Origin of the sequence: Chitinimonas sp. (assembly GCF_036568685.1) — a bacterium.
GTDB lineage: Bacteria > Pseudomonadota > Gammaproteobacteria > Burkholderiales > Chitinimonadaceae > Chitinimonas.
Window position 1 is genome coordinate 1 of the sequence record NZ_DATCSC010000093.1, and the last position, 49,653, is coordinate 49,653.

Here is a 49,653-nt window from a genome sequence, read left to right on the forward strand (position 1 = left end):
TAGTCTCGCACGTGCAACTCCCGCCCCAACCAACGCCCCAAGCCATAACTGGTGAGGCTGCCCAGCCAAGCGGCGAGCCACAGCAGGGGCAAGGTCACCCACAGCTCGATGGCATGACTGGCACAGAAGGCACCACAAATGAAGAGCAGCGGATCCCCCGGCAGAAAGAACAAGGGCGGTAAACCGATCTCGGCATAGACAACGGCAAACAGCAGCAAGTAGACCAGCGTACCGTACTGGGCGATGGCACCCGCCAGACCCTGATCGGTGTGCAGAACAAGATGCCAAAGTGCCGACCAGTCCATATCGGTCCCGCATCGCCGCGGCCAGCGCGGCTAGGATCCGGCCCTGGCCGCAGCGGGCTTGAGCGAGTAAGGCGCCAGTAGGCGCGCCAGCTGGCCGCTCTTCTGCAAGTCGCGCAATACGCTATTGAAGCTTGCCGCCAGCTCAGGGCTGACCGTCTTGCGCGAAAGGCCCACGCAGTAACGTATGGTCTTTACTTCGAATACCGGGGCGATATTGTTCAGCTTGTTATGGACGATGTAGTACTGGCCGACATCGAGATTGGCGAAGCCCAGGCCCTTGCTGCCATAGCGGCCACCGTCGTTGAGCTTCTTTAGCACAGTCAGGTTATCGAGCTCGGGTACCAGTCTGACCTCGGGGATATCCTGCAGCCAGGCCTTGAGAATGTCGTAGGCACCGGACGGCGCGTAGGCACCGATGGTGTAGCCAGCGAGGCTGGACGGACCGCTGTAGTTGAACGGTATGCCCGTGGGGCCGAACAGGGCGTAGTGGCTTTCGACGATATCGTCGCTCATCTGCAACCTGGCTTCGCGCTCGGGCAGGTTGAGGATGGAAAAGATACCGTCAGCGCTCCCCGCGTCTATCATGCTCCAGGCACGCCGCCATGGCATGACCTCAAGCCGGCAGCGTAGTCCGGCCTTGGTACAGATGGCCTGCACCACGTCCACCATAGCGCCCTTGGGACCGGGACTATCGAGCGTAAAAGGCGGCAGCGGCGCCGTGACCAGCCGGAGCTCCTGGGCAGATACAACGCCAGCCAGACAGGTAAGCGCTAGCAGGGCAAGGCGGCACGGCAGCTTCATGGCGTATTCCGTCGGTCGGGTGCTTACACCATAGCACCTCCGCCCCCCCGGTGGCAGGCCGCTGCCAGTCAGGACAGGACCTGCAGGAAGGTGAGCAGCGGCGGCTCCCGCAGCAGCAATTCGAATGGCCCCCGTACAGCCTGCAGGGCCGGTGCCTGGGCGTGCTGATCCAGCGCAGCCTGATCAGCCCAGATTTCGTAGAACACAAATTCCCCAGGCTCGGCAGGGTTGGCATGCAGGGTGTACTGCACGCAGCCCGGCTCCCCCCGGACCTCGGTCGCCAGCTTGCGCAGCGTGGCTTCCAGCTCAGCTTCCTTGCCGGGCTGGGCTCGCAGTACAGCGGTCAATCGCACTTCTTTCTGGCTCATGGTGTTCCCTTGTTTTTACGGTTGGCCTGGCGGGCAAGCCCGCCAGACAGTCTATCTAGAAGCCCGCGAGTACGTGCTTGCCAACGGCCTTGCCGCTCTCGGCCAGGGCATGCAGGCGCTTGAGGTTGGCGGCGTTGATCGGGCCATCCTGCGCGGTCAGGGTGGTACGCAGCACGCCGACATCGACCAGCTCCGACACCGCATTGAGCAGGCGTTGCTGGGCGATCTGGTCGGCCGTCTGGTAGAGCGAACGGGTGAACATCAGTTCCCAGGCCACGGTCACGCTCTTGCGCTTGAAGGGCACGATATCAAGCTGCTTGGGATCGTCGATCAGCGCCAGATGGCCTTGCGGGGCGATCAGTTCGATGATGGCTGGCAGGTGCTGGTCAGTGGCGGTCAGGCCGGCCACGTACTCGACCTGCGGGATGCCCAGCGCACGCAGTTGTTCCGGCATGGATTGGCGATGGTCGATCACGTGGTGGGCGCCCATGGTCTTAACCCATTCGATGCTCTCGGGCCGCGAGGCGGTGGCGATCACGGTCAGGCCGGTCAGGCGGCGAGCCAGCTGGATCAGGATGGAACCCACACCGCCGGCACCGTTGATCACCAAGAGGCTGCCAGTCTGCTGCTTGTCGCCGTAGGTCACGCCCAGCCGCTCGAACAAGAGCTCCCAGGCGGTGATTGCGGTCAGCGGCAGCGCCGCGGCCTCGGCAAAGCTCAGGCTCTGCGGCTTACGCCCAACCAGCCGCTCGTCCACCACATGCAATTCGCTATTGGCACCGGGGCGGTCCAGCGCACCGGCGTAGTAGACCGCATCGCCCACCTTGTAGCTGGTGACGGCCGAACCGACCGCCTTGACCACACCGGCGGCATCCCAGCCTAGGACCTTGGCCTGACCGGCCGGCGGGGTCATACCACCGCGGATCTTGTAGTCCACCGGGTTGATCGAGATGGCCTCGACCTTGACCAGGAGGTCGTGCGGGCCAGGGACTGGTTCGGGCAGTTCGATATCCAGCAGGGATTCGGCGGCTTCGATGGCTTGCGGGGTGTAGTAGCCGACAGCTTTCATGGTGTTCTCCTATGTGTTTGCAGCACGCTGCCGCAACCTTGACCTGCACGATACGGCCTTGCCATTCAAAAGAAAAACGAATAGTTTTAATAACAGTCAGCAAAAATATTACTGGATTACATCATGCCTCTGCCCGACCTGGAACTCGATCTGCTCCGCGCTTTTGTGGCTGTGGCCGAAAGCGGCAGCATGACCGCCGGTGCCGCCATGATCGGCCGTACGCAATCGGCCGTCAGCCAGAAGATGTTGCGGCTGGAGGATATAGTCGGTTGCCGCCTGTTGGATCGGGCTGGCCGCAGCCTGAACCTGACTGCCGATGGCGAGCGCTTGCTGGTCGCTGCCCGGCGTATGCTGGCCTTCAACGACGAGACCCTGCGCCAGTTTGCCGATCCACCCGCGGCCGGCACCTTGCGGCTGGGGGTGGCGGAGGACTTCATCCCGCACCAGCTGCCGCGCCTCTTGGCCCGCTTTGCACGCAACTACCCGCATATCCGGCTGGAACTGACCACGGGCATGAGCTGCGACCTGATGCACAAGCTCGATGACGATCTCCTGGACCTCGCCATTGCCAAGCGTGACGGCGAGCAGCAGCGTGGGCGGGTGATCTGGCAGGAGCCGCTGGTCTGGATTGCCGCCGAAGGCCTGGATCTCGACCCGGTGGACCCGGTACCACTGGTGCTGCTACCGGCACCCTGTACCTATCGTGGCATCGCCCTGGAGGCGCTATCGCGCGTGCGCCGCGAGAGCCATGTGGCCTGCACCGCCAGCAGCCTGATGGGGGTGCAGGCGGCGGTAGCGGGTGGGCTGGGCGTCACCCTGTTGGGTCGATCGTTTGTGCAGGATGGCCTCAAGGTGCTCGACCCGCACGATGGCTGGCCCACCTTGCCTACCACCGAGATCGTGCTGCTGGGCGAGGACCGAGCCCGCCCGCATCTGACCCAGCCGCTACTGGGCTTCTTGACCGAGAGTCTGGCCTCCTCCCGGCTGGCGGTACATTAGGGCCGCCTATTGGGCTGCGGAAGCAGCTCCGAGAGGTAGACCTCATGGCTGAGCTTGTCAAAGAGGCACAGCATCTGTACCCGTTGCGCCTTCAGGTGCGCTTGAGGGAGGTAGCCGGCGATCAGCAAGGCGGCATAGCCCACCCTGTCATCGAACTCCGCCGGCGCGCTGAGTGCGCGGGCCTGCCTGAGGCCGCTCTCGTGCAGGCAGCGCTCCACCACTTCGCGATCATGGGCATTCCAGGCATCCGGGCTGGAGGCCTGGGCAGGCAGAAGCGCAGCGGCGAGCAGGCAGACCGCCACAGCGCGGGCAGGCATCAGAACCGATCTGGCGGGCATGATCTTTCCATGGTGGCATCGGGTAGTGCGCATCTTGGCAGGCAGAGGCAAAACGCTGGCTGAACCGCACGGCAATGTCCACAAACAAGCACGGCGCCCTGGGGCGCCGTGTCGCTTTCTTCCATACCGCTTCTCGATTTAGCCATGGCGGGCACCATCGGCCTGGGTCAGTTGGGCCATCGTTTGCGTGGTCTGCGTCTTCGGTTGGGTCTCACCGATCAGGGCGACGGCGAAGAAGGCGGCCAGGCCAACAACCAGGGTAGCTTCGAAGAGTTCGTTGATGCGGGTCATGATGTTTCCTCTCTGATTTCAGTTTTTGCGACACCGTTGTCGCTTGCTTGAGGTCATCATGCGTTAGCCCGCGTGGCAATGAACGCGACTTGAGACGATACGACAAAGTGGCGGGATGAAATGCGTAGGGCGGCGATGAAATACACGACGGCAGGGGCTTGCAGTGCGGCCGGACAGCCTTATATACAGGACGTTACGGCCTCCCATTACCCAGCGCCCTACCCTTGCGCCCCGGTGACGTAGGCTGCGCCCCCCATCGATCATGGGCAGGAAACGAACCCCGTTCTGCAGCGCTAGATTCGAGGAGTGCCGATGTCCCTATACCATCTTGCCCAGCTCAATATCGCCCGCCTGAAGGCGCCCATGGATTCGCCCTTCATGGCGGACTTCGTAGCCAACTTGGACCGCATCAATGCCCTGGCAGAGAACTCGCCCGGCTTTGTCTGGCGGCTCAAGGATGACAGTGGCGACGCCACCGCCCTGCGCCCCTTCGAGGACGACATCATCGTCAATATGTCGGTATGGACCGACGTAGCGGCACTGAGCGACTACGCCTTCAAGTCTGCCCATGTAGAGATATTGCGCCGCCGGCGCGAATGGTTCGACCGCATGGAAGACGCCTATATGGTGCTGTGGTGGGTACCGGCGGGCCATATCCCTACAGCGGCGGAAGCCAGGGAACGGCTGGAGCACCTGCGCCAGCACGGCGCCACACCCCATGCCTTCAGCTTTCGCCAAGCCTATCCGGCACCCGATGCGCCCGGTGCAGATCAGGCGCGCGATGAGAGCGAGACCTGTCCGGCTGAATAAGGCTCGAACTGGAACCCACCAAAGCAAACACGGCGCCCTCGGGCGCCGTGTTTGCTTTCCGTGGTACCGCTGGTTGATTTAGCCATGGCGGGCACCGTCGACTTGGGTCAGTTGGGCCACGGTTTGGGCAGTCTGGGCCTTGGGCTGGGTCTCACCGATCAGTGCCACGGCGAAGAAGGCAGCCAGGCCGACAACCAGGGTGGCTTCGAACAGTTCGTTGATGCGGGTCATGATATTTCCTCTCTGATTTCAGTTTTTGCGACACCGTTGTCGCTTGCAGTGAGGTCATCATGCATCGGCCTGCGGCGCAATGAACGCCACTTGAGACGATATGCAGAAACTGCGGGATGAAATGCAGCTGGGATCGATGAATCTTGTGTTACCGGTTTGCCCTTGCCGAGATCGGTATCTAGTCTGAACACGCTCGGTGGCTAGCCTGGGCATTCCGACCATACATAACAAGAAACTGAACCTACCGAGGAAGACCATGAACCTGAAACGCTATACGCAGCCGCTTTGCGCAGCGCTGCGCGGCCTGCTACTGACCGCCGGCCTATTCGCCGTACAGACCGTAGAAGCACAGACGCTCACTGCCACCGCCCAAGGGCGCATCGACTATGCGAGCTACACCCCCAAGACCATGTTCGATCTGGCCCGTGAGCACCGGGAGAACTGGGCACCACAGCCGGTATGGGGTTTCCTGAGCCTGCCGGCCAATACCAGCCAGCCGGCACCCGCCATGGTGCTGATGCACGGCAGCGGTGGCATCGAGGCCAGCATGGATCAGTGGGTAGCGACCTTCAATGGCATGGGCATAGCCACCTTTGTGGTCAGCAGCTTCGAGCCGCGCGGCGTAATCAAGACGGTGGACGATCAAAGCCTGGTTCCGCCCGCCGCAACCCTGATGGATGGACTGCTCGCCCTACCCTTGCTGGCAGGCCACCCGGCCATAGACCCGAGCCGGATCGGCATCATGGGCTTCTCGCGTGGTGGCGCGGTGGCTTTCCGCACCGCGATCGAGCCGCTACGCAAGGCGGTTATCAAGAGCGATCTGCACTTTGCCCTGCATATCCCCGTGTATTCCGGTTGCAGCCAGGTGTACTGGTCGCCGCAGGTGAGCAAAGCATCGATCATCAATCTGGTCGGTGAAGCGGATGACTACACCACGGCCGCAGCCTGCGAACAGCTGGCCATGCGTTACGCCGGTGCTGGTGCAAACATCCGTACGATCCGTTATGCCAATGCGCCGCATTCCTGGGATGCCACCTACCCGCTGCAATATCTACCCCAAGCCACTACCGCCTCGCCCTGCGGCATCGTGCGCTGGGATATTGAAAACTGGCAGATCACGGCCGAGCGTACCGGTGAGGTACTGGCCCCTGCCAAGCTGGATGCCTTCTTCAACAGCTGCTCCAAGCGCGGCGTACATGTGGGTCGGAACGAACAGGCCTACCAGCGCCTGCGTGCCGACGTGATGTCCTTGACCCGCGAGATTCTATTTCTGCACGGCCGCTGATCGCTGAGCCCCAAAGCAAACACGGCGCCCTGGGGCGCCGTGTCGCTTTCTGCTGTCCTATCGCTCGATTTAGCCATGGCGGGCACCATCGGCTTGGGCCAGTTGCGCCACGCTTTGGGTGGCCTGGGTCTTGGGCTGGGTCTCGCCGATCAGAGCGACGGCGAAAAAGGCGGCCAGACCAACAACCAGGGTCGCTTCGAAGAGTTCGTTGATGCGGGTCATGATGTATTTCCTCTCTGTTTTCCGTTGTTTGCGACACCGTTGTCGCTTGCAGTGAGGTCATCATGGCTTAGTCTGGCGCACAAGAAAGTCCGCTTGAGACGGTATGACAAAGTGACGGGATGAAATGCGCTGCGTGCCGATGAAATGCGATGACAGGTTCAGCCGTCAGCCAACTTGTCGAGGATGGGACAGTCCGGCCGGGCATCCCCGCAGCAGTGATCGGCCAGACTCATCAGGGTATTACGCATCTCGGTCAGCGCACGGATACGTTCATCAAGCTCTGTCACGTGCTGCTCGGCCAGCGCTTTGACATCGGCGCTCGCACGATGCTTGTCTTCCCACAGCGAGAGCAGCAGCCGTATCTGCTCCAGCGAAAAGCCCAGATCACGGGCACGGCGAATAAAGCGCAGGATATGCACATCACGAGCCTGGTACTGCCGGTAGCCGGCCTGGCTGCGCTGACTGGGCGCCAAGAGACCGATGGACTCATAGTGCCGGACCATCTTGGCCGAGACACCGCTGGCACGGGCCAATTCACCGATATTCATGCGTGCCTCCTTGTTCACCAGCCGGCCGCCAGCGGCGTAACAGCAAGGCGTTGGACACTACGCTCACGCTGGAGAAGGCCATGGCCGCGCCGGCGATCACCGGGTTGAGCAGGCCCAGCGCCGCCAGCGGGATACCTACCACGTTGTAGACAAAGGCCCAGAACAGGTTCTGGCGGATCTTGCGATAGGTGCGCCGCGAGATGGCGATGGCGTCGGCCACCAGGGCTGGATCGCCACGCATCAGGGTGATGCCGGCGGCGTGCATGGCCACATCGGTACCGGTACTCATGGCGATACCCACGTCGGCCGCAGCCAGGGCCGGAGCATCGTTGATGCCATCGCCCACCATGGCGGTCACATGGCCATCGGCCTGCAGCTCGGCTACCCGGGCCGCCTTATCCGATGGCAGGACGTTGGCCTGAAACTGGTCAATACCGAGTGCCGAGGCCACGCTTTGGGCAGCACCGGGGTTGTCGCCGGTAATCATGGCGGTACGTATGCCTAGCGACTTGAGTTGGCTGATGGCGGCAGCAGCACCTGGCTTGATCTCATCGCCAAAGGCCAACAAGCCAAGCACGCGGCGCTCTGCTTGGCTGGCCAGCCAGGAGACGGTACGTCCATCGGCCTCCAGCGCATCGGCCTGGCTTACAAGGTTACCAAGTACCAGGCCCTGCTCGGTCATCAGGCGGGCATTGCCCAACAGATAGACCCGGCCGTCCACCTCGCCGCTCAGACCACGGCCTGGCAGGGCCCGCACCGCTTGGGCAGGCGCCGGCTGCACACCGCGTTGCCGAGCAGCGGCGAGTACGGCACGCCCCAGGGGGTGCTCGCTGCCGGCTTGCAGACTGGCAGCAATGCTCAAGACGGCCGCGTCGTCGCCATCCGCCGCCAGCAGCGCAGCCAGGATGGGCCTACCCACGGTCAGGGTGCCGGTCTTGTCGAAAACCACTGCAGTGAGCTTGTGAGCCACTTCCAAAGCCTCGGCATCCTTGATCAGGATGCCGTGCCGGGCTGCCACACCGGTACCGGCCATGATGGCGGTCGGGGTAGCGAGACCCAAGGCGCAGGGGCAGGCGATCACCAGCACGGCGACGGCGTTGAGGATGGCCAGCTCGGCATTGCCGCTGACCAGCCACCAGCCCACCAGGGTAAACAAGGCCAACAGCAGCACCACTGGGACAAAGACCGCGCTGACCTCGTCCACCAGGCGCTGGATAGGTGCCTTGGCCGCCTGGGCGTTTTCCACCAGGCGGATGATGCGCGCCAGGGTGGTCTCGGCACCGATCGCCGTCGTACGTACCAGGAGCAGGCCTTCGGCATTGATCGCGCCACCGGTCACCTTGTCGCCCACCGCCTTGGGCAGCGGCAGGCTCTCGCCGGTGAGCAGCGACTCATCCAAATGACTGCGGCCTTCCACAACCTCGCCATCCACCGGCACACGCTCGCCGGGACGGATCACGACCAGGTCGCCCAGTTTGACTTCGTCCACCGGCAGGTCGTGATCGCCATCCTGGCGCCGAACACGTGCCATGGCCGGGCGCAGGTCCTGCAGCGCGCGGATCGCCTCGGTGGTCTGGCGCTTGGCGCGTCCCTCCAGCCACTTGCCCAGCAGGACCAGGGTGATCACCACGGCCGAAGCTTCAAAATAAAGATGCGGCATGCCGCCATGACCCGCATGGGCCAGCAGTTGGTAGAGGCTCAAGCCATAGCCGGCACTGGTACCAACGGCCACCAGGAGATCCATATTGCCGCTGAGTGCCAGCAGGGCCTTCCAGCCGGAGCGATAAAAGCGAGCCCCCAGCCAGAACTGCACCGGCGTTGCCAGTGCCAACTGCCACCAGCCGGGCAGCATCCAATCCACGCCAAAGACCGCCAGTACCATGGGCAGTAACAAAGGTAGAGACAGGATGGCGGCGACCGCTACCGGCCACCATGCCGGCAGTCGGGGTTGTGGCGCCATGGTGGTCGCCACTATCGGCAGGTGGGCGGCATAGCCAGCCTTGCCCACCGCCTCGATCAAGGCAGCCAGGGGCGTACCACGCAGCACCCGCAGGTTGGCGCGCTCGGTAGCCAGGTTGACCGACACCTGTGCCACCCCAGGTACGCGGCCGAGCACTTTCTCCACCCGCGCCACACAACTGGCACAGGTCATACCTTCGATATCAAGGCTGACGTCTTCTTCGGGCACGCTATAACCGGCCTTCTCAATCGCAGCCTGGACCTGGATCAGGTCCACCTTCCCTGCCGAGCTGATGGTGGCGGATTCAGTGGCCAGATTGACCGAGGCCTCAACCACACCGGGGAGGCGACGCAACACCTTCTCCACCCGCGCAACACAGCTGGCGCAGGTCATGCCCTCCACGCCGATGGAGAGGCGGTTAGGGGCAGTAGCGGGGGTATCGACCATGGTGCGGACCTTCCGGTGGTAATGGCTGGCAGTGTGATCCTTCCCATGATGGGAAGGTCAAGAGATTGTAGCTAGTGCGTCGAGATTCAAGCCTGCACCACCTCAAAGCCCAGCGCCGCAATGCTGGCCTGGATTTCCGAAGGGGGCACCGTGGACACCACGCTTACCAGCCCTGCCGCGAGATCGACCGTCACCGTGGCCGTATCGTCCAGCGCCGCCAGCGCGCGGGTAATCTTGCCGACGCAACTGCCACAACCCATACCCTTGACCTGATAGACCTGCATGACGTGCTCCTTGCACAGAAGCAACCCTATTGGCTGCAGGACCACTTTCAAGCTTGCCACCGTGGCAAGGTCAAGTGTTTCTGCACAGCGAGCACCCATAACGAAACACGGCGCCCTCAGGCGCCGTGTTTCTTGCGGACTGCGATGCAGTTATCAGGCATGTTGACCCACCCCCGCGGCTTGGGCCAACTGACCTTGCGGGGCGTTGGCGGAGGCAGGCTCGGCCGGCAGGGCCTCCAGCACCAGGGCGGCAGCAAAGAAGCCAGCCAGGCTGAACAGCAGGACACTCTCGAACAATTCGTTGATGCTGGTTTTCATGGTCTCTTCTTCCTCACGGTGGTACTGCCTGAATGGCAGTGAGGCCATCATGCGCAAGCCCTAACAGCAATGGCAGCGCTTTGCGACCAATTGCCGGTAGCGGTGACCAACGACCGGATTGCACGATGAATCGCCGGAAGGGAGAAAGAAAATTCCTCTTATTTACAGTAGCTTATGCTTATTTTAATGATCTCGATTAATGTCTGATTAATCGATCCGGGACCATACTCACCGCCTTGTTCCATTCCGGCCCAGCGCCGAGGCAGAGGCCCACCATGTCCACAACTCCACCCCATATCCGAGCCGCCCTACCCTTGCGTGCACTGCATTGGTTGATGGCGGGGCTGGTCATCCTTGCCCTAGTCTGTATCTACAGCAAAGGCTGGTTCGACAAAGGCACGCCGATACGCAGCCTGCTCTCCGCCACGCATATCTTTGCCGGACTGACCGTGGGCTGGCTGTTGCTGCCACGGTGGTTGGTCCGGCTGCGCCATCCGCTGCCTGCTATCGAGCCACCAGCTCCACGCTGGCAAACCGCCTTTGCCCACGCAGCCCACCTGGCGCTCTATGCGGGCATGCTGGCCCTGCCGCTGCTAGGTGTGTTGTTCATGCAAGCCAATGGCCGTGAGGTGCACTACCTGGGCTGGACCTTGCCCACCCTGATCGACCCCAACCCGGCTACCTATCATGCGCTCAAGGAAATCCATGAAAATGTGGGCGTAACACTGCTGGTACTGGTGGCCCTGCACGCTGTGGCGGCGCTGTGGCACCACCGCGTGCAGCGTGACAACACCCTGCAACGGATGCTGTAACGACCGCGAGGGAAGCTCCGTCAGGCTGGCCGAGGTCCGCTGCGAGCGCTCGGCCAGGTTGGCCACCGGGCCTGCGACAGCATCGATCGTGCTCGCACTGCCGTCGATAGCTGCCGATGGCCAGGTCGATATCGCGCACCAGCACGGTGGCGAGCAGCGCGCAGGACAGCACCCACACTTGATCATCAAGGGCGTTCCCTGGCCAGGGCACAAGGGCTCTCAGCTCGGCGCTTGAAACCCGCTTTTCACCTCGCCAGGGTACCGCCGAGTCACCGACGAACGGTCATATCCCCCAAACCCAGCTTCGTCGCCCTCTGACCACTTCCTCCCACCAAGGCGACAATCGGACGGACAATATCGGAACTTGTCACATTGCCGTCATCTCCTAAGATCATCTTGTTGCCTGTCGGCCGGTTCCCCTCCGGTCACTACGACTTGCCACAAGACTTATCCACGGCGCCTTCCCGGCGCCCGCTTCGGAGCGTACCAGCATGATCGAGATCCGCTATCAGGCTCAGAGCCTGCCTCTGCGCGACGGTGTCTTTCAGGCCGTTGTCTTGCATCAGCGGCAGGTGGATGGTCGAACCGACACCCTGAGCCAGGTATTGGCCGGCACCTTCGGCAGTGAGAAAGCGGCGGAGGATGCCGCCGAACAGGTGATCGCCAAGATCACACCTGTGCCGCGCTGATCAGATCCAGCCCGATACCCGGCCCAGACCGGGTGCTTGCTGTGGCAGCTGCAACAGGCCGCGCCACCGCTTGGCCATGCGCTGCATTTTTGTACCCGCTGTGGGAGAATGCCGAGCAGGAGATGGCATGCCTCCTTGAACCGCCCCTTGGGTACCCCTTGGCGCTGATGATGCCTACACATTTTCCAGGTCAGTCTGGAAGGGTGTAGGCGCACGCCCGATTCCTGCCTGTCCTGGTCATCTGCAACCGACTTTTTGCATTTGGACCGGATCGCATGAGCCCGCTACCTTACCCTACCCTACCTTCCATCTCACTGCCCACCACCGTGATGCCGCTAACGTCTTCCTCACGTCAACTGGAAACGGAGCAGCAGCCATGATGCGCTCCATCCTCGCCATCAGCATCGGTGCCGCCCTTGGGGCTGTTCTGCGCTGGGTATTGAGCATCAACTTCAATGCGCTCTACCCGGCCATTCCGCCAGGGACCTGGCTGGCCAATATGATAGGCGGCTACCTGATCGGCATCTCGCTGGGCTACTTCGGCAGCCACGCGGGCCTTGCGCCGGAATGGCGGCTGTTTGTGGTCACCGGCTTTCTGGGCGGGCTCACCACCTTCTCGACCTTCTCGGCCGAAGTAGTCACCCTGATCCAGCAGCAACGCATCCTGCCAGCTTTGGCCGCCATCTCGGTACACGTGGTCGGTTCCCTGATCATGACCGGGCTGGGGCTCTGGACCGTCTCCGCCCTCAAGAGCCAGTAAGCGACGCCAGGGCTTGCGCCGGGCCAGCCAACCGTATGCTGCCATCTTCTGGCAGCATACGGATTCCATCCTTTGGAGTCTGGCCATGTCCCGCGCCGAACGCCTGCTGGCCCTGATGCAATGCCTACGCCGCCACCGCTACCCTGTCAGCGGCGCTTCGCTCGCGAGCGAGTTGGGCGTGAGCCTGCGTACCCTTTACCGCGATATCGCCTCCCTGCAGGCGCAGGGTGCCCGCATAGACGGCGAGCCCGGCGTGGGCTATGTGCTACGGCCGGGGTTTCTACTGCCGCCCATGATGTTCTCAGAGGAAGAGATAGAGGCACTGGTGCTCGGTTCCCGCTGGGTAGCCCGACGTACCGACGACAGGCTGGCCCTGGCGGCACGCAATGCGCTGGCCAAGATCGCCGCGGTACTGCCGCCGGAGCTGCGGCAGGAAATAGACAGTACGGCCCTGCTGGTAGGCCCGGGCGAGGCCGAAGCGGCCGGCGACCGGGAGCTCGGCACCATCAGGCAAGCAATACGCAGCGAGCACAAGCTGCACATCCACTACCAGGATCTCTCGGGCAGGGACAGCAAGCGCACCATCTGGCCCGTTGCGCTGGGCTTCTTCGACAAGGTGCGCATCCTGATCGCCTGGTGCGAGACGCGCGAGGCGCTACGCCACTTCCGTACCGACCGCATCATGGCGCTCACCGCATTGGACGAGCGCTACCCCCAGCGCCGACATGGCCTGCTCAAACTCTGGCGAGAGCAGGAAGGGGTGCGCGACCCCTTGCGATAAAACACTACTGACAGAAATTGTCAGCAGCACCAAATACGATCCGTTTCATCCGATACCGGATCAACCTAAAGGAGCTGCTGCCATGACCCAAGCCAACTACGTTCTGCTGTACGTTGACAACACGACCGAGAGCGCCGCCTTCTATACGCGCCTGCTCGATCTTCAGCCGGTCGAAACCGCACCCACCTTTGCCCTCTTTGTGCAGCCCAATGGCCTCAAGCTTGGGCTCTGGTCCCGCCACACCGCCCTGCCTACGCCCACCACGGCCGGTGGCGGCGGCGAGATCGGTTTTCACGTCGAGAGCCGGGATGAAGTGGCGCGCCTCCATGCACACTGGCAGGCACTGGGCCTGACCATACTGCAGGCACCGACCGAGATGGACTTTGGCTACACCTTCGTCGCGCTGGACCCGGACCAGCACCGGCTGCGCGTCTTTGCCCTGTCTATCTAAGGAGACCGCCATGGACACGCGCTACTGGATCGCCGTTGCCTCTGCCGAGCATGTAGCGCGTGGCAAGGCGGGCGGCTTTATGCAGGTGTGCCACGGCAAGGTGGGGCCGCTACGCCGCCTGCAGCCGGGTGACCAGGTGGTGTACTACTCGCCGACCGGTCACTTCGGCGGCAAGGACAGGCTACAGGCCTTTACCGCCATCGGCACTGTCGAGGCGAGTGAGCCCTACCCTTACCCGATGACGGAAGACTTCTGCCCATACAGGCGGGATATCGCCTGGCAGCCAGGCGAGACCGCGAGCATCCTGCCGCTGCTGGATCAGCTCTCGTTCTCGCGCGGGCAGCACAACTGGGGCTACGCACTGCGCTTTGGGCTCGTGCAGATCACGGCCGAGGACATGGCATTGATTGCCGCAGCCATGGGCCTTGGGGTGACAGCCCCCTAGGACTCAAGTGGCCTTGCGGTAAAGGCCACCAATTTGGTTATCGAGGACCTTGCGGTCCTTGGAGACCTTCATGGACAGTAGCTTGTCCTTGCCACGCACCGGGCAGGTCAGCACCACCGCCTTGGCATCCGGCACATAGGTGCAACGCACATAGACGGCCTTGCCGTCGCGCAGATTGACCGTGCCGTCGGCCTGGAAGTCCATATAGTCCTCCTCCACCTTGCTGCTGCCCTTGTCCTCGAACATCTTCCAGGTGCCGACCAGCCAGGCATTGCTTTCGGCAGCCAAGGCAAAGACCGGGGTGGTAAACAGTGCAGCGGCCAGCAGGGTACAGGCCAACTTCATGCTGCTTCCTTCCATTAAGGGTCGTGAGACTGCGGTCTGGCGCAAGGTGGTGCGCAAAGCCAGTAGCGGCAGCAGCTACTTCAGGCACCAGACATGATAGACACCATCCTTGAGTACCGAGCCTTCGACTTCCTTCTCGAAACCCGGGAAGCGCTGCCCCCACTCCTGCATGGCGCGCATATAACTAAGCCAGGGCTCGCTTTGGCTGCCAAAGCTCTCGCCAGGCATGACGATGGGAATACCGGGAGGATAAGGAATCACGCCAACCGCCGAGATCCGGCCGGCCAGCCGATCCAGCGGCAGCAGCTCGGCCTCACCCGCCATCAATTTCTGGAAGGCGGTGCGCGGCAGCGTCTTGGGCTCGGGCAACTCCCCAAAAGCCTCGGCCTGCCAACGATCCATATGGTTGGCCTTCATGGTGGCGAACATCTGTTCCGCCAGATCACGCAGGCCCAGCTTGCCGTATTGGACAGGCGCGGCCGCCACCAGATCGGGCAGTGCCTGGGTCAGCGGCGCATTGCGGTCATACTGGCGCTTGAACTCCAGCAGCACATTGATCAGGGTGGCCCATTTACCCTTGGTGATGCCCATGGAGAAGAGGCAGAGCACCATGAAGTCGGTGGTGCGCGAGGGGATAACGCCATGCCGGTACAAGAAGGCCGACAACACGGCAGCCGGCACACCGGTTTCCTGTAACTGACCATCTTCGCCCATGCCGGGGCAGACGATGCCAGCCTTGATCGGATCGAGCAGGCACCACCCAGGTTCGATATCGCCAAAGCCGTGCCAGGCCTCACCGGGCTTGAGTACCCAGCAGTCCGGGTCGGTCGCCAATAGTTCACGCGGTGCATCGGCAAAGGCAACCCGGCTGCCGCTGGCCGGGTCGAGCACCTCGGGGGCATTCCAGGGCGAGAAGAACCACTCTCCCCGGCTGGCAAAGTCGCGATGGGCGCGCGCCAGCGCCTGGCGGAAGTCCACCGCCTCGGCGATCACCTCCTGCGTCAGTGTCTCGCCGCGCGGGCCGTCCATCATCGCCGCACCGACCTCGTTGGAGGCGATGATGGCATACAGCGGCGAGGTGGAAGCCTGCAGCATGTAGCACTCATTGAAGCGGCTGTGCTCGATGGCATCACGACCATCCCGCACATGGATATAGGAAGCCTGCGACAAGGCTGCCAAGAGCTTGTGGGTGGACTGGGTGGAGAACACCGTTGGGCCACCCGCAGGATGGTCGGCCGGGTCGCCGCGCATGGCGTAGCGCTTCTCGTACATGGTGTTGAAGCGGGCGTAACCGTACCAGGCCTCGTCGAAGTGGATCAGATCCACGCTGGCATCCAGCAGGTTCTGCGCCCGCTCCGCGTCGATGCACATGCCATCGTAGGTACAGTTGGTCACCACGGCATAGACCGGCTTGTCGCTGATGGCGTGGGCACGCAAGGGGTGACTGGCAATCTTGTCGCGGATGGTGGCGGCATCGAACTGCACAGGCGGAATGGGACCGATGATGCCGTAGCGGTTGCGCGTGGGGATGAAGAACACCGGCACCCCACCGGTCATCACCAGGCCCTGCTCGATGGATTTGTGGCAGTTGCGGTCACAGAGGGCGAACTCGCCGTCGCCCACGGCAGCCGCCATGACGGTGCGGTTGGAACCTGAAGTGCCATTGAGCACCGAGTAGCTGCGATGGGCGCCGAAAACCTGGGCGGCATAACGCTCCGCCTCGCCGATGGGACCGCTATGGTCCAACAGGGAGCCGAGCGAGGCCCGCTCGATACCCGAGTCCACCCGGAACAGGTTCTCACCGAAGAAATCGAAGAACTCCCGCCCCACGGCGGTCTTGGTGAAGGCGATGCCCCCCTGGTGCCCCGGCGCCGCCCAGGAGTATTCGCGGGTATTGCGGGCATAGTCGATCATGGCCTTGGTGAAGGGTGGCATCAGTTCGTCGAGGTAACGCCGCATGGCCACCTCGGCCCGACCACCGACAAAGGAGGCGGTATCCTCCTGCATCCAGACAAACTCGTTGGCCAGCTCCATGGCCTCGACCGTGAGTGAGTGTTGGGCGGCATGCTCGGCCATCAGAAAGACCGGCACGCGGGCATTGCGCCGGCGTATCTCGCGCAAGAGGCCCATGGCCTGCTCATGCGAGGCACGGTTGTTGTCACCCAGCGTCCAATCCAGAAAGATGCAGTGGATGGCAGCATCCGACACCACGGCGGCATAGCCATCGTCGAAGGTGGCCGCCTGGATCACGTCGTAGCCGCGCTCATTGAGCTCGACCAGAAGGTCGCGGATCGCCCGGCAGTCGGTGGTGGAACCGGTCGCGACATCGTCGTCGACGATCAGCACCTTGCGCTTCAGGGATTTGTTGCTGCGCTCCAGCATGGCCGGGCTCTCCTACTTGTTCGCCGCCGGCAGCGGAAAGGCGGCCTGGTGGGTACGGTTGTAATTGATGGCGTAGAGCACGGCCGTGGCCAGCACCATGGCAAAGGACCACATGACCTGGACCGGGTCAGAGCCGACGATGGCCCATAGCGAATAGCCAAAGGCCACTACCGTGATGAAGTGGTAGAGCCGCCGCTGCGAACCCAGGTGGCCGTGGCCCATCAAGAGCAGCGCGGCGCAGGTGTAGATATAGGGCACCAGGGTGAAGATGACGGTGACCGAAGAGACAACGCCGAACTGCTTGCTGGCATTGGGCGAGATGGTGGTGAGTTGGAAGGCCGTCATCAGCAGGCCCACGATGATCAAGCCGGCGACAGGCGTACCGCGCTTGTCGGCCTTGGCAAAGATGGGTGGGAAGAGGCCATCGTCGGCCGCCGCCTTGGCCGTCTGCCCTGCCACCAGCGTCCAGCCACCCAGCGAGCCCAGGCAACCCGCGGCGGCGCAGAACACGACAATGGCACCGCCTACATCACCCAGCGCCAGTCGGGCTGCATCGCCAAAGGGCGAGGCGGAGACCCTGAGTTCCGCGTTGGGAATCATGCCCATGATGGCGGTAGTGGAAAGTACATAGGAGACCGCCGCGATCAGCACTCCGCCGACGGTGGCGATGGGCACGTTGCGCTTGGGGTTCTCAACCACGGCGGCAGCGACCGAGGCGGTCTCCACCCCGATGAAGGCCCATAGCGTGACATTGAGCGTGCTCTGCACTGCACCGAAGTCGCTCAGGCCGCTGACATTCCAGGCGGCCAGATAGGTGTCGCCATGGAACCAGAACCAGCCAAACAACGCCACCCCGAGTATGGGTATCAGCGCCAGTACGGTGGCTACCGACTGTACCCGGGTGATCATGCGCGGACCGAGGATGTTGAGAAAGACGAACAGCCACAGGGTGGCAATACAGGCAATGGTCAAGGGCAGCGGCTGCTTGAGGATGGGGAAGAAGTAAGCCAGGTAGCCTACCCCGACCACCACCATGGCGATATTGCCTATCCAGGCCGACAGCCAGTAGATGAGATTGGTCTGGTAGCCGGCAAAGGGGCCGAAGGCGCGCCGGGCGTAGGCGTAGGAGCCACCAGGGCTGGGGTCGATGGCGGATATCTTGGCGTAGACCAGGGACAGCGCCACCGCGCCGGTGATGGTGACCAGCCAACCGTAGATGGCAATGCCACCGGTGGCCGCCAGATTGGCAGGCAACATGAAGACGCCGGACCCCATGATATTGCCTGCCACCATCAACATGACCGGCAAGAGGCCGACCTTGTGTTCCTCCGCTGCACTCATAGCACGCTTCCCTCTTGTTATGCCCACGGGACGGACGCCCAGGGTTTGTTGATGCCTTGTGCTTCAGCTACCTGCCAGGCGCTCCTGCCAGGCCTGGGCCGGCTGCGGGCGGCTGAAAAGATAGCCCTGCAGGATGCGGCAACCGAGCTCTTGCAGGCAGTGGGCCTGCTCCTGGGTCTCCACCCCTTCCGCCACCAGCTCCATGCCCAGCGCCTGGCCCAGTGCGATGATGGTCTTGATGATGGTGAGGTCGTTGGAATCCTCGAACATGTCACGTACAAAAGATTGATCGATCTTGAGCGTGTCGAGCGGGAAACGCTTGAGATAGGCCAGGCTGGAGTAGCCGGTACCAAAGTCATCGATTGAAATCGAGACGCCCAGTTCCTTCAGCGCCGCCAGCGTTTCGCGTGCCTTGTCGGCGTCGCGCATCAGCGTGCCTTCGGTGATCTCCAGCTCCAGCAGATGCGGTGGCAGACCGCTCTCAGCCAGGGTATTGGCTACCAGATCCGGCAGGTTGCCGGCCGCAAACTGGGCCGCAGCGATATTCACCGAAGTCTTCAGCGTGTGCCCGGCTGCATGCCAGCTGGCGGCTTGCCGGCAGGCCGCCTGCAACACCATCTTACCCAGAGGTACGATCAGCCCTGTCTCCTCGGCCAGCGGGATGAACTGGGCCGGTGAGACCAGTTTGCCCTCGTCGTTGTACATCCGCACCAGTGCCTCCATACCCACCAGCGCACCATCGATAGCTCTGACCTTGCCCTGGTAGAAAACATCAAAGCGCCGCTCTTCCAGTGCCTTGCGCAAGTGCTGGTCGAGGAGGTGGCGGCTTTGCACCATGTCCTCCAGCTCGGCCGAAAAAAAGCAGTAACGGTTGCGCCCTTCCTGCTTGGCACGGTACATGGCCACGTCCGCGTGCCGCATCAGGGTCTCCTGGTCGCGGCTGTCATCGGGATAGACGCTGATACCCAGGCTCAAACCGAGGTTGAAACGGCTGCCCTCCACGTCAAAGGGTTCGTCCATGGTCTGCAGCAGCCGGCTGGCGGTCACCCCGGCATCGTCGATCACACCCAGATCCGGCATCAGCACAGCGAATTCATCGCCGCCCAGGCGGCTCAGGGTATCGGTCGCACGCAGCACACCCTTGAAGCGCAGCGCCACCTGCTGCAGCAAATCGTCTCCGGCTGCATGGCCTATGGATTCGTTGATGAACTTGAAGTGGTCCAGGTCGAGCAGCAACAAGGCCACATGGCTACGGCTCCAGTCGGCCACCTGGAAGGCCTGGGCAATACGGTCCTGCAGCAGTACGCGATTGGGCAAATCGGTCAACGGGTCATGGTGAGCCAGATGGCTCATCTTTACCGCCAGCGCACGCGATGCGCTGGCGTCGCGGAACACCGTGATCGCACCGCTGACTTCCCCGAGATGGTTGCGGATAGGGGCGGCCGAATTCTCCACGGCATACTCGCGACCGGATTGCGTCAAGAGGTTGCTGTTGAGGGCCAGGCCAACGATACGCTCCTCCTTCAGCGCCAAAGTCACCGGGTTGCGCAGCACCGATTGGGTACCCGCGTCACGCAGGCGCATGACCTGCTCGATCGGCATGCCCACTGCGTCGCGGGCACGCCAGCCTGTCATCTGCTCGGCGATCGGGTTCATGAAGGTAACCACGGCTTCGATATCGGTTGCAATCACCGCATCGCCGATGGAGTTCAGCGTCACCCGCATGCGCTCCTTTTCGTCGCTGAGCGCGATCTCGGCCAGCTTGCGATCGCTGATATCGGTCATCAGGGTCAGAAAACCCCGTTCCTCGCCTTCTCGACCATGGGGTACCAGCGATACCTGCGCAAAACTCGGCCTACCGGCCCGCAGGGGCAATACCAGTTCAAGTGTGCTTTCATCACCGAGCAGCGCCGCCTGTACCCTTTCTTCTATCTGCCTGAAGACCGCACTGCCGACTACGTCGGACAGGCCCATCCCTACCATGCTGGCGGCAGGAGTACCAAACCAGTAGCCTTCTTCGTCATTGCAGAAACGGTTGGTCAAATCCCCCCCCCAATAGGCGACGAAGGCTGGCAGATGGTCCACCAGTTCACGCAGATCTTGCTGCGCCTTGGCCAATGCGTCGCGCTGGCGCTTGAGAGTGAGTTGGTTCTGCACCCGTAACCGGCAGACAGTACGGTTGATGGGCTTGGAAAGGAAATCGCTACCACCCACAGCCAGCGATTGCGATTCATGCGCATCGCCTTCATGTGCGGTGACAAAGATCACCGAGCAATCCTGCGTGGCGGGCTGGGATTTCAGCGAGCGGAAGACCTCGTAACCGTCCATGCCCGGCATTTCGATATCCAGCAACACCAAGTCCGGCCGGGCACTGCGGGCCACCTGCAGCGCATCCTCGCCATTGGTGGCAAAGAGCAGTTCGCCGGTTCCTTCCAGCATGCTGCCCATGAGCTTGATGTTGGCGACCACGTCATCGACGATCAGGATGACCGGCCGCCGTGATTCCGGAAGATTCACAAACACGTTTTTCCTCGCTCCTGTTCGGCTCCGGCCCACCTTGGCGGGGACTTTGCCGGTTTCTATCGAGCTTGGTACCGCCGCGCGCCTACCCGGTGCACAACGCCCCTCCTTGTTTGATAGCACGCGCCATCCGATACCCAAGGAAAATAATCTTGCGCTGCAACATCCGAATCCCTTGGGTTTGCGCCACCTCCGTCATGGTCTACCGTGTGTAGGATAGGACCGACGGATTACGCAATCTGGCGCGTCCCCAGAAAGCCCGCCATCGATGGCGGGCACACAGCACTCGCGCAGTGCGGAGGCAGGAAACATGCAGATACAGGTGCAAGCACCCTCCTGGCTGCTCGGTGACGGCTGGCGCGGCTACCTGTTGTGCAGCCTGATCTATTTGCTGCTGGCGTTGTTCTGTATTGAACTCTCCCGCCAGCCAGGCAATATCGCCACGCTCTGGCTGGCCAATGCCTGGCTGACAGCCTGTTTGCTGAGCCAGCCAGCCCGCTGCTGGCCGGGTCTTCTGCTTGCTGCCGGCGCAGCCAATCTGGCAGCCAACCTGCTGCTGGGCGACTCGGCCGCGACCTCGCTGTCCTTTCTGCCCGCCAACTTGCTGGAGTCATTGTTCGCCGGCCTGGTCCTGGGGCGGGTCGGGGGATGGCGGGACTTCGACCGCTCACCCCGTGCCATGCTGCGGCTCCTGATCTTCGGTGGCCTACTGCCGCCCGCGCTGGGCGCCTGCCTGGGTGCCGCCACGTTGGCCTTCAACGGTGCAGCGAGCTTTGCCCTGGCCTGGCCCAGCTGGTTCGCCGGTTCCGCCATCGGCAGCTGCAGCTTTTTACCGCTGGGGCTCCTCCTGTTGCGTGACCGCGACGTTCTCGCTACGTTGCTCAGTACACCTTCGCTGCTGCTGACGGTGCTGACCGTGGTCATCGATGGTGCGGCCCTGCACTGGCTGCCCTACCCCTTTGTCTACGTCACCATCGCCATTACCCTGGCGGCCGCGCTACTCGGCACGGCCGGTGCCGTTCTACCGGTTTTGATTGGCACGGTCGCCTGCTCGGCCATCATTTCGGTGGGCTATTTCCAGCCTACCCAGGCCACTTCGGGCTGGCATAGCCTATCCGTCTACGTGCCATTTCTGCTGACCATCATCCCGCCTTTGCTGCTGGGTGCCATCACCCAACAGAGCCGGGACCGCGAGCGGGCGATGCTGCTCAGCGAGAACCAGTTCCGTGGCGCCTTCGAGACGGCGTCGCACGGTATTGCCCTGGTTTCGCTGGAGGGTCGCTGGCTGACGGTCAACCCCGCACTCTGCCAAATGCTGGGCTATAGCGAGGAGCATTTGCTGAAGACCGACTTCCAGGCGCTCACCCATCCCGACGATCTGCAGACTGACCTGGCCCAGGTAGAACGACTGTTGCGCGGTGAGTTGCAGACCTACCAGATGGAGAAGCGCTACTTCCACTGCGATGGCCATCTGGTCTGGGTACTGCTGAGCGTCTCGCTGGTTCGAGACGATGGGGGGCGGCCGGTACATTTCGTGTCACAGGTGCAAGACATCACCGACACTCGCCACAATGCCGACATCCTGACCCGGCTCAATGACCGGCTCTCGCATGAGGTAGCCCTCTCCGAGCAGCGGCGCAGCGAGATCGAAGCCATGTTCACACTGGCACCGGGCGCGCTGCTGGTCGTCAACGATGCCGGCCGCATCGTGCGCGCCAACGAGTCGGCGCACGAGATGTTCCAGTACGACCAGGGCACGTTGCACGGCGAGCTGATTGAGTCACTGATCCCGGAAAGCGAGCGCAGCAGCCATGTGGCGCAGCGCACGGCCTTTATTGCGCAGGAACACGCCCGGCCGCGCTTTATGAGCCCGAACCGTGATTTTGCCGCCCGCCGCCGTGACGGCAGCCAGTTCCCGGCCGAGGTGGCCATCGGCCCCATCCTGGTTGAGGGCCGGCGCGGCGCCATTGCCTTTGTGCTCGACGTCTCGGAGCGCCGTCGCCACCAGACCGCCCTGGAGGAAGCCCGTCGCGTGGCAGAGGCAGCGAGCCGAGCCAAGAGCGTGTTCGTCGCCAATATGAGCCACGAGATACGCACCCCCATGAACGCCATACTCGGCATGGTGCAGCTCTTGCAGCAAACCGAGCTGACCTACCGCCAGGCCGACTATGTCGAGAAGACCGACTCCGCCGCCCGTACCCTCTTGGGCATACTCGACGACATCCTCGACTTCTCCAAGATCGAGGCCGGCAAGCTGACACTCGACATCCATCCCTTCGACCTCGACAAGGTGCTGCGCAATATTGGGGTAATCCTCTCGGCCAGCGTGGGCAAGAAGGACCTGGAGATCCTGTTCGATGTCGACCCCAACGTACCCAGGCAACTCAGGGGAGATGCCCTGCGACTGCAGCAGGTGCTGATCAACCTTGGCGGCAACGCGATCAAGTTCACCGAGCAGGGCGAGGTGATACTCGCCATCCGCTTGCTGTCTGGCGAAGACGGTAGGCTGGCGGTGCACTTCAGCGTGCGCGACACCGGCATCGGCATCTCCGAAGAACAAGCCAGCCATATCTTCGAAGGCTTCAGCCAGGCAGAGGCCTCCACCACCCGCCGTTTTGGCGGCACAGGCCTGGGCCTCGCCATCAGCCAACGGCTGGTCAGCATGATGGGCGGCACGCTGGAGATGGAAAGTACTGCCGGCGAGGGCAGCTCGTTCTTTTTCACCCTGCCGTTGGAGAGCGTCGCAGACACACCCGTGATGCCGCCTGGCGGCGAGCTGCCCAGGGGCCTCAATGTGCTGGTGGTCGACGACAATGCCAGCGCCCGCGAAGTGATCGCCGGCATGGTGGGCGGACTGGGCTGGCAGGCACAGATGGCAACCAACGGCAGCCAGGCGCTGCAGCTGTTGACCGCCAGCGTCACCGAGGGCCGCCCCTTTGACGTGGTCTTCATAGACTGGCGCATGCCGGGCATGGACGGCTGGGAGACCAGCTTGCGTATACGTCAGCTCGATACCGCCGGCAGGCCGCCCTTGATCGTGATGGTGACCGTCTACGGCCGGGAGATGCTGGCGCAGAAGGTGATCGAGGAGCAAAGCCTGCTCGATGGCTTTCTGGTCAAGCCCATCACCACTTCCATGCTGATCGACGCGGTCAACGACGCCCGTGCCAGCATGGGCCGGCAACCGGAGCCGGTACGCCACCGGCCGGTCAACCAGCTGCGCTTGCGCGGTCTGCATCTGCTGGTGGTGGAGGACAATCTGACCAACCAGCAGGTTGCCCGTGAGCTGCTCAGCAATGAAGGCGCCGAGGTCGCAGTGGCTAGCGGTGGCCACGCTGCGATCGAGGCGATACAGGAAGCATCGCAACCTTTCGACGGCGTGCTGATGGACATCCAGATGCCAGACATGGATGGCTACGAGGCCACCCGTGTGATACGTAATCAGCTCGGCCTTACCACGCTGCCCATCATTGCGATGACCGCCAATGCCATGGCATCGGACCGTGAGGCCTGCCTTGCGGTCGGCATGAACGACCATGTGGGCAAGCCCTTCGACGTCAACCAACTGATCGTGGTACTGCTGCAGCACATAGCCCCCCAGGCGGCGGCGCCATCGGCGAGTACGGCACCCGGGAGCCAGTTCTCTTCTGCCCTGCTGCAGCAGGCCTACCAGGCCGGTATCGACGTCAAGACGGCCTTGGGGCGCTTTGGCACCCACCAGCACATCTATTGCAACGCCTTGCGCAACTACCTGATCGAGACAACCCAGCTAGCCGGACAGCTTGGTGAGCATGCCAGCCGGGAAGAGCTTGAGCCGCTGTGCCGGATACTGCATAGCCTAAAGGGATTGACCGCCACCATCGGCGCCGAGCAGCTGGCCAGCCGGATCAAGCGGCTGGAACAGGCGGTACGGGAGAGGCAACTGAGCAAACCGCTAGCGGAAGAGATCGCCAAGCTGCAAGAAGCCTTGCAGCAGATGCGACCGATGATCGAGGTGCTGGCCGCCCAGTGGGCAAGCCGGACTGCCCAGGCAGCCGCCCCGGAGCTGGACAACGAAGCCTTACGCAACGGCCTGCGCAAGCTGCTTCGCCAGCTTGAGGCTACCAGCCTGGAAGCACCAGAAAGCTTTGCCGCACTGCAGGCCGAGCTGGCACAGCGCTGGCCTGAGCAGCACGAGCGTCTGGCCCGGCACATAGGCCAACTCGACTTCAGACAGGCACTGCCCGTCTGCCTGCAGTTGCTGGATACCCTGGCAGAACAAGCCGCCTGACCGCCCGGCGGCCAGGTTGGGCGTAGCGGCGAAAGGGTAAACAAACCGGCCGGCTTTGGGTCTAAAGTGACCATAACACCAAGCAATTGCTTGATCGAAGCCCGAGCCATACAAGGAGGACGACGATGAAGACCGCACGGCAATTTCTCAAGGAAAAGCCTGACCCGGCGCTCTACGCGGTAACGCCCGGCGCCACGGTCTACCAAGCCCTGCAACTGATGGCCGAGGTCGACGTAGGGGCGGTGCTGGTGATGGAAGGCGAGGCCTTGGTCGGCCTGTTCTCGGAGCGGGACTATGCCCGCAAGATCGTGCTGGAGGGCAAATCCTCCGCCGGTACGCCGGTTGCCGACGTAATGACCCGTAAGGTCGCCTACGCCGCCCCCAGCCATACCCTTGAGCAATGCATGGCTCTGATGGCGGGCAACCGGGTACGCCACCTGCCGGTGATGGAGGACCACACCGTGCTGGGCGTGTTGTCGATCTCGGATCTCGTGAACGAGCAGGTGGCTGACCAGCGCTTTGTGATCAGCCAGCTTGAACACTACATCCACGACCTACGCTGAGCAGCGCCAAGCCGGATCAAAGCCTTCTTCGGCGCACTATGCGTACCACTTGGTACCCCAGACCCAAGGGCCGTGGGCGCGGCTGGTGGTGTACCTGCTTACAAGCCGAGCTCACTCAAGCCTGGGTGGTCGTCCGGGCGGCGGCCCAGTGGCCAGAAGAACTTGCGCTCGCTCTCCTTGATCGGCACGTCGTTGATGCTGGCGTGGCGCACGCGCATCAAGCCCTGTTCATCAAACTCCCAGTTCTCGTTACCGTAAGAGCGGTACCAGTTACCGGCGTCGTCATGCCATTCGTAGGCAAAGCGCACAGCGATACGATTGCCGTCATAAGCCCACACTTCCTTGATCAGGCGGTAATCCAGTTCGCGCGCCCACTTGCGCTGCAAAAGGCCGACGATGGCCTCGCGGCCGGTGATGAACTCGGCACGGTTACGCCAGCGGCTGTCCGGTGTGTAAGCCAGTGATACGCGTTCTGGATCGCGGCTATTCCAGGCATCCTCGGCCAGGCGGGCTTTCTGGGCGGCGGTTTCCGGGTTGAAGGGAGGGAACGGGGGGCGGGCTTGGCTCATGGCGGGCTCCTACAGGTGGGGGGATCAGACATCCGGCTCACCGCGCAGCAGTGGGTCAGAACATGGCTTGCATTGTGGACGCCACGCCAGACACCTGGAATCCGCTCCAAAAGTAATTCAGTATTCCGTCTTGGGAAACAATAAGGGGAGTGCGGGAGATGGACCGGATGCACTTGATGCAGGTGCTGGTCGCCGTGGTGGACAACGGTGGCTTCGCCGCTGCGGCACGCAAGCTCTCTTCTTCACCGCCAGCGGTCACCCGCGCGGTGGCGGAGCTGGAGGCTCGGCTGGGGGTCCGACTCTTGACCCGTACCACGCGCACTGTGCGGGTAACCGAGATCGGCGCCCGCTATGTGGAGGACTGCCGCCGCATCCTCGCTGCAGCCGAGGAGGCCGACGAAGCGGCTGCCGGCCTGCATGGCGCTCCCCGCGGCCGCTTGACCGTCACCGCACCGGTATTGTTCGGCCGCCTGCACGTGACCAGCATCGTCACCGACTACCTGAGCCTCTACCCCGAAACCAGCGTCAACTGCTGGTTTATCGACCGTGTGGTGCAACTGGTGGAAGAAGGCATCGATGCCGCCATCCGCATCGGCGCCCTGCCCGACTCCTCCTTGCAGGCCATCCCGGTTGGCAGCGTGCGCCGCGTGGTCTGCGCTGCGCCCGGCTACCTGGCCCAGCATGGCACACCCACGCGGCCGGAAGACTTGCACCAGCACACGCTGATCTTTGCCGGTGGCGTTTCACCCCACCCCGAATGGCGCTTTCAGCGCGACGGCCAGCTACGTACCTTCAAGTTCGCGCCGCGTTTGACCACCACCACCAACGATGCGGCCCTGGTCGCTGCCCAGACCGGCTTTGGCCTGACCAGCCTGCTCTCCTACCAGGTGGCGGAACAATTGCAACGTGGCGAGCTGGTGCGGGTGCTGGCCGACTTCGAGCCCGAGCCCATCCCGGTCCACGTGGTACACCGTGAGGGCCGGCACGCTGTGCGCAAGGTGCGCAGCTTTCTCGACCTGGCCGTAGACCGGCTGCGGGCCAACCCGGCGTTGCATTGAGCAACTGCCGCCAGGCCCCCATTACGCTGCCGTTCATTCAGACGGTCTCACACTCTTCCTGCCAACCCTCGGTGGGGCTGGTGCGTTGTAGGGATAGGAGCGCGGGCGGTAGCCTGCGCCCCCTACCAGACCTGGCCCGGAGGAGTGCCAAAATGAACCCGCGTACCCTGAGCTATCGCCTGGCGGCCATGTTGTTGGCCTGCCTGCTGCCATTGGCTGCCCACGCAGAGCCGGATGCACCGGACCGGGTAGCGCGGCTCAATTTGATCGAGGGCAGCGTCACCTTCTCGCCGGCCGGCGAAGACCAATGGAGCTACGCCACGCTGAACCGGCCCTTGACCAGTGGCGACCGACTATGGACCGACCAGGGCGGGCGGGCCGAGCTGCACGTAGGTAGCCATGCGCTGCGGCTCAACAGCCGTACCGGTGTGGACGTGCAGACACTGGATGACGACAACCTGCAGCTGCGGCTCAACGAGGGCAGCCTGAGCTTCCGTGTGCGCCAGCTTTGGGATGACGAGCGGATCGAGATCGATACACCCAACCTTGCCTTTGAAGTACGCACGCCAGGCGAATACCGGATCGACGTGGACCCCGACAACGACAGCACCACCGTCACCCTGCGTCAGGGCGAGGGGATGGCCTACGGCGACGATGGTTCGCGCTTCCGGTTGCGCGCCAGTGCCCAGGTGCGCTTTGTCGGCAACCGGCTCGACACCACCCGTGCCGGCGATGCGCCAGGAAGGGACAGCTTTGACAGCTGGGCCCAGGCACGCGACCAGCGGGAGGACAAGATCACCTCGGTGCGCTATGTCTCGCGCGATACCACCGGCTATGAGGATCTGGACCAGTACGGTACCTGGCAGCAGGAAGCGGACTACGGCCCGGTATGGGTACCGCGGGTGACCGTGGTGGACTGGGCACCTTACCGCTACGGACATTGGACCTGGGTCGCCCCTTGGGGCTGGACCTGGGTGGATGAGGCTCCCTGGGGCTTCGCCCCCTTCCACTATGGCCGGTGGGCGCATATCCGCGAGCGCTGGTGTTGGGTACCCGGCCCGCTGGCGCCCCGACCGGTCTATGCGCCCGCCTTGGTTGCCTTTGCAGGCGGCAACGGTGGCTGGAGTGTGAGCATCGGCGTTGGGCGCCCGGGCGTGGCCTGGTTCCCGTTGGCGCCGGGCGAGGCCTACCGACCGGTCTACCGCGCCAGCCCACGCTATGTAACCCGTATCAACCAAACCGTGGTGATCAACCAGACCACGGTGATCAACCAAACGGTCTACCGCAATCAGCGCATACCGCACGCCGTCACCGCCGTGCCGGCCGATGCCTTTGTGCAGGGTCGGGCAGTACAGCGTTCGGCAACCCGCTTCGACCCGCGCGACTTCCGCGAGGCGCGCTTCAGCGCGGCACCCGCGGTCGCACCTACCCAGCAGAGCCTGGCCGGCGCAGCACGCCCCTGGTCTGGCCCTGCGCCAGACGGCCGCCAGCGTAGGCCGGTGGTGGAGAACCATAAACCGGATACCCCGCCGGCCTGGCACGACGATCTGGCACGACGCTATCTGCGCGAAGGCAACGTGGTCGACCGTGCAGGACCACCGCCCAGCCACCTGGGCCGTACGCCTCCTGCCATCGACCCGGCACGTAGCCGGCAGCCCGAAGTGAGCAACGCCAACCGTCGCCCGCCCATGCCAGACGCGGGTCACTTGACCCCGATGCCAGAAACGGTCGCGCCGAACCGCGATATCCGCCAGAACCCGCCGCCCACCGCCGGAGGACCGGACCGCCGGCCACCCGTGCCGGACGCCAATGCCGGCCAGCCAGTGCGTAGCGACAATGGCATACCGCGCCCGCCCGAGCGCGAACCACGTTGGCGGGATTCCGAGCAACGCAGCCGCACCGGTAGCGCCGTGGTCCCCGAACGCGGGGACGCCGGACAGCCGGGTGCGCGCGACCTGCCGCGACGCGATCAGCCGCAAGCCGAGCAGGCCGTACGCCGTAACGACATGGCGGAACAGCAGCGCGCCCAGCAGGAGCAGCAACAGGCTTGGCAACGCCAGCGAGATCAGCAGGAACGGCAGGCGCGCGATCAGCGTGAGCAGCAACAGCGTGACCAGCAAGCCCGGCAATGGCAGGAACAACGCGAGCAAGCGCAACGGCAACAGGAACAACGGGCTGCACAGGAACAGGCGGTGCAACGTCAACGCGAGCAGCAGGAGCAGCAAGCCCGCCAACAGCAGGACATGCAGCGCCGCGAACAGCAACAGCGCGAGCAACAACAGCGCGAGCAGGCACAGCGACAGCAGGAGCAACGGGCCGCGCAGGAGCAGGCTATACAGCGCCAGCGTGAGCAGCAGGAACGTCAGGGGCGCGAACAGATGCAGCGGGAGCAGCAACAGCGAGAACAACAGGTCCGGCAGATGCAGGAGCAGCAACGTGAGCAGGCCGCCCGCCAGCAGCAGGAACAGCACCAGCGCGAGAAGCAGGAGAGACAACAGAAGGAAGAGCGGGAACGACAGCAGCAGGACCGCCGCCAGGCTGAGCGCTGACGCGCGGGCAAACGGTCATTGAGGTCGCCGGCAAGAATCGCTAAGCTCGGCGCTCATGAACCAAGCGGCCTGGCACAACCAGGCCGCGTACCTTACCGTAGGTCCCGCACGCAATGCCCTGGCTACAAAACCCCATCAAGCTCAAGGACGGCCTCAGCCACGTGATGGTTGACGACCGCTTCGCCCAAGTTGCCCCGCTCGAAGAGTTGGGCCAGCTCAATTGGTTCGGCGTCTGGTTCAAAGAGACGCCACCCGAGGGCGCCCTGCTCCACCCGGACGAGGAAGCCGCCTTTGCCGAACTGGAGCGTGCCCTGGTCGAGATGGCCGAGCGGCACGCCAATGGCTGGGCGGTGTTCTGCCTGCGGGTGTTGTCCTATGGCATTGCCGAGTTCTATTTCTATTCACGCGACGCGGCCACCCTGGCCGATGTCGTGGACGAACTGCGTACCGCCCACCCTGGTTACCGTATCGAGCACCAGAGCAAACCGGACGAGAGCTGGGCGGCTTACCGTAAATTCCTGCTGGCGGCGAAATAAGCCATGCGTGCCAGCGGCCAGACCCGCGCCCAGATTGTCGACATTGCGCGCGAGCTGATCCAGGCCCGCTCCTACCTGGGCTTCAGCTTTCAGGACATTGCCGACCGGGTGGGCCTGCGCAAGGCCAGCCTCTATCACCACTTCCCCAGCAAGGAGAGCCTGGGTGTGGCGGTATTGCAGCAAGCAAGCCAGCAATTTGAGGCCTGGTTCGACAAGGCCGCCAAGACGCCACAGGAAAAGCTGGATGCCTATTTCCGGATCTACCGTGATGTGCTGGGCGCCGGCAGCCAGGTCTGCCCGGTTGGCGCCGTGGCAGCGGGTTGGGATTGCATGGACGAGGCCTTGCGCGACGCCGGGCGCCAGCTCAGGCAGGTACAGGTGGACAGCCTGGCCGAAGTGCTGATGGCACTGGGCCTGCCGGCGCAGCAGGCCCAAGACAAGGCCGCTTACATCTTTACCGTCTGCCAGGGTGCCATGCTCACCGCCCGCATGCGGGGCGATGCCACCGACTTCGATGCGACCGTGGCCGAGCTGCGTGGCAGCTTGCCCCGCTGACGGACAGATTCAGGTCGATCAGGCCAACAAGGGTGCCAGCCGCCCGGCTTCACTCTCTCGCACCAAGTCGGTGTAGCCGCCAATGTGTACCTCGCCGACAAAGATCTGCGGTACGGTACGACGGCCGCTGCGCGCCAACATCTCGACATAGCGGTCCGGGTCTTCATCCACGTAGCGCTCCTCGATGGCGATGCCCTTGCTGGCCAGCAGCTGCTTGGCCATCTGGCAGTACGGACACTGGTGGGTGCCGTAGACGGTGACGGTCGAGGGGGTAGTGGTAGACATGGTGGGCTCCTGCTAGGCAGCCGCTGATCGGCAGCGGATATACCGGTGACTAGGCACAAACGCATGATGCGGCGGAATCTGAGCGAAAAAGCGGTAATCCGTCCACAATAAGCCACCAATCGTCTCAAGGTGGGGCTATGGATCGCTTATCTGACCTGCTGGCGCGCTTCTCGGTGCGTGCCGGCGTATTCCACAGTGGTGCTTTCTGCGGCATCACCGCCTTTGATGGCGACCAGCAGGAGGGCCAGCTACACCTCTTGCGGGCTGGCCAGATGGCCGTGCTGCTGGACGGCCAGGAGGCCAGGGTGGCCGAGCCCTCGCTGCTATTCCTGCCCCGCCCCTATCGCCATCGCCTGATGGCTGGTGATGCCGACCAGACCGAGCTGGTCTGCGCCTCGCTCAACTTCGACGGCGGTGCCGGCAACCCCTTGGCAGCCGCCTTGCCCGACTACCTGCTGTTACCGCTCGACACCGTACCCATGCTGGAACCTACCTTGCGCTGGCTGTTCGAGGAGGCTTTTGGCGAGGAATGCGGCCGGCTGGCGATGATGAACCGCTTGTTCGAGCTCTTGGTGATCCAACTCCTGCGCCACCTTTTGGCCACCCGCGGGGTTGAGAGCGGCATGCTGGCCGGGCTGGCCGACCCACGGCTCGCACGCGCGCTCAACCAATTGCATGCCCACCCTGAAGCCAGCTGGACGCTGGACAGCATGGCCGAGGCTGCAGCCATGTCACGTGCACGCTTTGCAGCGCACTTCCGTGCGGTAGTAGGACAGACGCCGGGTGACTACCTCTTGAGCTGGCGGCTGGGATTGGCGCAAAAGCTGCTGCGCGAGGGAATGGCCATGCAAAGGGTGGCCGAGCAGGTTGGTTACGAGAGCGCCTCGGCCCTGGCGCGGGCCTTCCGGCGCAAGACTGGCAACAGCCCGCGCGAGTGGCGCAAGGCCGAGCGCGCAGCGGGTTGATCAGGTGGGCAAGCGTGAAAAACCGGCGCCGGGGTGCTGGCGCAATACGCTCCAGGGCAGTACCGACCAGTCCGGGTATTCGCAAGCCCGCTCCACGCGCGGGAAGGACGGCCCCAGGTAGAGCCCCTTGGGCATCAGGTACCAGGACGGAAAGCGCCAGACCGATTTATCGCGATAGTTGCAGTCCGCCTCCGCGCTCGGTCTGCTCTCGCGCGGGTAGCGCTGCGCCATGGTGCGCGCCAGCCAGGGGGCGAGTACATTGTCTTCGTAATCGAAGTTGACCCGGTCACCGTTGGCGTTGCGTGCCAGCTGGGGTTTGCCGCGTCCCAGCCAGAGCAGGTCCTCCAGTTGCAACAGGCGGCCGCTTTCCACATCCAGGTTGATCGGGCTGTCGCCAAAGTCCGGGTGTGCGCCGCCGCAGTCGTAGCTGATCATCACGCTGGTACTGAACAGCTTGGGCGAGAGCAGCCGCGGTTTGGCCTGCACCTGGTACTCGCCGCGCTGCCCCTGGCGGACCAGGCAGCTCAGCGCAGCCCCTACTTCCTGCCAGTGCCGCTCGGTCAATACGGCATTGATGCGTTCCAGAGCCTCGGCCGGGTAACCATCCTGCACCCGGAACAAGCTGATGCCGGATACCGGCTCGCTCCACCACTGCAGGGTATGGCCTTGTACTCGCTCGGACTTGCCCTTGCGCAAGCTCATATCGGCCCGGCGCGCCAGTTCATAACCACTGTTGCTGGCCAACCGGCCTGGTTTGGCTGCATCGGCGGGCAGCACCAGTGGTTCGAGCTGGACCGCTATCGTCTTGCCCTGCTTGCCACCGCGCCAATTGCCTTGCCAGCTACCCTTGCCCAGGGGCTTGAGCTCAAAACCGTCACAACCATGGTCGCGCAACTCGGCCTCGTTCAGTTCGCCCTCGCACAGCAGCACGCTGCCATCCTCGCGTTTCTGACCCGCCAAGGGGATGTCCACATGGTGCTGACGATAGAAATAGCGGCCATCCACCGCACCATCGGGCTGGATATTGAGCTCCATCACCACCGCCGCCTTACCAACCTGGCCACCAAGCGTGAGCGGTATCTCCTCGGCCTGGCTGGCCATGGAGAGGAGCAACATACTGCAGGCGTAAAGACGTAACGACTTCATGGGGGCGGGTTCCGACGTCGGGCCGCCATTGTTACAGATTCCCACGAGGTCGGCGTAATCATGGCCAAGTAGCTTAGGCACTATGATGGAAGGCAACGCTCACCCCAACCTTCCCCCACCCGACGCATGCGCCTTGTATTGCAAACCTTCGGATGCTTGCCTATCTGGCTGATGTTGCTGGGCTGCCAAGCCTGGGCCGGCCTCTGCGGCGATCGTCCGCTGGTAGTCGGCGCCTTCAATCTGGGGCCGGGCATGCAGATCAGCCAGACCGGAGAGCCCAGCGGGGCGGTGCCGGACTTCCTGACCGAACTGTCCCGGCGCACCGGTTGCCGCTTCAGCTATGCCGTCGTGCCGGCGGCACGAGCCTACCTGATGTTGCGGCAAGGCCAGTTGGACGTGATCGGCGCCGGCACCCGCTCGCCAGAGCGGGAAATAGCAGGCCAGTTCCTGCGCTATGCCCGCAATCAGACCATCGTACTGATCAAGACGCCACAATCCAGCCAGCCCCCAACCCTGGCCGCCTTGCTGGATAGCCAGCCGCGCTTCTCACTGCTGCGTGGGTATGACTTTGGCCCCGAAGCACGGCGCTTGGCGCTCGACCCAAGACTGGCGGCCCGGCTCGAATGGGTGGTGGACCCGGAAACCGCAGTACGCAAACTCAAGGCCGGCCACACCGACGCGACCATGGGTACGGCCGACGTGTTCTACCCCTTGCTGAAGCAGCAGGACATGCTGGACGAGGTGACTCTGCTGGCGGTCCCTGGGGGTGCCCAGGAAGTGGGCATGTATTTGAGCCGGCAGCGGCTGGATACCGAGGTGCGCAACACACTGGCCGAAGCCCTCGCCGGCATGGTGGCGGACAGTACCCTGCCCACCATCGCAGCCCGCCACTACCCGGAATGGCTGCTGCGCGGCCTGCAGTTCGACGCGCCGCCACGGTTAGCCCCCAGCAAGCGTTCACGCTGAGTAGCGCTCAGTCCGGCTGGCTCAGTGCTGCCAACAGAAAGTCCACCGCTACCTTGACCTTGGGTACCTGGTAGCGCCCCGCTTGGTAGAGCAGATAGATACCTCCCTCGCCCGCCCGGCTGACCGATACCGGCTCGGCCAGTTCGATCCTTACCAGTTCACCGCGCTGCAGATAACCTGCCACGCTCCAGCCCGGCAGCAGCGCGATGCCCTTGTGCCGCAGCACCATGGCCATCAGCCCGGCACCATCGTTGCAGATAAAGGCGGGTACCGTGGGCAGCTCCTGCCAGCCCTCGGCGGTGAGTGCCTGCCAGCGGATCAAGCTGTGCGGCCCACGGTAGAGCAGGCAACGGTGATGTAGCAGCACCTCGATATTCTCCGGCGTACCGGCCTCGGCCAGGTATTGCGGCGTGGCCACCAGCACGAAACGATGCGAGTCCAGCTTGCGCGCCACCACGCGTGCCTGAGGCTGGCGGCCACCGCGGATGGCAATGTCGACCTGATCCCGCCCCAGGTCCACCAGGGCGTCACTCAGGTGCACATCCAGTACGATATCCGGGTAGCGATCGCTGAAGCGCTCCAGCGCCGGCATCAAGAGCAATTGACCGTAGCTGGGCATGGCACTGATCCGCAGCGTGCCGCTGGGGGTGGCGCTGCGCAGGCCCAGGAGTTCCTCTGCCTCGCGCAACTGGCTCATACCGGCGCGGACCTGCTCCACATAGAGCGCACCGATCTCGGTCAGACGCACGGCGCGGGTGGTCCGGTGCAGCAAGGTTGCGCCCAGTTCGGCCTCCAGATCGGCAATGCGGCGGGATATGGACGAAGCCGGCACGTCGAAGGCTCTGGCCGCTTGCGAAAAACTCAAGGTATCGGCCACCTTGAGCAGATACTGAAGGGCACGCATCCGGTCCATGGCGGTCGATCTCCGTTCTCTATATTTGTCTTTTCGACAAAGGTATTTGGCAGTTTGTACGGATTATCAGCAGAATCGCCCTGCAATACCATGGCCTTACTGTTTGCACGCCATATCCAAGGAGAAGCCATGAAACTCGTGAAAGCCCAATACACCCAGCGCGGCCCGGTGCCAGAAGCCTCCATTGAACCGGTCGCCTTCGAGGCCCCGGTATTGCAGCAGGGCCAGGCCCTGGTAGCCGTACTGGCGGCGCCGATTAACCCGTCAGACGTGCTGACGCTCACCGGCCAGTACGGCATCCTGCCACCGCTGCCCGCCGTGGGCGGCAGCGAGGGTGTGGGCCGGGTGGTGGCTTTGGGGCCGGACACGCACGGCCCAGCCATTGGTCAGACCGTGCTGCTGCCGGTAGGCAGCGGCACCTGGGCCAGCCATCTGGTGGCCACGGCAGCCCATTTGCTGCCACTGCCCAACGAAGCCGACCCACGCCAATTGGCCATGCTGACGGTCAACCCGCCGACCGCCGCCCTGCTGCTGAGCGAGTTTGTGGACCTGCAACCGGGTGACTGGGTGATGCAGACCAGTGCCAATTCGGGTGTGGGTAGCTATCTGGTGCAACTGGCCAAGCTGCGCGGTTTCCGCACGGTGAACGTGGTGCGGCGCGAGTCCGCCGTGGCCGGCGTGAAGGCACTGGGTGGCGATGTGGTACTGGTGGATGGCGAGGATCTGGCCGAGCGGGTCAAGGCCGCAACCGGCGGGGCGGCGATCCGCCTCGGGATCGATGCGGTTGGCGGCGCGACCACCCTGCGGCTGGCACAGAGCCTGGCAGACCGCGCCACCATCGTGAACTACGGTGCACTGAGCGGAGAAGCCTGCCAGCTCTCGCCACGCGAGATCATTTTCCGTGACATGTCACTGAAGGGTTTCTGGCTGGCCCGCTGGTTCCGCGAGAACCCGCAAAGCGCCCACGTGGCACTCTTGAGCGAACTGGCCGGTTTGATTGCCACCGGCAAGCTCAGTGCCCCCATCGCTGCCAGCTATGACGTGAGCGAGATCAAGGCTGCGGTTGCCGCCGCAGCGCAAGGTGAGCGGACCGGTAAAATCTTGATCACGCCCAAGCACTGACGCAGTCAAACCAGAACCTGGCGGCTCTGCCGGAAATAATGGAAGACCGCCTCTTCCACCTCCGGCGCCACCATCGTGGCCGGGCGGCGCCCATGCGGGCAAGCCAGGCGCTGGGTGGTGCCAAACAGGCGGCAGATCAACGGCCGCTCGGCATAGGCCTGGCAGCCGTGCTCGCCCAGGTGGGGGCAACTCAGCTCACGCAGCGCAGCCTCATGCTCGGCCTCGCTGCGTTCGGGCAAGTAGGCCAGCTCGGTGCTGGAGGCCATGACCGGTCCACAGCAGTCGTGGCAGCCGGGCAGGCATTCGAAACTCGGTATGCGCTGGCGCAGAAAACGTATGGTCTGGCGATGGTCGGTCATGCTCTCTCCCTGGGGAAACTCTGCAAAGCCTTTTACCTTTGCACCGTCTTGGAAAAGGTGCCAGGCACCAGGCTTAAGCCGACGGCAATAGCGGAGCTTGCCCAGCCAATCGGTACGCTTTGACGGTACACGATTATCGCTCAACCAACGTGCATCTTCAGCCCCAGGTCATCCAGCACTGGCAGCCAAACCATCGATGCCCGCCCTGGCACCAGGTACGGAAGCGGCCACCGACCTACGGGCAAGGCCTGCAAAGTTCAAGGGCGACTGAAGGTGTGACGGTTACGCAGCAACACCTGGCCGTTGCGGACTTCTTCCTTCTGCAGGATCAGGGCGGCAGCGCCAAAGTCCAGCGTATAACGCGCCAGGAAATCCTTCTCCTGCCCCTCCAGCACCAGCTTACGGCCGGTGGGGCTGAGCGTATCGAGCACAATACGCAGGGCGGTTCCGCCAGGGGTGGTTCCCGCTGCATCGCCACCGTTGAGCCAATGCATCTCGCCATGGTCGAAGTGAAACTTCATCTGCTCGTAGGCGTAGACCGTCTTGCCCGGCCCATCGTCATAGATCAGCGCCAGGGCAATGGCGCTGGGGCCGAGCAGCGTCACATAGAGCCGGGACGGAAGGGTCAACTGCTTGTCACTACGATAGTCGCGGTAGCGCAACTCGCCGCGCCAGGCGCCTTGTATGGCCAGCAGGCTGGCGTCTGGCGCCGGCCCGCCGACAGCCCAGGCGGGTAGCCAGGGCAGGCAAAACGCTGCAGCAAGCAGGGTGCGGCGGTGCATAAGGCCTCCTTGGGTGTGTCCTGAGCGAATATTGAAGCTCAAACAATCGCGAAACTGAAGGGATCCAATGCGCTGACGAGCCTAGTGAAGTTCCCCGCCGACGGAGTGGCTGCAAGAATGCTTGCTGAGCAAGCGAGCCCGGAACCAGTGCGTGCCAAGCTGCGGGAGGGCCTTTGCTGCTGGACTCACAGGCGGTGAGCACATGGCTGGGTGAAGTCCTAGCCACCATCAGGTGGCTTGCTACTTCGGAGTCCCCCTTGCTGGCCCTCAGGCACCCGCACTACTTGTGCGCAACGAACCTCCCGCGGGTCCATCACAGGTTCTCACAGCAAGAAGCGGCTCGCTTCGTCCATATCGCCGTGGGTACTGCCATGGTACAGCGCCGCAACGAACACGCGCCAAGTGCGGTCCGGCTGGTCGATCTTGAAGCCGTAGCCGGTCTTGCCCAGATCATGCAGGGCCATGACGCGGATGCGTGACACCTCGTTGATGCCCAGGTTGATGGCTGCGGTCAGCCAGACATTGAGCGGTACTTTCTCTCGGGTCTTGGCCTGGAAGCCCTGCGCCGAGACTTGGGCGACCTCCAACTCGATCACGTGCTTTACATCGCGCTCGTCCCGATAGGCGAGTTTGCCCGGGCAGCGGATCGAAAAGCGGTCGTGTTGCCGCAACGCAATGCGCTCGCTGTCTTCGCTGATCGGGGGTAGTACGGCCTTGTACTGCGGCAGGTTGTAGATGGCGTGCAGTATGGCCTTCTGGCGCTCACCCAGGTTGGCAAAGACCTTGGTCTTGACGTTGAACAGCGTGTTGATGATCTCGGGCGTGAGCACCGGATCGTTGGTGATATGGAAGCGCCGGTGCGGCAACTGGATATTGCGCAGCCGCACATTGGTGAAATAGGCGAACAGATTGCGGCTCGGTGGTTTCTTGTCGTAGGCATCGCGAAAGATGGCTGGTGCCTGACGCAGGTCCAGTGTGGCGCCTACGGCTGGCGCACCGTTTACAAAGTCGTAGTTCGCCACCGGGTTGGCGGTGAGCCGGCGGAAGAACAGCAGCGACTCGTACATCTCGATATGGCTGGGGTTGACCGCAATCACCAGGTGGCGGGTATCGAAGAAGGCGGTGCAATACTCGTACATGAACTTCATCAACGGGAACAGGATGCTGCCCCCGGTCTTGCGAAAATCCTTGTGAACGGCCAGCGCCGAGACTTCGGCGATGGCCCCCTCCTGACGGATTACGTCGGTGAGGTCGAAGATGCTCTGCAAGGGGAAGCCCAGCGCGCTGTCACGGATCAAGGACAAGGTACCCACCACCTTGCCATCCCACTTGGCGCACAGGGTGGTAGTGGTTGGCAGCGCATGATAGATGGTCACCCGCATGCCACTCGGATCAGGCTTCATAAAGCCACTACCTACGTAGGCATCGTGCAGCAGAGAGAAGCAGGCCTCGAGTTCCTCCTGCGTCTCGGCAATCTTGAGCTGCAGCCGCTCGCTAGGTGCCGGATCACAGACCACGAAGGTGCGATAGACAGCGAACTTCTGCTGGCGCGGCAGAAAGTTGAACAACCTGCGCGCCAGTTGGTGCAAATACTTGCGTATCCGGCCCCAATATCTTCTGGCCATGGCCACCCCTCGGGTAAGCTGCCCCTCACGTCTTGGCACGGCGGGGTGTCGTCCACTCCCCTGCTGCCTATTGGACGCCAGCCGCAAGTGGTCCTTGCCTCGCGGGTCCAGACGTCCTGATTGCTTGACCGGGCTGGCCATCTTCCTCCCCCGGCTCACAGCACACCACGTTGCGTAGCATAGTACAGCGCCCCCCAGGCAGGAGCCTGGGCCGACACTGTGCGCATGCCACCATGACAGACGGCAAATGCGGCGGGCAGGCACAAGGCCGCCGCCGAGATGGTTATTCTCCTGGCACGCATGCTGACGACTCCCGAGAAATACCTGCACAGTTCGATAGGTCCGCGCCGTGCTGGGTACAGGTCTGCTTCACGTACCGCGCCAGTCAGCTGGCGTTCGATTCGAAGCGTTCGGTTCTAGCAAGCAGTTGCTGTGCCAAACTCACAAAGCCAGCCATATCAAGGCTTTGTGGGTTCTACCTCATGTAATGGGCGAGAAGGCGTAAAGTTTTCCGACACCAGCAATGCTGCGCCAGCCCACCTGGTAAGGTGAGCCGGCGCATGGGGCCATGCCCCAAAATCAACCCTGCTGCACTGCTCAGGCCGCGACCGGCAAGGCAAGCAATTGGCTGGCGGCCTGCAGGGCCGGCGGATCAGACAACACGTCACCCGGCCGGTTGCCAAAACCCACGACGGCACCATGGAAGCGCATGCCCATATAGTCGGCAGTCAAGCGCAAAGATGCGACCAGTGGCTCGGCCACGGCGCGGTCTTCATCACTCACCGCGGTGATCACCGATAAGGACTTGCCGACCATGCGAGCCTTGAAGTCGGCCCCAGGCACACGCATCCAGGCGCTCCAGTAGTCGAGGTAGCGCTTGGTCTCGGTCGGCAGGCTGTACCAGTAGAGCGGTACCACAAACACCAAGTGGTCGGCCGCCAGGGTCGCCTGCATCAGCATGGCCTCATTACCCTCGGGCTGGCCATAGCTCAAGCCTGCTTCATGGCGGATGTCCACAAAGGGTTCCAATGGGTGGTCCGGCAGGTAGAGCCAGTGCTGCCGTGCCTCGGGCGGCAGGCTGGCAGCCGCATGGCGGGCCAATTGCTCGGTATTGCCTTCACGGCGAGCGCTGCCGAGCAGAAAGAGGTAGGTATCGTGCTGGCTCATGGTGGCTCCTGGTTCAGATCAGAGCCGGCAGAATAAGGATGCGGCACGATGCCCGACAAACGATGGCTTGTACGCTTCAAGTTAGCCCAGCTAAACTGAAGCAATGGTCAACCCGGTCTCCATCAGCAACGCGCCGCTCGGTGCGCTACGCGCTTTTGAGTCTGCCGCGCGCCTGGGCAGCTTCAAGGCTGCTGCCGCCGAGCTTTACGTCACACCAGCGGCGATAAGCCACCAGATCCAGGCGCTGGAAGACTACCTGGGTGTGGCGCTGTTCCAGCGGCTCAACCGGGCTGTCCGGCTTACCGACAAGGGCAGCGCACTGGCTGAGGTGGTGTGTGGCGCCTTCGCCCGGCTGGATGTCGCCCTTGCCACTGCAGCCCCGCTGGAGCGGCGGCAGCGCGATGTGCTGAGCATCAGCTCCGTCCCCTCTTTTGCTTCCCGCTGGTTGGCTCCACGGCTGCACCGTTTTTATGAACAGCACCCCGAGATCGACCTCAGGCTGGCTTCGTCCGACACACTGGTGGACCTGAACAACGACGCCAGCATAGACATTGCCCTGCGCTACGCCTTGCCGCCCTTCCCCGGCCTGCACGCGCTCCCGTTGAGCGCGGGCGACTTACTGGTCCCCGTCTGCAGCCCTGCACTCCAGGCCAGCCTACCCAGGGAGTTGACGCTGGTCGACGCTACCACCCAGATCAAGCTGCTGCGTGTGGCGTTACCACCAACGGCTGCCACGCCAGGCCGCCGCAGGCCAGACAATATCTGGACCCAATGGCTGGCCCAGACCGCTCTCAGCAACCCGGCCCTGCACGCCGCTGCCGAGGCAGGGCCGCTCTACAGTGTCACCCACCTCGCCATCGAAGCCGCCATAGCCGGCCGTGGTGTGGCGCTAGCACCGCGGATACTGGTTGCCGACGACCTCGCCGCCGGCCGCCTGGTCCAGCTGGGTAGCGTCGTGACCACCGACCAACGCGCGCACTGGCTGCTTTGCCGCAAAGATAAACAGGACTTGCCCAAGGTGCAGGCTTTTGGTGACTGGCTGCAGGCAGAGTTGGCCAGCGCAACAACTTAAGGGCCCCAGTCGCCCCTACTCCAAATGAAGGATGCCAAACCAGCTTAGCCTCGCTAAGCTGCCAGGCATTCCGAACACGCTACGCGCGCCCCACAACCGGGCCGTAGCCAGGCCACACAGGGGAAACCATGTCCAAGTTGTTCGCTGCTCTGCTGCTCCGCTCCTGCCTTGTTGCACTATCCTGCCTCAGCACCCTGCCCGCCCTGGCGGACGAACCGGCCCGCAAGCCCGATGCTGCCCCGGAAGTACTACCTTATGTGCCGCCCAAGGATGCGAGCAGTGAGGGCAGCGTGACCATAGGCGGCAAGGCCATTGCCTACCAAGCAGTGGCAGGTACGCTGCAGGTGAGCGAGAAGGACAAGGAAGACCTGGAAGCCAAGGATGTGAAGGAGGCGCCGCAGGCCAGCCTGGCCTATGTGGCCTACTTCCGCCGCGGGGCCGATACTGCCAAGCGGCCTGTCATGTTCCTCTACAACGGCGGGCCTGGCTCGGCCAGCCTGTGGCTGCATATGGGCGGCTTTGGCCCGGTGCGGGTGCAGACCGGCAACGACAAGCACACCGCCCCGGCGCCCTACCAACTGGTGAACAACGAATACAGCCTGCTCGACGCGGCCGACCTCGTGTTCATCGACGCCCCCGGTACCGGCTTCAGCCGCATCCAGGGTAAGGACAAGGAGAAGGCCTTCTACGGCGTGGATGCCGACGCCCGTACCTTCGCCCGCTTCATCAACCAGTTCCTGGTCAAGTACGGCCGCTGGAACTCGCCCAAGTACCTGTTTGGCGAGAGCTATGGCACCACCCGCTCGGCCGTGCTGGTACAACTGCTGCAGGCCGAGCACAACATCGACGTGAACGGCGTAATCCTGCTCTCGCAGGTGTTGGACTTCGACCAAAGCGCAGACATACCGCAGCTCAATCCTGGCCACGAGCTCGCTTACGCGCTGGCGCTACCGACCTATGCGGCCACCGCCTGGTACCACAAGACCCTGCCGCAGCAGCCGGCCGAGCTGGAGCCTTTCCTGGCCGAGGTGAGCCGCTTTGCCGAGGGCGATTACCTGCGCGCGCTGATCGCCGGGCCGGACCTGCCCGCGGCGGAGCAGCGTGCCATGGCCGAGCGCCTGCATGGCTATACCGGACTGCCGGTCGAGTACATCGAGAAAGCCAATCTGCGCATCAACGGTGGGGGCTTCAGCCAGCATGCGCAGGACGCCCGTGGCCTGACCACCGGCCGCTTCGATACCCGTTTTGCCGGTACCAGCGTGGACCGGCTGGACAAGGAGGCCTTCTACGACCCGGCCGACACCGCTATCGGCCCCGCCTATGTCGCCGCCTACAACGAATATGTGCGCAAGACCCTGAAGTTTGGCGACGGCCAGGCCTTCAAGCCGGTGATCGACCTCTGGCGCAGCTGGGACTACCGCCACCGTACGCCCTTCATGGACTTTGCCGGCCCCACCAATGTGATGCCCGACCTGGCGCTGGCCATGAAGCGCAACCCGCACCTCAAGGTGCTGAACCTGGCCGGCTACTACGACCTGGCCACGCCCTATGCTGCCGCCCGCTATGAGCTGCGTCACCTGCCTATCCCCCCAGAGCTGCGCGGCAATATCCAGTCCATCGCCTACCCGGCCGGGCACATGATCTATGTGCACCTGCCGTCCTTGAAGAAGCTGCATGAGGATGTGTCTGGCTTTGTGGAGAAGACCCGCGGTTGACAGTTATCTTCAGCAACGCAAGCGGACTGCCAATGCAAAAGCCCCCGCCATTGAGCGGGGGCTTTTGCATGTCCGTGCTTACTTGGCCACGGTCTGGACGGCATCCAGGATCACCTTGGCCACATCAGCCGGGCGCGATTGCTGCGGCACGTGGCTGGTGGGCAGGCTGGTGGTCTTGGCGCCGATCTTCTTGGCAAAGTCGCGCTCCAGTTCCGGGCGGATCATCAGGTCCTTCTCGGCCACGATGTACCAGGACGGCTTGGTGCTCCAGGCGGTGTTGGTCACCTTCTCGCCAAAGGCCTTGGCCTGGATCGGGCCTTGGGTGGCGGTCATCACGGCGGTCTGTTCCTTGCTCAGGTCTTGAGCGAAGTACTTGCTCATGCCCTCGGCGGTCAGCGACAGGTAGCCGCCTTGGTCCGGTACCAGGTGATTGAGGCCTTCAGGCTTCGGGTATTGCTGGCCCAGGTCGGCGACCGCTTCACCGGCGCTGGGGGCGAAGGCAGCCACGTAGACCAGGGCCTTGACCTTGTCGTCAGTACCGGCCTCGGTGATCACGGTGCCACCCCAGGAGTGGCCGACCAGCACAACACGGCCGGTCTGGCTGGCGATCACGCGCTTGGTGGTCGCCACGTCGCTGGCCAGCGAATCCAGGCTGTTCTGTACGGCGGTGACCTTGATGCCCTTGGCTTGCAGGAAGGGGATGACCTTGGCCCAGTCGGAACCATCGGCAAAGGCGCCGTGGACGATCACGACCGAGGGGGTGTCTTGCTTGGCGGGCTCGGCTGCGTGAGCAAAGCCGGCTACCAGACCGAAGGCGCCGATGGCGGCGGAGAGCAGAGTGCGCTTGTTCATGATGAAGCTCCTTGAGGTTGAGGTGCGGTGTTGTTTGACGGGACGAAGTATGCTGACCGTCCCTGCTTGCGAATATCGGTCGGATGACCGATGCTGCCGCCAACCAAAGTCCAGACCGGGCCGACCGCTATTCGCATGCCAGCCACCACCCCTCCCCCCAGTACCGCTACCGTTCCCGTCTACGATGCCATCCTGGCACTGGCCTTTATCGGCGACCTCAGCATGGGCCGCGCCACCGACCAGTCGCCGCGTACCGGCTGGTTGGCCGCCGCGTTGGCCCGCGCTGCCGGCGGTAGTGCGCAGGACGCCATGGCAGCCCAGCTCGTCTCGCTGCTGCGCTGGTCCGGCTGTACCGCCAACGCGGCCGGCATAGGCGAGCTGCTGGGCGACGACGTAGCCGCCCGCGAGCAACTGATGGCGCTGACCCTGCCGCCGTTGAGTGAGGAGGTGAAGGCGCAGATGCCCGAGATGGCGCAGATCCATTGCGAGGTAGCCGGCGACATTGCCCGCATGCTGGCACTGGGCAGCCAGGTGGAGCGCAGCCTGCGCCATGTTTTTGAGCACTACGACGGTGGCGGCCAACCCGACCATCTGCGCGGTGAGGCGGTACCGGATACGGTCTACGTGGCCGCACTGGCCAGCGACCTGGAGATACTGAGCCGCGCCCATGGGTTGGAGCGTGCGCTGCAAATGATTGCCGGCCGTGCCGGGCGCATCTACCCGCAAGCCCTCGCGGATTTGGCAACGCAACATGCCGCCGACTGGCTGGAGCAACTGAGGGTACTGGATGCAGAAGGCCGCCTCATCGAACCCGACGCCACCCTGCGTGGGCAGGAAGTGGCGCTCGAATTGATCGCTGACGTGATCGACCTCAAGCTGCCCTGGATGGCCGGCTACTCGCGCCAGACCGCCAGCCTGGCGCAGGCCCTGGCTGCCCGGCTGGGGCTGGATGCAACCAAGGGCCAGTGCATCTACCGTGCCGGGCTGATCCACGGCATAGGCCGCGCTGCGCTGCCCAATGCACTCTGGAATACCGCCGGGCCGCTCGCCTCAGCCGACTGGGAGCGAGTACGGCTGGTGCCCTACTGGACCCGCCGCGCCGCCCAGCACACCCCTAGCCTCACGGCAGAGGCCGAGCTCGCTTCCTATGTATATGAACGGCTGGATGGCAGCGGCTACTTCCGCAGCCTGGATGCCGCCGCTATCCCCACCGAGCGGCGAGTGCTGGCCGTGGCCGCCGCCTGGACCGCCCTCTGCGCCCGCCGCCCCTGGCGCGAGGCACTTAGCGCGGAAACCGCGACCGAACTGCTGCAAGCCGAGGCCACCAAAGGACGGTTAGACCCGGTCATCGTGGATGCCCTGTTGGTCGAGATTGGCGGTCAGCCCAGCCGCCAGGCAGCGCGTGCGCAGAGCGTCTTGTCGGACCGGGAGACCGATGTGCTGCGGCGGATCAGTCTGGGCGAAAGCAATAAGGAAGTCGCCCGCGCCCTGGCCATCAGTCCCAGCACCGTGCGTACCCATGTGGAAAGCATCTTCCGCAAGCTGGAATGCTCAACCCGGGCGGCGGCGACCTTGAAGGCGTTTACGTTGGGGGTGCTGTAGGCTCAACCCGCTGCCTGCACCCAGCCCCCTGTCACTATTTCCGCCTCCCCCTCCCCCGGCCAAGGCGGCATGGTGATCGCTACCGCGGTCAGCGCTTCACTACCCACGGCACGGAACTGAAAGCGGGTACCCAAGGGAATAGTCAGACAACAGCCCGCCGCCAATGGCAGCACGCTCTCGTGCTCACCCTGCCGGCGCCACATTTCACCTTCACCAGACAATACGTACCAGATCTCTTCCACCGTACGGTGAACCACGGCACGGGAAACCTGGCCCGGCGCCAGGGAGAAGTGCGCCATGCTGCCTCCCTGCAAGGCCAACAGTACGCGTACATCGCAACCGTCCGGAGCAATTGCGTCTGGCTGTGTGGGCAACATGCGGTCCGCGTAGTTGTTCATACACTCTCTTTCCTGGGTAACGCCAAAGCCGGCTGCCACCAAGCCAGCACCGCGCCGAGCAGCAGGGCCAGGCCCGAGCCCAGCAGGCCTTTCTCCAGCCCGGCTCCGTCTGACAACCAGCCCACGGCGGTGGGGCCGATGATCTGGCCCAGGGCGAAGGTGGAGGTGAAGAGCGCAATGCCGGCGGGCCAGTGGTCTTGCGGCAGGTTGTGGCGTACCAGCGCAGTGGTGGAGGCCACAACCGAGAGGAAGCAGGCGCCGAACAACACGCCCGATAGCAAGGCCAAGGCGAAGCTTGGATTGAGCGTAGGCAGCACGCTGGCGATACCCACAAGCAGGTTGAGCGTGGCCAAGGGGCGGCCGTTGCGGTAGCGGTCCAACAGGCTGGCCCAAAGCCGCGAGGACAGGCAGACCGCCAGGCCGAGGAGGCTGAAGAACAGGGTGATCTGCCCGCCGCTGGCGCCCTGCTGCTTGAGTAGGGCGACATTGAAGGTCATGTAGCCGATATAGCCCAGGCCAAAGCAGAAGTAGCCCAGCAGCGCCGGTATAAAGGGTTTGAAGGGCCAGCGGTGGTGGGCACCCTGGGTACTGGCCGCAATAGTGATCTGGCCGCTGGGCCGCCATACCAGCAAGGTAGCCAGGCTGCCCAGCACGGCCAGCGCAAACCATGCCCACTGCCAATGGCTGCCACCGCCCTCCAGCAGCCAGGGCATGAGGCAGGCCGAGAGCACGATGCCCAGCCCGGTGCCACTGTAGTAGAGACCCAGTACCAGCCCTGCCCGCTCGGCGTGCTGGCTGGCGAGCTTGCTGGCGAGCACTCCACCGATACTGAACACCATGGCGCTGCTCACCCCGGCTGCGAGGCGCAGTGCCAGCAGCAAGGCATAGCTACGGGTAATGCCGCATAGCGCCAGGCTGGCGACGGTGAGCATGCAACCCCAGAGGAAGACCTTGCGCGCACCCAGCCGGTGGGCCCAGCCCACGCTGGCGATGGCACCGATCAGGTAACCGGCCGCATTGGCGGTATTGAGCGCGCCTGCGCTGGCAAAGCTCAAATGCAGATCACCGCGCATGCTGGGCAGCAGCAAGGCATAGGCAAAGCGCGCCAGCCCTAGCGATAGTGCCGGCCCCAGCGAGAGAAAGCAGGCGATCAGCAGTGGGTGGCGGATGGCTGCAGCTGGCGGCATGGTGGCGGATTTGATGGTGGTGGACCGATTATGCGTGCTGGCGCGTGCGGTTGCATCTCCATCCGCAGTTGGCTGGCGCGAGCCTGACCAGGGTCGGTGAGAGAATTTCCCATCTATCCATTAAATCCCTGCCTATTTGGCGATATTATCTTGCCAAACAAACAGATAAGGGGTGGTGATGGCAATGGACCGGCTGGGTGATATGCGGCTATTTGTCGATGCTGCGGCGTTGGGCAGCTTCTCGGCCGCGGGACGCAAGCAAGGCCTCTCGCCCGCGGCGGCGAGTGCGGCCATCCAACGCCTGGAGGCGGCATTGGGGGCGCGGCTGTTTGAGCGCACTACTCGCCAGCTGCGGCTGACCGAAGAAGGCCAGCTCTACCGTGACTACAGCCAGCAGGCGCTGGAGCTGATGGCCGAAGCGGAGCAGGCATTGCAGGCCGGGCAACAGCGGGTACAGGGTACTGTGCGCATCTCGGCCCCGTCTGATCTGGGTCGCAACCTGCTGCAGCAGTATCTGGACGACTTCCGCCAGCACTACCCCGAGGTACGCTTTGCGCTGCATCTGAGCGACAGCACGGCCAACCTGGTGGCGGATGACATCGACCTCGCTGTCCGCTATGGCCAGCCACCGGACAGCGCCATGGTGGCCCGGCCACTGGCACCCAACCGGCGCGTGGTCTGCGTGGCCCCCTGGCTGGCCGACCAACTGGGCAGGCCCGCCAAGCCGGCCGACCTGGCGCAGCTGCCCTGCGTGGTCCTGGTTACCGCCGCTGGCGCCATGAACGAATGGCGCTACCGCGAAGGCAGTAGCGCCAAGAGCGTGCGACTGAGCCAATACCAGGAGAGCAACGACGGCGAGATCATCCGCAAGTGGGCGCTGCAGGGCTATGGCTACGCCTATAAATCCATCCTCGACGTGGCCGACGATCTACGCGAGGGACGGCTGGAAACCGTGCTGGATGATTACTTCACCGAGAGTACGCCGCTCAATGTGCTCTACCACCGCAGCCGCTTCCAGCCGCCACGTGTGCGGCTACTGATCGACTTCCTACAGGCTCGCTTCGGCGAGCTCGCCACCGACCTCGGCTGAAGGCTGCCAGGCCGGGTAGTCGTTGTAGCCACGCTCATCGCCCCCAAACAGGCTGGCACCGTCAAAGTCGGCCAGGGGAAGGCCTTCAGCCAGGCGGCGCGGCAGGTCCGGGTTGGCCACGAAGGGACGGCCAAAGGCGACCAGATCGGCATAACCCTTGCCCAGCACCCACTCAGCCTTGGCCTGGTCGTAGTGGCCTGCCACGATGATGGGACGGCTGAAGCGGGCACGCAGGTCCTGGCGGAAGGACTCGGTAAACTGCGGTGCGTCGTCCCAGTCGGCCTCGACCAGGTGGATATAGGCCACGCCCTTGGCATTGAGGAATTCGGCCGCCTCCAGGATGGTGGGCAGGATGTCCGGGCAGGCCATGCCGCGCGCAGTCAGGAATGGGGCGAGGCGGATGGCGGTGCGTGCAGCGCCGACCTCATCGGCCACCGCAGTAAGCAATTCCTTCAAAAAGCGCAGGCGGTTCTCGCGCGAGCCACCGTACTCGTCGTCGCGGACGTTGGAGGTGGTACGCAGGAACTGGTCCACGATATAGCCGTTGGCGCCGTGGATCTCGACACCGTCAAAACCGGCAGTGATGGCATTACGTGCCCCCTTGCGGAAGTCCTCGATCACGCCGGCAATCTCTTCGCGGCTCAAAGCGCGCGGCGTGGGGCAGTTCACCATTTCCCCCTGGCCAGTGGTGGGGTTCACACGCCAGATCTGGCCATCGAAAGGAACGGCCGAGGGAGCGACCGGCAGCGCGCCACCGTGGAAGTCCGGGTGGGACATACGGCCCACGTGCCAGAGCTGCAGGAAGATGCGGCCACCGGCGGCGTGGACGGCGTCGGTCACCTTGCGCCAGCCGGCAATTTGTTCATCGCTATAGATGCCTGGGGTGAAGGAGTAGCCCTTACCCTGCGGCGAGACCTGACTGGCCTCGCTGACGATAAGCGCCGCCGAGGCACGCTGGGCATAGTGGCGGGCGTTCATGGCATTGGGTACGTCGCCCGGCTGGGTGCTGCGGGCGCGGGTCATGGGGGCCATGACCACGCGGTGCGGCAGGCTAAGGCCGGCCAGCTCGATGGGGGTGAACAGCGGGGATTGGGTGGTCATGGTGCAGTCCTGTCAGTTTTGGAATTCAGCGCTTGGCGTAAGTACCTAGCATCAGTTTCGGGTTGGCGTCGTAGGCGCGGATTTCGGGTAGCGGGCCGTCCAGCGGCGCTTCCAGCTCCAGCACCAGGCCGCCGGGCAAGGCCACGAAGATCTGTGCGACGGGTCTATCTGGGTGGGCACGGACCTGGTGGGCCATGCCGCTATGGCGCAAGCGCTCCAGTATGGCCTGGGCCGGTTCATCGCTGCGGAAGGCCAGGTGGGCCAGCCGTGCTTCGGGCTTGTCGCCCGCTACCGGCAGGATGTGCAGCAGGGCCTGCTCGCCCTCGTAGAGCCAGCTGCCGGGGAAGGGAAAGGCTGGCCGGTAGCCCGGTTGCCAGCCCATCACGTCGCCGAAGAAGCGGACG

50 protein-coding genes, 1 pseudogene and 1 riboswitch are annotated in these 49,653 nt (G+C 63.6%); of the genes and pseudogenes, 22 read left to right on the forward strand and 29 right to left on the reverse strand.

From position 1 onward, the window contains the following. The 4 genes and pseudogenes from VIM95_RS13585 to VIM95_RS13600 all read right to left on the reverse strand — a co-directional run. A pseudogene (locus VIM95_RS13585) lies at positions 1 to 305 on the reverse strand (hypothetical protein); the annotation flags it as partial. 30 nt (positions 306 to 335) lie between these two features. Then, the gene (locus tag VIM95_RS13590; protein ID WP_331986510.1) at positions 336 to 1,106 is read right to left on the reverse strand and encodes a substrate-binding periplasmic protein; all 771 of its coding nucleotides are present in this window, start codon (positions 1,104 to 1,106) and stop codon (positions 336 to 338) included. 68 nt (positions 1,107 to 1,174) lie between these two features. Next, on the reverse strand, positions 1,175 to 1,474 hold the full coding sequence (locus VIM95_RS13595; RefSeq protein ID WP_331986512.1) for a putative quinol monooxygenase: 300 nt from the start codon (positions 1,472 to 1,474) through the stop codon (positions 1,175 to 1,177). A 55-nt stretch (positions 1,475 to 1,529) separates the two neighbouring features. Continuing rightward, positions 1,530 to 2,543, reverse strand: coding sequence for a zinc-binding alcohol dehydrogenase family protein (locus VIM95_RS13600; RefSeq protein ID WP_331986514.1), 1,014 nt, complete (start codon positions 2,541 to 2,543; stop codon positions 1,530 to 1,532). 123 nt (positions 2,544 to 2,666) lie between these two features. Here VIM95_RS13600 and VIM95_RS13605 point away from each other — a divergent pair, with 123 nt between their 5' ends. Further along, positions 2,667 to 3,542, forward strand: a complete 876-nt coding sequence (locus VIM95_RS13605) for a LysR substrate-binding domain-containing protein (RefSeq protein WP_331986516.1) — start codon at positions 2,667 to 2,669, stop codon at positions 3,540 to 3,542. Here the strand turns inward: VIM95_RS13605 and VIM95_RS13610 are convergent. Continuing rightward, positions 3,539 to 3,880 (reverse strand): hypothetical protein, encoded by a 342-nt coding sequence (locus tag VIM95_RS13610; protein WP_331986518.1) that lies wholly within the window; start codon positions 3,878 to 3,880, stop codon positions 3,539 to 3,541. The genes VIM95_RS13605 and VIM95_RS13610 overlap by 4 nt on opposite strands. Positions 3,881 to 4,018: 138 nt before the next feature. Further along, positions 4,019 to 4,171 carry a hypothetical protein gene (locus tag VIM95_RS13615; protein ID WP_331986520.1) on the reverse strand — a complete coding sequence of 51 codons (153 nt, stop codon included), beginning with the start codon at positions 4,169 to 4,171 and terminating at the stop codon, positions 4,019 to 4,021. A gap of 312 nt (positions 4,172 to 4,483) precedes the next feature. Here VIM95_RS13615 and VIM95_RS13620 point away from each other — a divergent pair, with 312 nt between their 5' ends. After that, a complete protein-coding gene (locus tag VIM95_RS13620) occupies positions 4,484 to 4,981 on the forward strand; it encodes a DUF3291 domain-containing protein (protein ID WP_331986522.1) in 498 nt (165 codons plus the stop codon). A gap of 78 nt (positions 4,982 to 5,059) precedes the next feature. Here VIM95_RS13620 and VIM95_RS13625 read toward each other — a convergent pair whose 3' ends face one another. Then, positions 5,060 to 5,212, reverse strand: a complete 153-nt coding sequence (locus VIM95_RS13625; RefSeq protein WP_331986524.1) for a hypothetical protein — start codon at positions 5,210 to 5,212, stop codon at positions 5,060 to 5,062. A 256-nt stretch (positions 5,213 to 5,468) separates the two neighbouring features. Here VIM95_RS13625 and VIM95_RS13630 point away from each other — a divergent pair, with 256 nt between their 5' ends. Then, entirely contained in the window at positions 5,469 to 6,497 is a 1,029-nt protein-coding gene (locus tag VIM95_RS13630; RefSeq protein WP_331986526.1) for a dienelactone hydrolase family protein, read from the forward strand. 69 nt (positions 6,498 to 6,566) lie between these two features. Here VIM95_RS13630 and VIM95_RS13635 read toward each other — a convergent pair whose 3' ends face one another. The 5 genes from VIM95_RS13635 to VIM95_RS13655 form a co-directional block, all read right to left on the reverse strand. Next, positions 6,567 to 6,719 carry a hypothetical protein gene (locus tag VIM95_RS13635; protein ID WP_331986528.1) on the reverse strand — a complete coding sequence of 51 codons (153 nt, stop codon included), beginning with the start codon at positions 6,717 to 6,719 and terminating at the stop codon, positions 6,567 to 6,569. A 158-nt stretch (positions 6,720 to 6,877) separates the two neighbouring features. After that, positions 6,878 to 7,267, reverse strand: coding sequence for a Cu(I)-responsive transcriptional regulator (cueR, locus tag VIM95_RS13640; RefSeq protein WP_331986530.1), 390 nt, complete (start codon positions 7,265 to 7,267; stop codon positions 6,878 to 6,880). Beyond that, entirely contained in the window at positions 7,254 to 9,674 is a 2,421-nt protein-coding gene (locus VIM95_RS13645) for a heavy metal translocating P-type ATPase (RefSeq protein WP_331986532.1), read from the reverse strand. The genes cueR and VIM95_RS13645 overlap by 14 nt, the downstream gene beginning before the upstream one ends. Before the next feature lie 86 nt (positions 9,675 to 9,760). Next, positions 9,761 to 9,958: a heavy metal-associated domain-containing protein gene (locus VIM95_RS13650; RefSeq protein ID WP_331986534.1), complete on the reverse strand. Its 198-nt coding sequence runs from the start codon at positions 9,956 to 9,958 to the stop codon at positions 9,761 to 9,763. A 153-nt stretch (positions 9,959 to 10,111) separates the two neighbouring features. Then, complete coding sequence (locus tag VIM95_RS13655; protein WP_331986536.1) at positions 10,112 to 10,276, reverse strand: hypothetical protein; 165 nt, start codon at positions 10,274 to 10,276, stop codon at positions 10,112 to 10,114. A 275-nt stretch (positions 10,277 to 10,551) separates the two neighbouring features. Here VIM95_RS13655 and VIM95_RS13660 point away from each other — a divergent pair, with 275 nt between their 5' ends. The 6 genes from VIM95_RS13660 to VIM95_RS13685 all read left to right on the forward strand — a co-directional run bounded on the left by VIM95_RS13660 (position 10,552) and on the right by VIM95_RS13685 (position 14,214). Further along, the gene (locus VIM95_RS13660; RefSeq protein WP_331986538.1) at positions 10,552 to 11,088 is read left to right on the forward strand and encodes a cytochrome b; all 537 of its coding nucleotides are present in this window, start codon (positions 10,552 to 10,554) and stop codon (positions 11,086 to 11,088) included. A 491-nt stretch (positions 11,089 to 11,579) separates the two neighbouring features. Further along, positions 11,580 to 11,777, forward strand: coding sequence for a hypothetical protein (locus VIM95_RS13665; RefSeq protein ID WP_331986540.1), 198 nt, complete (start codon positions 11,580 to 11,582; stop codon positions 11,775 to 11,777). Positions 11,778 to 11,886: 109 nt separating this feature from the next. Continuing rightward, positions 11,887 to 11,961, forward strand: a riboswitch (Fluoride riboswitch). Positions 11,962 to 12,153: 192 nt separating this feature from the next. Beyond that, a complete protein-coding gene (crcB, locus tag VIM95_RS13670) occupies positions 12,154 to 12,537 on the forward strand; it encodes a fluoride efflux transporter CrcB (RefSeq protein ID WP_331986542.1) in 384 nt (127 codons plus the stop codon). 85 nt (positions 12,538 to 12,622) lie between these two features. Next, positions 12,623 to 13,318, forward strand: a complete 696-nt coding sequence (locus VIM95_RS13675) for a YafY family protein (RefSeq protein WP_331986544.1) — start codon at positions 12,623 to 12,625, stop codon at positions 13,316 to 13,318. A gap of 82 nt (positions 13,319 to 13,400) precedes the next feature. Then, on the forward strand, positions 13,401 to 13,769 hold the full coding sequence (locus tag VIM95_RS13680) for a VOC family protein (protein ID WP_331986546.1): 369 nt from the start codon (positions 13,401 to 13,403) through the stop codon (positions 13,767 to 13,769). A gap of 10 nt (positions 13,770 to 13,779) precedes the next feature. Next, positions 13,780 to 14,214, forward strand: coding sequence for an EVE domain-containing protein (locus tag VIM95_RS13685; protein WP_331986548.1), 435 nt, complete (start codon positions 13,780 to 13,782; stop codon positions 14,212 to 14,214). A gap of 3 nt (positions 14,215 to 14,217) precedes the next feature. Here VIM95_RS13685 and VIM95_RS13690 read toward each other — a convergent pair whose 3' ends face one another. The 4 genes from VIM95_RS13690 to VIM95_RS13705 form a co-directional block, all read right to left on the reverse strand. Further along, positions 14,218 to 14,559, reverse strand: a complete 342-nt coding sequence (locus VIM95_RS13690) for a hypothetical protein (RefSeq protein ID WP_331986550.1) — start codon at positions 14,557 to 14,559, stop codon at positions 14,218 to 14,220. A gap of 75 nt (positions 14,560 to 14,634) precedes the next feature. After that, positions 14,635 to 16,941 (reverse strand): Orn/Lys/Arg decarboxylase N-terminal domain-containing protein, encoded by a 2,307-nt coding sequence (locus VIM95_RS13695; RefSeq protein ID WP_331986552.1) that lies wholly within the window; start codon positions 16,939 to 16,941, stop codon positions 14,635 to 14,637. Between the two features lie 12 nt (positions 16,942 to 16,953). Beyond that, a complete protein-coding gene (gene adiC, locus VIM95_RS13700; protein ID WP_331986554.1) occupies positions 16,954 to 18,282 on the reverse strand; it encodes an arginine/agmatine antiporter in 1,329 nt (442 codons plus the stop codon). 63 nt (positions 18,283 to 18,345) lie between these two features. Then, the gene (locus VIM95_RS13705) at positions 18,346 to 20,805 is read right to left on the reverse strand and encodes a two-component system response regulator (RefSeq protein ID WP_331986556.1); all 2,460 of its coding nucleotides are present in this window, start codon (positions 20,803 to 20,805) and stop codon (positions 18,346 to 18,348) included. Positions 20,806 to 21,124: 319 nt separating this feature from the next. On the opposite strand from VIM95_RS13705, the gene VIM95_RS13710 reads away from it, so the two are divergent. Together VIM95_RS13710 and VIM95_RS13715 are read left to right on the forward strand one after the other, a co-directional pair. Beyond that, positions 21,125 to 25,072, forward strand: a complete 3,948-nt coding sequence (locus VIM95_RS13710) for a response regulator (protein WP_331986558.1) — start codon at positions 21,125 to 21,127, stop codon at positions 25,070 to 25,072. 125 nt (positions 25,073 to 25,197) lie between these two features. Further along, positions 25,198 to 25,635, forward strand: a complete 438-nt coding sequence (locus VIM95_RS13715) for a CBS domain-containing protein (protein WP_331986560.1) — start codon at positions 25,198 to 25,200, stop codon at positions 25,633 to 25,635. Between the two features lie 98 nt (positions 25,636 to 25,733). On the opposite strand, the gene VIM95_RS13720 is transcribed toward VIM95_RS13715, so the two are convergent. After that, the gene (locus tag VIM95_RS13720) at positions 25,734 to 26,204 is read right to left on the reverse strand and encodes a nuclear transport factor 2 family protein (protein WP_331986562.1); all 471 of its coding nucleotides are present in this window, start codon (positions 26,202 to 26,204) and stop codon (positions 25,734 to 25,736) included. A 158-nt stretch (positions 26,205 to 26,362) separates the two neighbouring features. On the opposite strand from VIM95_RS13720, the gene VIM95_RS13725 reads away from it, so the two are divergent. The 4 genes from VIM95_RS13725 to VIM95_RS13740 all read left to right on the forward strand — a co-directional run bounded on the left by VIM95_RS13725 (position 26,363) and on the right by VIM95_RS13740 (position 30,902). Further along, positions 26,363 to 27,262 (forward strand): LysR family transcriptional regulator, encoded by a 900-nt coding sequence (locus VIM95_RS13725; protein ID WP_331986564.1) that lies wholly within the window; start codon positions 26,363 to 26,365, stop codon positions 27,260 to 27,262. A gap of 152 nt (positions 27,263 to 27,414) precedes the next feature. Beyond that, positions 27,415 to 29,811 carry a DUF6600 domain-containing protein gene (locus VIM95_RS13730; protein WP_331986566.1) on the forward strand — a complete coding sequence of 799 codons (2,397 nt, stop codon included), beginning with the start codon at positions 27,415 to 27,417 and terminating at the stop codon, positions 29,809 to 29,811. Between the two features lie 113 nt (positions 29,812 to 29,924). Beyond that, the gene (locus tag VIM95_RS13735; RefSeq protein ID WP_331986568.1) at positions 29,925 to 30,347 is read left to right on the forward strand and encodes a DUF695 domain-containing protein; all 423 of its coding nucleotides are present in this window, start codon (positions 29,925 to 29,927) and stop codon (positions 30,345 to 30,347) included. 3 nt (positions 30,348 to 30,350) lie between these two features. After that, positions 30,351 to 30,902 (forward strand): TetR/AcrR family transcriptional regulator, encoded by a 552-nt coding sequence (locus tag VIM95_RS13740; protein WP_331986570.1) that lies wholly within the window; start codon positions 30,351 to 30,353, stop codon positions 30,900 to 30,902. Positions 30,903 to 30,920: 18 nt separating this feature from the next. Here VIM95_RS13740 and grxC read toward each other — a convergent pair whose 3' ends face one another. Further along, a complete protein-coding gene (grxC, locus tag VIM95_RS13745; protein ID WP_331986572.1) occupies positions 30,921 to 31,187 on the reverse strand; it encodes a glutaredoxin 3 in 267 nt (88 codons plus the stop codon). 137 nt (positions 31,188 to 31,324) lie between these two features. Here grxC and VIM95_RS13750 point away from each other — a divergent pair, with 137 nt between their 5' ends. Further along, complete coding sequence (locus VIM95_RS13750; protein WP_331986574.1) at positions 31,325 to 32,152, forward strand: AraC family transcriptional regulator; 828 nt, start codon at positions 31,325 to 31,327, stop codon at positions 32,150 to 32,152. Here VIM95_RS13750 and VIM95_RS13755 read toward each other — a convergent pair whose 3' ends face one another. Continuing rightward, positions 32,153 to 33,298, reverse strand: coding sequence for a hypothetical protein (locus VIM95_RS13755; RefSeq protein WP_331986576.1), 1,146 nt, complete (start codon positions 33,296 to 33,298; stop codon positions 32,153 to 32,155). It lies immediately after the preceding gene. Between the two features lie 156 nt (positions 33,299 to 33,454). Between VIM95_RS13755 and VIM95_RS13760 the strand changes: the two genes are divergently transcribed. Then, positions 33,455 to 34,264 carry a substrate-binding periplasmic protein gene (locus VIM95_RS13760; protein WP_331986577.1) on the forward strand — a complete coding sequence of 270 codons (810 nt, stop codon included), beginning with the start codon at positions 33,455 to 33,457 and terminating at the stop codon, positions 34,262 to 34,264. 7 nt (positions 34,265 to 34,271) lie between these two features. On the opposite strand, the gene VIM95_RS13765 is transcribed toward VIM95_RS13760, so the two are convergent. Then, on the reverse strand, positions 34,272 to 35,177 hold the full coding sequence (locus VIM95_RS13765) for a LysR family transcriptional regulator (protein WP_331986578.1): 906 nt from the start codon (positions 35,175 to 35,177) through the stop codon (positions 34,272 to 34,274). A 129-nt stretch (positions 35,178 to 35,306) separates the two neighbouring features. Between VIM95_RS13765 and VIM95_RS13770 the strand changes: the two genes are divergently transcribed. Beyond that, the gene (locus tag VIM95_RS13770) at positions 35,307 to 36,299 is read left to right on the forward strand and encodes a zinc-dependent alcohol dehydrogenase family protein (protein ID WP_331986580.1); all 993 of its coding nucleotides are present in this window, start codon (positions 35,307 to 35,309) and stop codon (positions 36,297 to 36,299) included. Between the two features lie 5 nt (positions 36,300 to 36,304). Here VIM95_RS13770 and VIM95_RS13775 read toward each other — a convergent pair whose 3' ends face one another. From VIM95_RS13775 to VIM95_RS13790, 4 genes are all read right to left on the reverse strand, one after another. Next, on the reverse strand, positions 36,305 to 36,658 hold the full coding sequence (locus VIM95_RS13775) for a YkgJ family cysteine cluster protein (RefSeq protein ID WP_331986582.1): 354 nt from the start codon (positions 36,656 to 36,658) through the stop codon (positions 36,305 to 36,307). A 257-nt stretch (positions 36,659 to 36,915) separates the two neighbouring features. Next, a complete protein-coding gene (locus tag VIM95_RS13780; RefSeq protein WP_331986584.1) occupies positions 36,916 to 37,440 on the reverse strand; it encodes a hypothetical protein in 525 nt (174 codons plus the stop codon). 323 nt (positions 37,441 to 37,763) lie between these two features. Beyond that, positions 37,764 to 39,065 (reverse strand): N-acyl amino acid synthase FeeM domain-containing protein, encoded by a 1,302-nt coding sequence (locus VIM95_RS13785; RefSeq protein WP_331986586.1) that lies wholly within the window; start codon positions 39,063 to 39,065, stop codon positions 37,764 to 37,766. Positions 39,066 to 39,662: 597 nt separating this feature from the next. Beyond that, complete coding sequence (locus VIM95_RS13790) at positions 39,663 to 40,232, reverse strand: NAD(P)H-dependent oxidoreductase (RefSeq protein WP_331986588.1); 570 nt, start codon at positions 40,230 to 40,232, stop codon at positions 39,663 to 39,665. 103 nt (positions 40,233 to 40,335) lie between these two features. Between VIM95_RS13790 and VIM95_RS13795 the strand changes: the two genes are divergently transcribed. Both VIM95_RS13795 and VIM95_RS13800 read left to right on the forward strand, forming a co-directional pair. Further along, positions 40,336 to 41,304 carry a LysR substrate-binding domain-containing protein gene (locus VIM95_RS13795; protein ID WP_331986591.1) on the forward strand — a complete coding sequence of 323 codons (969 nt, stop codon included), beginning with the start codon at positions 40,336 to 40,338 and terminating at the stop codon, positions 41,302 to 41,304. Between the two features lie 128 nt (positions 41,305 to 41,432). Continuing rightward, positions 41,433 to 43,019, forward strand: coding sequence for a S10 family peptidase (locus VIM95_RS13800; RefSeq protein ID WP_331986593.1), 1,587 nt, complete (start codon positions 41,433 to 41,435; stop codon positions 43,017 to 43,019). Between the two features lie 78 nt (positions 43,020 to 43,097). On the opposite strand, the gene VIM95_RS13805 is transcribed toward VIM95_RS13800, so the two are convergent. Further along, a complete protein-coding gene (locus tag VIM95_RS13805) occupies positions 43,098 to 43,871 on the reverse strand; it encodes an alpha/beta hydrolase (RefSeq protein WP_331986595.1) in 774 nt (257 codons plus the stop codon). A gap of 135 nt (positions 43,872 to 44,006) precedes the next feature. Between VIM95_RS13805 and VIM95_RS13810 the strand changes: the two genes are divergently transcribed. Then, positions 44,007 to 45,473, forward strand: coding sequence for an HD domain-containing phosphohydrolase (locus VIM95_RS13810; RefSeq protein WP_331986597.1), 1,467 nt, complete (start codon positions 44,007 to 44,009; stop codon positions 45,471 to 45,473). Positions 45,474 to 45,475: 2 nt separating this feature from the next. Here VIM95_RS13810 and VIM95_RS13815 read toward each other — a convergent pair whose 3' ends face one another. Further along, positions 45,476 to 45,871, reverse strand: a complete 396-nt coding sequence (locus VIM95_RS13815; RefSeq protein WP_331986599.1) for a cupin domain-containing protein — start codon at positions 45,869 to 45,871, stop codon at positions 45,476 to 45,478. Continuing rightward, positions 45,868 to 47,058, reverse strand: coding sequence for a YbfB/YjiJ family MFS transporter (locus VIM95_RS13820; RefSeq protein WP_331986601.1), 1,191 nt, complete (start codon positions 47,056 to 47,058; stop codon positions 45,868 to 45,870). The genes VIM95_RS13815 and VIM95_RS13820 overlap by 4 nt, the downstream gene beginning before the upstream one ends. Before the next feature lie 184 nt (positions 47,059 to 47,242). On the opposite strand from VIM95_RS13820, the gene VIM95_RS13825 reads away from it, so the two are divergent. Then, on the forward strand, positions 47,243 to 48,148 hold the full coding sequence (locus tag VIM95_RS13825; protein ID WP_331986603.1) for a LysR family transcriptional regulator: 906 nt from the start codon (positions 47,243 to 47,245) through the stop codon (positions 48,146 to 48,148). On the opposite strand, the gene VIM95_RS13830 is transcribed toward VIM95_RS13825, so the two are convergent. Together VIM95_RS13830 and VIM95_RS13835 are read right to left on the reverse strand one after the other, a co-directional pair. Next, on the reverse strand, positions 48,107 to 49,249 hold the full coding sequence (locus VIM95_RS13830; protein ID WP_331986605.1) for an alkene reductase: 1,143 nt from the start codon (positions 49,247 to 49,249) through the stop codon (positions 48,107 to 48,109). The two genes, VIM95_RS13825 and VIM95_RS13830, sit on opposite strands and share 42 nt — an antisense overlap. A 25-nt stretch (positions 49,250 to 49,274) precedes the next feature. After that, positions 49,275 to 49,653: hypothetical protein (locus tag VIM95_RS13835; RefSeq protein WP_331986607.1), on the reverse strand; the 379-nt coding region annotated here is incomplete at its 5' end.

Excerpts from the sequence above, each read along its gene's own strand:
- VIM95_RS13770 (WP_331986580.1), top strand. The coding sequence starts at position 35,307 with ATGAAACTCGTGAAAGCCCAATACACCCAGCGCGGCCCGGTGCCAGAA.
- VIM95_RS13720 (WP_331986562.1), bottom strand. The coding sequence starts at position 26,204 with ATGAGCCAAGCCCGCCCCCCGTTCCCTCCCTTCAACCCGGAAACCGCC.
- VIM95_RS13715 (WP_331986560.1), top strand. The coding sequence starts at position 25,198 with ATGAAGACCGCACGGCAATTTCTCAAGGAAAAGCCTGACCCGGCGCTC.
- grxC (WP_331986572.1), bottom strand. The coding sequence starts at position 31,187 with ATGTCTACCACTACCCCCTCGACCGTCACCGTCTACGGCACCCACCAG.
- VIM95_RS13690 (WP_331986550.1), bottom strand. The coding sequence starts at position 14,559 with ATGAAGTTGGCCTGTACCCTGCTGGCCGCTGCACTGTTTACCACCCCG.
- VIM95_RS13775 (WP_331986582.1), bottom strand. The coding sequence starts at position 36,658 with ATGACCGACCATCGCCAGACCATACGTTTTCTGCGCCAGCGCATACCG.
- VIM95_RS13685 (WP_331986548.1), top strand. The coding sequence starts at position 13,780 with ATGGACACGCGCTACTGGATCGCCGTTGCCTCTGCCGAGCATGTAGCG.
- VIM95_RS13605 (WP_331986516.1), top strand. The coding sequence starts at position 2,667 with ATGCCTCTGCCCGACCTGGAACTCGATCTGCTCCGCGCTTTTGTGGCT.
- VIM95_RS13805 (WP_331986595.1), bottom strand. The coding sequence starts at position 43,871 with ATGAACAAGCGCACTCTGCTCTCCGCCGCCATCGGCGCCTTCGGTCTG.
- VIM95_RS13795 (WP_331986591.1), top strand. The coding sequence starts at position 40,336 with ATGGTCAACCCGGTCTCCATCAGCAACGCGCCGCTCGGTGCGCTACGC.
- VIM95_RS13725 (WP_331986564.1), top strand. The coding sequence starts at position 26,363 with ATGGACCGGATGCACTTGATGCAGGTGCTGGTCGCCGTGGTGGACAAC.
- VIM95_RS13650 (WP_331986534.1), bottom strand. The coding sequence starts at position 9,958 with ATGCAGGTCTATCAGGTCAAGGGTATGGGTTGTGGCAGTTGCGTCGGC.
- VIM95_RS13675 (WP_331986544.1), top strand. The coding sequence starts at position 12,623 with ATGTCCCGCGCCGAACGCCTGCTGGCCCTGATGCAATGCCTACGCCGC.
- VIM95_RS13615 (WP_331986520.1), bottom strand. The coding sequence starts at position 4,171 with ATGACCCGCATCAACGAACTCTTCGAAGCTACCCTGGTTGTTGGCCTG.
- VIM95_RS13820 (WP_331986601.1), bottom strand. The coding sequence starts at position 47,058 with ATGCCGCCAGCTGCAGCCATCCGCCACCCACTGCTGATCGCCTGCTTT.
- VIM95_RS13620 (WP_331986522.1), top strand. The coding sequence starts at position 4,484 with ATGTCCCTATACCATCTTGCCCAGCTCAATATCGCCCGCCTGAAGGCG.
- VIM95_RS13655 (WP_331986536.1), bottom strand. The coding sequence starts at position 10,276 with ATGAAAACCAGCATCAACGAATTGTTCGAGAGTGTCCTGCTGTTCAGC.
- adiC (WP_331986554.1), bottom strand. The coding sequence starts at position 18,282 with ATGAGTGCAGCGGAGGAACACAAGGTCGGCCTCTTGCCGGTCATGTTG.
- VIM95_RS13635 (WP_331986528.1), bottom strand. The coding sequence starts at position 6,719 with ATGACCCGCATCAACGAACTCTTCGAAGCGACCCTGGTTGTTGGTCTG.
- VIM95_RS13600 (WP_331986514.1), bottom strand. The coding sequence starts at position 2,543 with ATGAAAGCTGTCGGCTACTACACCCCGCAAGCCATCGAAGCCGCCGAA.
- VIM95_RS13625 (WP_331986524.1), bottom strand. The coding sequence starts at position 5,212 with ATGACCCGCATCAACGAACTGTTCGAAGCCACCCTGGTTGTCGGCCTG.
- VIM95_RS13765 (WP_331986578.1), bottom strand. The coding sequence starts at position 35,177 with ATGGACCGGATGCGTGCCCTTCAGTATCTGCTCAAGGTGGCCGATACC.
- VIM95_RS13660 (WP_331986538.1), top strand. The coding sequence starts at position 10,552 with ATGTCCACAACTCCACCCCATATCCGAGCCGCCCTACCCTTGCGTGCA.
- VIM95_RS13825 (WP_331986603.1), top strand. The coding sequence starts at position 47,243 with ATGGACCGGCTGGGTGATATGCGGCTATTTGTCGATGCTGCGGCGTTG.
- VIM95_RS13815 (WP_331986599.1), bottom strand. The coding sequence starts at position 45,871 with ATGAACAACTACGCGGACCGCATGTTGCCCACACAGCCAGACGCAATT.
- crcB (WP_331986542.1), top strand. The coding sequence starts at position 12,154 with ATGATGCGCTCCATCCTCGCCATCAGCATCGGTGCCGCCCTTGGGGCT.
- VIM95_RS13780 (WP_331986584.1), bottom strand. The coding sequence starts at position 37,440 with ATGCACCGCCGCACCCTGCTTGCTGCAGCGTTTTGCCTGCCCTGGCTA.
- VIM95_RS13735 (WP_331986568.1), top strand. The coding sequence starts at position 29,925 with ATGCCCTGGCTACAAAACCCCATCAAGCTCAAGGACGGCCTCAGCCAC.
- VIM95_RS13665 (WP_331986540.1), top strand. The coding sequence starts at position 11,580 with ATGATCGAGATCCGCTATCAGGCTCAGAGCCTGCCTCTGCGCGACGGT.
- VIM95_RS13750 (WP_331986574.1), top strand. The coding sequence starts at position 31,325 with ATGGATCGCTTATCTGACCTGCTGGCGCGCTTCTCGGTGCGTGCCGGC.
- VIM95_RS13630 (WP_331986526.1), top strand. The coding sequence starts at position 5,469 with ATGAACCTGAAACGCTATACGCAGCCGCTTTGCGCAGCGCTGCGCGGC.
- VIM95_RS13680 (WP_331986546.1), top strand. The coding sequence starts at position 13,401 with ATGACCCAAGCCAACTACGTTCTGCTGTACGTTGACAACACGACCGAG.
- VIM95_RS13800 (WP_331986593.1), top strand. The coding sequence starts at position 41,433 with ATGTCCAAGTTGTTCGCTGCTCTGCTGCTCCGCTCCTGCCTTGTTGCA.
- VIM95_RS13740 (WP_331986570.1), top strand. The coding sequence starts at position 30,351 with ATGCGTGCCAGCGGCCAGACCCGCGCCCAGATTGTCGACATTGCGCGC.
- VIM95_RS13695 (WP_331986552.1), bottom strand. The coding sequence starts at position 16,941 with ATGCTGGAGCGCAGCAACAAATCCCTGAAGCGCAAGGTGCTGATCGTC.
- VIM95_RS13595 (WP_331986512.1), bottom strand. The coding sequence starts at position 1,474 with ATGAGCCAGAAAGAAGTGCGATTGACCGCTGTACTGCGAGCCCAGCCC.
- VIM95_RS13590 (WP_331986510.1), bottom strand. The coding sequence starts at position 1,106 with ATGAAGCTGCCGTGCCGCCTTGCCCTGCTAGCGCTTACCTGTCTGGCT.
- VIM95_RS13610 (WP_331986518.1), bottom strand. The coding sequence starts at position 3,880 with ATGCCCGCCAGATCGGTTCTGATGCCTGCCCGCGCTGTGGCGGTCTGC.
- VIM95_RS13810 (WP_331986597.1), top strand. The coding sequence starts at position 44,007 with ATGCCAGCCACCACCCCTCCCCCCAGTACCGCTACCGTTCCCGTCTAC.
- VIM95_RS13790 (WP_331986588.1), bottom strand. The coding sequence starts at position 40,232 with ATGAGCCAGCACGATACCTACCTCTTTCTGCTCGGCAGCGCTCGCCGT.
- VIM95_RS13830 (WP_331986605.1), bottom strand. The coding sequence starts at position 49,249 with ATGACCACCCAATCCCCGCTGTTCACCCCCATCGAGCTGGCCGGCCTT.
- cueR (WP_331986530.1), bottom strand. The coding sequence starts at position 7,267 with ATGAATATCGGTGAATTGGCCCGTGCCAGCGGTGTCTCGGCCAAGATG.
- VIM95_RS13755 (WP_331986576.1), bottom strand. The coding sequence starts at position 33,298 with ATGAAGTCGTTACGTCTTTACGCCTGCAGTATGTTGCTCCTCTCCATG.
- VIM95_RS13730 (WP_331986566.1), top strand. The coding sequence starts at position 27,415 with ATGAACCCGCGTACCCTGAGCTATCGCCTGGCGGCCATGTTGTTGGCC.
- VIM95_RS13785 (WP_331986586.1), bottom strand. The coding sequence starts at position 39,065 with ATGGCCAGAAGATATTGGGGCCGGATACGCAAGTATTTGCACCAACTG.
- VIM95_RS13645 (WP_331986532.1), bottom strand. The coding sequence starts at position 9,674 with ATGGTCGATACCCCCGCTACTGCCCCTAACCGCCTCTCCATCGGCGTG.